Consider the following 57,671-nt stretch of genomic DNA (forward strand, 5'->3'; position numbering starts at 1 on the left):
CCGGTGCCGGCACGGGCGGACCAGCGCCCACCTGGCCGGTAGCCGGGCGAAGTCGGTGTACTGGGCCGAAGCCCGCATCACCGAAGAGATCCTGGCGGCGAACCCCGACATGGCGCATCTGGCAGGCGCTGAGGGCGTGGCGTCGTATCTCCGGTCACGTGGCGCCGTGATCGTGTGCACGGCCGGCAGCCTGACGGTTCAGGACGCGAGCGCGGTCACAATCCAGGAGGAACTCTTCGCAGCACCGGAGCCGTCCCCCGAGAAGAGTGACGAGCCGGAAGCCACCGTCGCCGGCAGTAAGCCGGTGGAAGAGCCGAAGCCGGAGGAGGAACAGAACGACGAGAGCGCTGCCGACGAGGAGACGTCCCGGCCAGAGCAGCGATCGCCGCACCGCCGGCCGCCGGCACGACGGGTGTGGGCGGTGAAGAAGGCCTGGACAGCACAAAACCCCACCAGGCATCACGTAAAACGTGAATGACCTGCGTGGGGTTTATCGTGTCCGAGCATCAAATGGAGCCCAACATCTCCGTCCTGCGTGCCGTACTGGACCCGCCCCAGCAAGAGGCATTCGCGGCCCTTACTCCGTGGGTGGTGTGTCCTTAGTCAATACAGGTCGCCTCTTGAGAGGTCGGCGCGGCATAGCAGTCCGACCGATGTCCTTGCCAACAGCACCCGGCCCGGGTGCCAGTGGGGCCTTAGGGAGCCTCGACGACGGCTTGGCACCCTCGCGTTCGAGGATCTTCTCCACAGCCTTGGCGCCCACTTGTTCAAGCCGCTGCCTCTCAAGCCGGTGCTTCTCATGCAGGTAGAACAGGTAGCTGACCCACGCGTCAACCTCCGCCTTCGACAGCGTCGGGTCTTCGAGCACTTCGAGAATCTGCTGCAACTTGCGAGGTAGCGGCTTGAACGGTGCGAACACCTCGTCATGGGTGAGGTAGCCCAATGCAACCGCCGCTTCCCTGGGGTCAATCTCCAGCGCCGAACAGACCGCGCGGACCGCCTCCGGCTCTGGGCGTTCGACCTTGCCTGACTCCCAGCGGATCAGTTGACTTCGGCTTATGCCGGTTGCCTCCGACAGGTCTTCCTGGCTTACTCCCGCTTCCTTACGGGCACGCCGGATGAGGGCAGCGAATCGCTCGCCCGCAGAGGCGTGCCCCTCGCGCGGTGCCTCCTTGCCATCACGGTTGTATGGCATGTGGCGCTTCCTCGCATGATCGATCCAAGTGTCTCATCTACGAGACATCCTAGCTCAGCCTGACCCGCTTGCGCGACATGTTGCGTTGGCGCTACTTTAGTTCCGTGACTGACACTACACCGGCTGGGGAGCTGCCCTCCAGGCCCAAAGCACCTTTCATGTCCCGCAGCGGCACGGCCCTGGTAATCGCACTCGTCTCGACGATCGTCGGCATGGCGGGCAGCCTCCTGGCCTACGCGGTCGACAAGTCCATCCCCGGAGCGATTCTTTACGGATTCGGCGCATTTACCGCCTCCTGCTTTCTGCTTCTGGGATTTGCCCACTACATGGGAGGCAAGGGGTCGTAGCCCAGGGTCATTGCGTGTTGGGATTGATGCTGGTCACGGCCTGTATGAGGTCGTTTGAGCGGCGGTTAGCGTGTCGGTTGGCGCGGGGCGATGTTGGTTGCGCGTTGATGCGGTGCCAGTCGATGGCGGTGTTATGCAGGGTGGTCATGAGGCGGGTCCGGCGCCGGTCCGGGCCTAATGCAGCTCCCCACGGAACGTGATATCTCGGACGTTGTGCACCTGCTTTCCGATCAGTCATTCTGCTCTCGTCCATTTCTGCACGTCAGCGGGTTGGGCGTGGACGGCGGGCAGGGAGGTGATCAGGTCGGCGGTCTCGCGGCTGGTCTTGCCGTCGATGGTGCGGGTACGGATAATCCGGACGGGCCTGCTGGGCGTGCGGGAACGCGATACCGCCCGGGATGTGCAGGGTTACAGCTTTGACGGTGCGGGTCTCTTTGCGGCCGTGACCGCGGTCGTGGGTCCGGTCGCCGACCGGGATCTGTGCCCAAGGCAGCGTCTTGAGCTGGGCGAACAGGGTGGGCTAGTTGCCCTTTTCCTGCAGTTCGTCCAGCCACACCACCGTGGAGCGCATCGGAAGCCGCTCGATCGTCTCAACCTCGCAGGCGTCTTTGGGAGCAAGAGCCGCCAGCCCGGGCATCACGGCACGCACGGCCTCGAACAAGGTCCTCGCCTTGCCCGTCGACGAGTCTCCAGTCAACAGAACCATTCCTCCCCTGGCCCGGGCCTCGGTCAAACGTGGCACTCACCTATGCGTCGCAGTCGCGCGGCACGTACACCGGTACGTCGTCGATCCCGCTGCCAACCTGGATCGCGGGATGCACGCCGAGATGCCGTGCATCGGCATCTCGTACCCGGACGGCGCCATCCGGACGGCGCCCGGCATCGTTGATGCGATCGCGTGCCTGCTGCCACACGGTGATCTCGGCCTCCGGCATCCCGCACATCAGCAAGAACGTGCGCAGCGTCTCCGGCTCCGGGAGCGCCTCCCCGTTGCGCATATTGCTGACCGTTGATGGCGGTAGGTCGACCAGCTGGGTGGTTTCCCACCCGCAGCCGGGGTGTGGCGCGTTCCACCTCTCTCAGCGACAGCCCCGCCCCCAAGCGTGCGAAGGCCGGATGCTGGCCGAACTCCGCCTTCGTGCCCACCTGGTCCAGCCTCGCCACCGGAGCGACCGGTCAACTGTTCGGTGGCGTCTTACCGGACACCACCGAACCACGATGGACGTGGACCTCGATGAGAACCATTCATGCAAATCGCCGGGTTAGCCGGGGTCTCTGGGCCTTTCCGACTCAGTTCGATGATGCTGCCCCTACACCCCCACCGCCTGATGCCTTTGTAGGAGCACAAGGGGTCCGGCCAGCCACCCCGCCATCACGTCAACGCGGGAGCCACAATGAACGACTGGATCGCCATCGCCGACATTCTCGGCAACCTGTCCTCCTTTGCCACCGCGATCATCACGCTGATCGCCGCCATCGCAGACTGCAAAGCGGGCAGTCCTTCCGAAAGCGTCTGCGAAGATCGATATTGAACCCTCTCGTGACCGCCCGGCGACGGCGACCGAATCGCCCGCGCTTTGCGCCAGAGGGCTGCGGGGCTACACGCAGGCAGATCTCGATTTTCGCGGGGAGCACATGACGCCGGTACCTGGAGTCTCGGGCGAACCGATAGCCCCGCACGGCGACGCGACGGCAACACCGGCCAGTGCGACAGGGGGGCGGCCACACCCTCGCCGGTCACGTGCCTCCATGACGTCCACCGTCGCGACGCTCGTCGGAGCCGGCCCTGTGGTCCGGTAACCTCAGCGGCTGACCTGCACGAACAGTTCGGTCCTGGAAAGGGCATAAATGGTGCGTATGATCGCCCGCCGGTATGCCGAGATCGCGAACACCCGCCGTGTCGGTGGTCAGGCGGAGGTCTTCCAGGCAGCCGACCTGAACCAGGGCGGTCGGCACGTGGCCGTGAAGATCGTTCCCGCCACCTCGGATCCGATCTATCGCATCTACTTCGAGCGGGAGACCGCGGCGCATCACAAGCTGGATCACCCGAACGTGGTGTCGTTGCTGGACAGCGGAACCGATCCCGACGCGGGCGTGTACTACGTGGTGCTCACCTGGGTGCCGACGTCGCTGACGGAGTGGCTGGCGACTGTGTCCGAGCCGCCGGGCTGGGACGACGTCGCTGAGGTCATCGCCCTGCCCCTGGCGTCGGCCCTGGCGCACGCGCACTCGATGGGAGTGCTGCACCGCGACATCAAGCCCGGCAACGTGCTATGGGACGGCGAGAAGCCGCTGCTCGCCGACTTCGCCCTGAGCAAGATCAAGGATCAGCTCGCGGGTGCGGCCGATGCGACGGTCGCCGGGATGGCCAGCGCCCCGTGGGCGCCCCAGGACCTGGCGTCGCGCGGCTCCACCAGGTTCGACGTCTACAGTCTGGCCGCGACGCTGCTGCAATGCGTCACCGCCTGGGACCTGCGCGATCTGCCGGACATCACCCGCGCGCTCGACGAGGCTGATCTCCCACCCGCCGTGTCCGGGCTGCTGCGGCGCTGCCTGGACATCGATGCGGCGAAACGGCCAGCCGACGGACAGCAGTTCCACCTTGAGCTGCAGGCCATCCAGGCGGCCCGCAGCGACAACTGGCACGACCAGAAGACTCTGTCGTTCGAGCTGTCCGCTACGGCACGCCGGTCATTGGAGGAGGCCGGGGACGGCCGGTCCGCCGAGACGGTCATCACCGGGCTGCTGGGGGCGGCGACCTACGTGCTGCCGCGGCTCAAGAGCATCGGGGATGGACGCGCGACGCTCACCGCCGACGAGTTCAGAGTCCTCGGTGACCAGGTTGAGCTCGTGCTCCGCTTCAAGAACCCCCGTCAGTTGGTGTGCATTCGCGCCGCGATCCGCGACTTCGACGACCTGGAACGCTCTCGTCAGCACGACGACGCGATCGTCCTGGACGGCCGCGACTTCGCCTGGTCGGCGCTGCGGCCGACGAACCCGCAGCGGTCCGCCCTGGCGGCCGTCGAGCTGCACCAGATGCTGGAGAAGGTGGTCCAGGACTCCGGTGACCGCAACAGCGACGCCTTCAAACAGGCCCGGTTGAGTAGCTGGTCCCAGCTGATCGATGCGAAGGAGGCGCTGGAGAAGCGTCTCGAGGAACCCATCACCTACACCCGGATCAGCCGCGACGGTACCCAGTTCGACGTGGAGACGGCGACCCCGCTGACCGGCGCGTTCCTGGATCAGGAGCGGATGGCCCGCTCGACCGACGAATCGGCGGGCCGGGGCACACCGGTGACGATCGTGGATGTGGACGGCACGGACGTGACGGTCCGGGCCACCCGGCCCGGCGACGATCTGCCCGCCCATGGTGTCCTGGTCCGCGACCGTGCCCCGTCGCGGGCCGCGATCCGCCGGCAGAAGAACGCGCTGGCCGCCCTACGCGACGGCAGCGCCGCTCGTCCTCATCTGCGTGAGCTGGTGCTTGACCCGACGGTGGCGAGCCCGCCAGAACCCGTGAGGTTCGAGCCGCGGCGCCCCGACTTCGACGATGACAAGAAGCTGGCCGTCGCGCACGCACTCGGCTCGCAGGACCTGTTCCTCGTGCAGGGCCCGCCCGGCACGGGCAAGACCTCGTTCATCGTCGAACTCGTCCACCAACACCTCACCGCCCGGCCCGGCGACAAGATTCTGCTGGTCAGCCAGATGCACGTCGCGATCGACAACGCCGTCACCCGGCTGGACCGCTCCGGTGTCGCCTCGGTCGTGCGCCTGTCGAGCCGCGACGACAACGTCGATCCGGCCGCCGCTCACCTGCTGCTGTCGAACAAGCTGGCAGCCTGGGCCGACGAGATCCGCGGCCGCGCCCGTACCGGCATGGCGGCCCTGGCCGCCCGGGAAGGTGTACACATCGACCACCTGTCGCTGGCGCTGCACGCCGAGGAAGCCCTGGCCACCCTGCGGCAGAAGACCGAGACCGCCGAGCTGCTCGGTGACCTCGGCGACGACGACCGGCTCGACAACGAAGACCTGCCCGAGGACCGCGCCGAGCTGCTGGCCGACTACCTGCGCGCCGTCGAGCGCGCCGCCGCGGCCGCCGCCCAGGTCCGGACTGCGGCCACGGCCCTCGATGTGGCCGTCCCGGACGAACTCGGCGAACCCGAACTGCAGCAGCTGATCGCCGGGCTGCTGGACGGGCCCGGCGCCGGGCCGCGGCTGCGGGAGCTGCTGCGGACCCAGGGAGACTGGCTGGCCAGCCTGAACGACCCGCAGACCGCCGAGCCGATGTTCCTGCCCACACAGAGTGTGGTCGCCGGCACCTGCATGGGCTTCCTAGCGAACCCGCACATCCAACGAATGCAGTTCGATCTCTGCATCATCGACGAGGCGTCCCGGGCCACCGCCCCCGAGTTGCTGGTGCCGATGACCCGCGCGAAGCGGTGGGTGATGGTGGGCGACACTCAGCAACTGCCGCCCATGGTTGAGGAGGTGTTCGACCACCGCGACCTGGTCGACACCTTCGACCTCGACAAGGTGTTCCTCACCTCGTCGCTGTTCGACATCCTGCTAGGCGAGGCACCGAAGGCCTGCACCAGCAGCCTGGTCACCCAGCACCGCATGGCTCAGCCGATCGGCGAGCTGATCTCGCACGTCTTCTACGACCAGACCCTCATCCACGACCCTGTCCCCGTGCTCGACCCCGTCACCGTCGCCGACAGCGACCGGCTGGTGTGGTTCTCCACCAGTCGGCGCACCAACCGCCGCGAGGACGACCGCCACGCCGGCAGTTCCAGCACGTCGAACAAGCTGGAGGCGGCGAAGGTCGCCGAACTCGTCGAACGCCTCGACACCGACGCTCAGGCCGGTAAGTACGCCCGATCCGACGGCGGCAAGGTGGAGGTGCTGATCCTTAGCGGATACCGGCGCCAATGCACGCAGATCGAACGCGCGCTGCGACGCCTCACCCTCCGGCGCGTCGCCGTCCAGGTCAAGACCGTGGACGCCGTCCAAGGCCGCGAAGCCGACGTGGTCATCTTCTCCGTCACACGCAGCAACCTCGCCGGCGAATTGGGTTTCCTCGCCGACCAGTACCAGGGCCGGGTCAACGTCGCTCTGTCCCGCGCCCGGGAACTGCTCTGGATCGTCGGTGACTCCGACTTCTGCAACAGCAAGAAAGGCCCCCTCAACAGGGTGCTCACCCACATCACGACCACCGGCGGAAGGGTGCAGTACCTGTGAGCCGCGACATCTTCGCCGACGCCGCCCGCCGCCACGCTCACGCGCTGCCGGGACACATCCTCCTCGCCGCGGAGCCCTGCGCCATCCCCACCTCCGTGCTGACCGCCGACGTCCTTGTCGAGCAGTCCGAAGACCTCGAAGCCAGCCAGAAATACACCCTGCGAGCCCTGCTCAACGGTATCGACACAGTCGAGGACCTGGAGCTGTTCCTCGGCCTGGACGAAGGCGATACCGGCCGTGCCGTCGCCGGCCTGCTGCGGGCTGAGTACATTTCCTACCAGCCACCCGCCGACGGGGGTCTGCGCCGACTCGAGCTGCTGCCCACCGGGCAGGAGGCAGCGCGGCACGCCCAACTACGCCGCCCGACGTCCACCACAATCCCGGTGGTCTACGACCGCCTCACCGGCGCCGTGACCGACTGGCGACGTACATCCCTGCGCCGCTCCCACCACGCGAAAGCCGATGCCGGGCGCATCCTGCTGCCCCCGGCGAGCAGCATGCCGGTCCGCACCACCGACCTCAGCATCGCCGCGCTGACCAGCACCCTGGACACCCGTACCCGCGACGGCGCACGGCTGCTCGGTATCAGCGGCGTCACCGAGAACCGGAACTTCTACCACGACGCCATCCTGCTCGTCTTTGCCGACGAGCAAACTCTCCAGGTACGCCTCGGTGTCGAAGTCGACGGCAAGTGGAGCGAACCGCACACCGCAGCGCTGGAGGCCATCGGCGCCGTCGACCGCCTACGGCTGTCGGCCGCACCGGTCGAGCACCCTCACGAACCCGTCACCGCCCCCGGGGACCGGCTGAGCAGGACAGACGTCCTCGCGCTCCAGGCCGCCGGAGACGGCCCGGCCGGCGAGGACGCCGGCGCCACGCTGAACGGTGCGGCTATCCGCTGGTTGGGCGTGTACGAACATCCGGCCTGGCTCGACGACGCCCTCGTCAACTCGCGGCGCCGGCTGCTCATCGGCAGCCCGCAGATCCGTACGACCGTCGCCACCGGCCGGTGGATCCGCACGCTGGAGAAGCTGTCGCGAACCGTCGACGTGACGATCGTGTGGGGCCCGGGCATCGGCGACGGCACCGACCGGGACGCCGTCGACGCCCTGCACGCGGCCGCGCGCCGCAGCAACCGCCTCACCGTCGTGCGGGTCGCCCACGCGCCGGCGAGACTGCTGGTCAGCGACGGCTCCTACATCACCACCAGCTTTAACTGGTTGTCGTTTCGCGGCGAGCCATCACGCACCTACCGCCAGGACGACGGTGAACTCATCCAAGACGAGCACCTCACCGACCGCGCCTACGACACCTATATGACCGAGGCGTGCGCCCAGGCGGTCGAGGTGGTCGGCACCCTTCCCGCCAAGTACCGTGACCCGGCCGACCCCGGTACCAGCCTGGCAGACCAGCGTCCCGTCCCGGACACCCGCATGGCGCCGGAGAAAAGGCGGCCGGCGAAGCCATCGCCGGCTGAACGACGCAGAGCAGCACTGACCGCGCTGACGGCAGGCGAGACCGTCACCGGAGCGGTGAAGACCCTGACGTCCTTCGGCGCCTTCATCTCCCTGGGCGACGTTGACGGCCTGATCCACATCTCCCAGTTGGCAGACCGCCGCGTCCAGCACCCCTCCGAGGTCCTCAGTGTGGGCGAAACGGTCACCGCCCTGGTCCTGAACGTCGATGTCGAGCGCCAACGCGTATCGCTTTCACTGAAGGCGGCACCAGCACCCGGCTCCGCGCCCGCCAGCTAGAGCGCATCTGACGGATCATCGCGGTTGGTGATGATCGATCGTTGGTATGTTGACCGGTGATCTGACGGACGGGGAGTGGGAACGGCTGGAGCCGTTGCTGCCCAGCGAAGTGCCGCAGCGTGGCGGGCAGTGGTGGGATCACCGGCAGGTAATCACGGGATCTTGTGGCGAAACGGCGAGTTCGTGGCGGTAGCGGGTGCGGGTGGCCGGGACCCGGAACTGGATGCGTTGATCGTCCGGTTCCATATCGAGACCGCCTCCCGCCGCGGCGGCCTCCTGCGAGTACGGCCGATGGACCTGGACGGTGAGGTGGAGATCGTGAGGTACTCACCGCGGTGCTATCAAGTCGTCGGAGCCGAACCGGTTGCTGGCTGAGGGGCCGGGGTGCTGGGCAGGCACGGTTTCGGTGATACTGCGGCGGGCCAGTGGTAGGTCCTGGCTATTGCAGCGTCGATGAGCCTGCGGCTTGGTACGCACGGTGGCTTGGAGGTGCGGGGCCGAGGAAACCCGAGAGCACCTGCTGGCCGCCCGGCTCACTGCGGAGAGTCGCCGTGCGGGCCTACCCATAACGGAATCCGGTAACGGTGGCTTTCGGTCGATCGGCTTGGCGGGCAAGCTGGCGTAATGAGCCGAGCACTGTCTTATGCGGACGCGGTGCGCATTTTGAGCGGGCAGACTCAGGTGCTGGCGGTGTTGGACCGGGCTGCCGGTGGGTTTCTTCTGGCTGCGACAGGTGGGGGCAGTGAGCTCGTGCATCTGGTCGCCGGGCGTCGGCCGGAGGGGGAACGGCTGGGTGACCTGGCCCGCGCGCTGCTGCACAGCGAGGTGCCGATGCCCGCGCCGCATCAGCCGTACGAGCAACTCGTCGGTGAGCTGGAGTGGTTCTACCGGCGGTTGTCCGACTCGATGGTGCGTTTCCTCGCCGGTCTGGCCTCGTGGGATCGGCCTCGTGAGGCGGAGCGCGCGGCCGTGACCGGTGCTCTGCACGGTGCCGTCGTCGAACGGGCGCCGGCCGATTACGAGGTCGGCTTCCGGCGACGGTCAGATCAACTGTCTTCGCCGCCACGACGGGTGTGCAGAACGCACTGCCGTCGGCGAGGGCGACGCTGCGCCTTTATGGCCGCTCCCAGGGTGATGATGCCGCCGGCAAGCGAGAAAAGGTCGCCAAGAATGGTCGTTACGGTGGTCCAGATCTGCATGGTTGTGCATCCTTCGTCCTCAGGAATTCGGTACGAGATCCAGGTTCTCCCCACCGTCACGCCGTCAGCTGTACGCACCCGTACTCTCCCTGGTCGCACGCCTGTGACCAGGACCGGAGCGACTGCCCGCAGCACAGCCGCCGTACGCTGAGCGCACAGTGGACGCGACGGGAGGGCGGCGATCATCAACGGGCGCGGCAAACCGATCGACCAGTCACAGTGGCCCACACCGGGACCGCGGCGCGACTGGCTCGACCTGTGCGCGCGGATCCATCGCGATAACGGGCTGCCCAGCCTACGGACGCTAGCAACCCGGATGAAGCTTTCTTCGCCCAGCCGGGTTGGAGAGATCCTTCGTGGCCTTGCCTGGCCTGCCGACGACGCCCAGGCCGAGAGCTTGCTGCGCGCGCTCGGCGCGATGGACGCGGAGATCACGCGCGGGGGACGGCTCTTCCTGAAAGCCCGCATGGAGCGGGACACCACGGCTGCCCGGCGGGAGCATCCAGACTGGTGGCGTCGATCGGAATACGTCGAAGGGCTCGTCGACATCGCGCCGCCTGACCTTCTCGACCGAGCTGGCGAGCTCGACGAACTCGCCGCATGGTGCGCTGGCGACGAGGCGTACGTGTGGTGGCAGGCACCCGCCCGGGCGGGCAAGTCGGCGTTGATGTCGTGGTTCGCCCTGCATCCGCCACCGGATGTATGGGTGGTGTCCTTCTTCGTTACGGCGCGGCTGGCGAGCCAGGCGGACAGCGTGGCCTTCACCGACGGTCTGCTCGATCAGCTTGTGGCGATCACCGGCGAACAGCTCCCGCAGGTCACTTCGCCGGGCGGACGTGACCGGCTTCGTCGGCGGCTGCTCTCCGCAGCCGTGGCGAAGGCTACGGCTGCGGGATACAGGCTGGTGCTGCTGGTCGACGGACTCGATGAGGACTGTGGGTCACTGCCAGGCTCGGGTCTGGCCAGCATTGCCGCCCTGCTGCCCAAGCACCGTGGAGGCCTCAAGGTTGTCGTCGCTGGGCGCCCGGATCCGCCGCTCCCGGCCGACGTCGACCCGGATCATCCCCTGCGTACCGCCCGGATACGCCCGTTGGAGACCTCGCCGCACGCCCACCACGTGACTGAGTTGGCCGAGCGTGAACTAGACGAGCTTCTGGCCGTCGACCCCCGGCGTCACGACGGACTCGGTCTCCAGGTGCTGGGGCTGGTCGCGGCCAGCGGCGGCGGGCTTGACCGTAACGACCTGCACATGCTGACCGAGAGACCGACCTACCAGATCGATCATCTCGTAGGCGGTATATTCGGCCGCACCGTCGCTGGCCGCGCCGAGCAGCGCGCTGAGAGGCGGGTTTTCCTCTTCACCCACGAGACCCTTCGAGCGCAGGCTACCGAACGGCTCGGCCCACACACGCTCGCGGCATTCCGGGAGCGCCTGCACACGTGGGCGGCGAGCTACCGGCAGCAGCACTGGCCCGGCGACACGCCCCGGTACCTGGTCCGCGGGTACTTCCGAATGTTGCAAAGCACCAATGACCTCCACCGCATGCTCACGTTGGCGATCGACACTGACCGTCATCAGTGGCTGCGGACCACTACGGGAGGTGACGACATCGCCCTCGGCGAGATCAGCGTCACCCAGCAAGCCCTGCACCACGCCGGCATTACCCGCCTGCCCGACATCGCGCGGTTGGCCTGGCTGCGGGAGCGGATTCGCCGGCGGAACAACCACATTCCGTGGTCGCTCGTCGCGGCACGGGCTCGGCTGGGCCAGACGGCCCGGGCTGAAGCACTCGCCCATTCTTTGACGAGCGCGGACGACCGTGCCGTGGTGTTCGCGTCTTTGGCCGAGATCGCAGCCGAGGGCGGCCAGCTTGACGAAGCTGAACGCCTCGCCACGTCGATCCCCGCCGGGAGCCGCCGTGTAGATGCCTTACTTGCCGTAGCCCGCCAGGCGGTGGCCACCAGCGAGTTACCCCGAGCCCGTCGGCTGGTTGACCTGGCTGCCGGTCTGGTGGACGCCGATCCCAGGTTACGGCAGGCCCGCGTGTTCGGGCAGCTCGCAGTTGCGGCGGCCAGCCTCGGTGATCGCGCTGCATCAACGCGGTTTGCCGACCACGCCGAGGCCCGCGCAGCGGCCATGAAGTTCCCCGGCATGCGTCAGCAGGAACTCGACGCCACAGGGATCGCCGCCCTGCAAGCCGGCGACATCGAACGTGCGGTGCGGCTGCTCAACGCCTCGCCGACACGATTCGGCCAGATACAACAGCTGCGGCACCTAGCGGAGACCGCAGCCCGGCACGGCGACCGGAAACGAGCCGCAGCCTGGATAGAGAAAGCCGCTGATCTGTGTGTGACGGTCGATGCCGCCCAAGAACGCGCCAACAGGTGCGCGCTGATTGCGACAGCGCTCGCGGAGCTGGGCGACGCACAGCGCACCGCCGAGATGATCGAGCATGCTGTCACCGCCGCACGCCAGCTCGCACCCGCCGAGCAGGCCCGGATGCTCGGCTGGTGTGGTGACGCAGCGATCACGGCCGGGGACTTTGATCGCGCGATCGCGCTGGCAGGCGAGGCTGAACAGGCGGCGCGGTCGATAGCCGATCCCTCCGAGCGTTCGTCGACGCTCGCCATGGTTGCCTCACTGGTGGCCGGCTTCGACACGGCGTGGTTCGGACGTCTGTTACAAGAGATCGATGCGCCCGAGGAGCGTGACCGGCTGCTCGAGAATGTTCTCCACGGACCGGTCCCGCCCAGTCCGGACCGTTTGCATGAGCTGGCCAGTATGATCGGGGACCCGTTCCAGCGAGCGCAGGCCCTTGCCGGAGTGGCGGTGAGGCTCGTCGGCAGTGGCGCTCTTAGCGACGCCGGTAGGTGTGCCGATGAAGCAGAACAGATCGCTCAGTCGATCGACACTGCCGAGGCCAAGACCGCCTCCCTGGTCACGGCCACCAACGCGATGCTGCAGCTGGGCGACCACGATCGGGCAGCGGCGCTGGCCGCCCGTCTGGAACCTACCGTCGGTCTGCTCGGCCCAGCCGGATCGGGGACGATGCTGCGCATCGTCGCCTGCGAAGCCCTCGTCGCAGTGGGAGACGTGACCGCAGCACTGCGGCTTGCCCACACCCACGAGCACCCTTCCGGAGGTTCATCGTTGATCACCGTTGTGGCGCTCGCTGCCCTCCGTACAGGCCTCCCAGCCCAAGCCCGCGACATCGTGCTCTCGCTGCCCGTCTCCTCCAGCAAAACCCACGCGCTGACCCAGCTTGCACACGAACACATCGCCGCCGGCCAGCCGGAACGGGCACGTGAGCTGACCATCCTGGCCCGCGCGACCGCAAATGAGATCACCGAACCCCGCGACCGCGACTATGCACTGCACTGGCTCCCGGCTGTGCTGTGCCGGTTGGGCGACATCGAAGGTGCCCGCAGCGTCGCCGACCTGATCCAATCAACTGAACCTCGGATTGCGGCGCTCGTTCAGCTCGCAGAGACGGCCACAGCGAATGGCAAGACTGACCTGGTCGAACAAGTCATCGCCATGGCCGAAAAGCTGACCACCACGCTCGATGCCGGTCACTCCCAACTGGACCCCCTCGCCAAGCTCGCTATGGCAGCCGCGGCAGCAGACCTCACCGAACTGACTGGCCAACTCCTGCAGCGAGCCGCCGCTGTCGTACGCGTCGACCCGCTCATGCACGACCAACTTGCAGCGGTCCTGGCCGTCGCGGCAGCAAAGTCGGGTCGGCTCGACATGGCCGAAACTCTCCTGAGCGAAGACGACGCGACAGCAGGCCTCTCCTGGAGCTCGCACGCGTCGAACAACGCCGAGGTCCTCGAGTTGATGCTCCATCAGGGTGACGTCCCCCGGGCCACCCGCATCCTGGACGGCATCAGCGGACCGTGGCGCGGACACATCCAGAAGCGGTTTGCCCTGGCCGCTGCCATGGTTGGCGACCTCACTGTCGCTGAGAACGTCTCACAATCGATCGAAGATCCCGACCTGCAAGCAGCTGCGCTTGCAGCGCTTGCTGTCGTCGCCGACGCTGACACACGTCAACAGCTGCTGTCCCGAGCGTTGATCGCCGGTGGCTGGGACGCCTGCATCACCGCGATGGCTCACCTCGTGCCCGCACTGGCCCGGACCTTCGCCGACGAACTACTCGCCCTCGAGGACGACATATCGACTCGCCACGTCAGCAAAGCGATCAAGCCGATCCTCTCGCTCTAGGTTGGTGCTGGCGGTCGGCCGATCTGAACCGAAGTGGCTACCGAACCACGTCGCGGCCGTAAAGACGAACGCGGCAGTTTCAGAGCGGACGACCAGATCGCCCTTCTCGACCAGACACACCAACGGGCTTTAGGCGCCGATCGCGCTGGTCTGGGACGCCTAACACCCACATCAGCCGTGGCATGCATGTCCTGATCACGGCCCCGGACGAATGGCTGAACCTCGCAGGCAGGGAATATTCCGCCTACCTGCGAGGATCCGCGCTGCTCAAGTCCTATTTCAGTGCGGTGCCCACCACGTCACATCAGCCAGGGCCAGGCGATCGATCCGTTCTTGCGGTACTCGGGCTCGTGTCCGTAGCCGCAGGAGAACGCTTTCGGGGAGATGAAGCGACTCGGCGGTGGCTACAGCGCCGGATGTTCTGGAGGAATCCGCTGTGGTGTCCTCACCGGTCGGCTCGGTTTGGGCCACTGCTTCCCACAGCGGGATTGCCATTGAGGTTTCTAGTCCGGCTGCCGCTGCCTTGGTGGTGAACAGGTGTGCAGCCTCGATGCCTGCGATGTCGATGTCGCCGGCGTAGAAGCAGGTCGTCGGTTGTACGCCGATCAGGTCGTTGAGCATCGCCAGATCGTGGATCAGGGGGCCGACGGCGTCCCCGCTGCCGAACAGGATCGCCGCATACGGGGATTCCACGGTTGCTCGGAGGGCTCGCCAGGCGGAATCGAAGGTGGCCTTGTTTTCTACGACGAGCACCGGGCCAGCGGCGGCGAATCGGGCGACGCGCAGGTGGCCGGCCGGCGCGTCACAGGCCAGGTCTTGCAGCGTCAGTCGGCCTGGGGCGAAGAGTGCGCCGTCGGCGAGGTGGGCCAGCCGCTTCTCGTCTCCGAAGATATGCAGGGAGCGTTCCTCGCGGGCGACCCGGCCGGGGGCGGCGCCGAGGGTCCTTTGCAGCCACCGGTTGATTTCCACCGCTGCCTCCCGAAGCCCGGCGGGTGGTCGCGAGGTCCGTATCCATTGGGGTGCCCAGTGGCGCATCACCGGGACCCAGAGCACGTCGGCAGGGTCGATCTGGCTGACGGATTCACGCCGGTTCGCGGGAACGTCGATCCGGGCGGGAAGCGGTGGCAGTGACCGGTCCCACAGTCTGCCGGAGGCTGCGGGCAGTGTGATGACGCCCTGCTCAGCAAGTTGCTGGAGGGCGTGGGCCAGCCGGGCTCGGCTGGCCCACGTGCCGGACCAGGGGGCGTCGACCCGGTTCCACAGGTCCCACATCGTGCGGTGGTCAACGCGAACGACCCGGGTGCCGAGCAAGGCGGCACTCAAGCCGTTCACCTGTTCCGCGCCCGGCGGCGGGGCTCCGTCTGTGGCCGTCATGCGGCATCACCGTCATCGGTGAGCTCGTCGGCCGGGGTGTTGTCAGTGTCCGCCGGATCGGGCATGTCGAGGGCGAGCTGTTCGTCGAACGCGACGGTGGCGCTCGACATCACCGGCCACACGCCAGCCTCCCCGGTATCGTCATGGGCGGCTTGCCACTCGACGGCGGACGCGTACAGGGCACCGCCGCGCACCAGGTCCTGCAGCCGGCTGTCGTCGACGCCGGCCGGAACGACGAAGTTCGCGGTCGAGCGCCGGGACACCCTCAGCTGCACGACGGTGGGAAACACCGTCAGCGCACCGTTGTCCTTGATCCCGGTGAGCACGACCAGGGACACGTTCAGCGATGTTGCGACATCGCGAGCCAACCGCAGGAACGCCGGCTTGGTCAGTTTCGCGAACGCGTTGTCCAGTAGCAGGGTCGTGCGCCGGTAGCCGTGGGCGGTGGCACGGCGTGCCGCGAGGAGGCTGGCCAGGATCAGCGCGACGGTGACCCCTTCACCGCCGGAGGTCTCCATGGCGACCTGTTCCACCGGCTTGTGTTCCGGGTCCAGCGGGTCGGACGGGATCAGGATCTTCGCCGAGAACCGTGGGGTGATCGATTCCAGCAGTTCGAACATCGTCTCGTCGGTGTCGAACGCCCGGCGGCGCCCGTGCAGCTCAGGATCGAACCAGCGCGTCAGGGTGGCGAGGATCGCGGCGCGTCGCTGTTCGGTGTTTAGCGCGTCGAGTCCCGACAGTTTGAGCAGCGGAAGTCCTGCCCACCGGCCCATGGCCGGGGTGTCGGGAAGCACCGAGTCCCGGACGGTCATCTGCACCGACCGGCGCAGCCGTTCGATGCTGCTGTGTGCGATGTCCGCCAAGCGTCCGAGACGTTCCTCGAACGTCGCGACGTGGTGGGCGGTCGAGTCACGCCGATTGACAAGGTCATGGTGGTGGCGCACGGCGAGCCGGGCGAGGATCGCGCCGCGGCTGCGGCGCAGAACTTGCGCGACCCGTTCCCCGGCCACGACCTCTTCGGCGACCGTGTCGAGGGAGTGGGCCAGCCGGTTGAGCCGGTCCTCGGCACGGGCGTGGACCTCACGGACGGCTTTGACGATGTTTTCCACCGCGGCCGCGACGGCTTCGACGCTCGCCTGGGTCCTGGTACGCAGTTCCTCGGTCGAGCCGCTGGCCTGCACTGAGCTGATCAAGGTGATGACCGTGGTGGGAGCGGTCGCGAGCACGGCCTCGGCGTTCAGGGTGAAACGGCGGTCCTCCAGGTCGATGGTCTCGGTCAGCAGTTGGCCGGCAGCCAACAGCGAGACCTTTCCGTCGATCGTCGACGCCACGTTCGCCAGCACCTGTTGCCGGTCCGCGATGGTGGTGACCATCTTCGCCACCTGCGCTTCGATCCCTACGGCCGCCGTGACGGCCTCCTTGGCCGCAGTTTCCTTTTCCGACAAGGTGGTCAGGATGGCTTCGGCCGTGACCGGGTCGTTCGAACACTGCTCGTCCGTCAGCGTGTCCTGGAAGGTGATTGTGCGGTACTTCGCCGTTGTCGCATCGAACTGGGCCTTGCGCTGATCCCGGTTGCTCTCGCGGCTACCGACGAGGATGCCCAGCCTTTCGACTTCCTTGCGGAGACGCTCCGTTTCGGTATCGAAGTCGGCCGGGGTCCGGGTGGGGTGCTGCTTGACGAGAACGCTGGCAGCAGCGCGGATCTCCTCGGGCTCTGGTTGCAGCCGTTCCTCGACCGTACGCAGCTGGATCGTGGCCAGGTTGAGCTGCGCGGTGAGCTGATCGTCGGTGAGGGCGCCCTTCCACCGGTCGATGGCGTCGCGGGTCTGCTGGGCGAGGGCAGCCCGGTCGGCAGTCACCTCGACGTCGGTCCCGGCATCTTCGGGCTGCAGGACACCGGCGGCAGCCGCGTCGGCTTCGGCCAGTTCGTGCCGGAGCCGGCCGACGGCCAGCTGGCGTTCCCCGATCTCCTCGAACCGGGCCTCGCGCATCTGCTTGGAGGCTTCCAGGTCCTGGGCCGCCTGCTTCTGGACGCGTCGCGCCTCGGCGAGATCGGTACGGCTCTGATCGAGCGCGGCACGCAGCGACGGCTCCTCGGCGAGGGAACTCGCCAGCGACGTCAGCCGTTCCAGGCGAAGATCGCAGGTACGCTGCAGTTTGCCGGCCTCGCCCAGACGGACGGCGACCTCGTCGCGGTGTTTACCCACCTTCGTCCGATGGGTCTCCGCGTCGTCGAGCTGACCCTTGATTTCGTTGAGGATGCCCTGGGTGGCCTGGACGCCGTCTTCGGCCTGCTGGAGCCTTTCCGGGCCGATCTCGGACTGCCAGCGGTTGACTTCCCGCCTCAACTGCACGGCCTGGTCGTACAGGCGGCGAGACGTCACGGTCGCCCGCTCGTGGCCGGACTCATCGTTACGGCGCTCGGCGAGCTGCAGCGCTCCGGCGGAGACCGACCAGAACGCCTCGTGCGGGAGGACGACCTCGATCACCGCTTCCGGCTGCTGGTCCTGCCTGCTGGCATCGGGGTCGAGGTCGAAGGCGTCCGGCGCACCGACCACGATCGGGCCGGTGAGCACATCGCGGTGTCCTCGCAGGTGTGCGACCACCTTCGGAAGGTCCTCCGGGATCGTCACCACGATGCCGTCGGCGAGCCCGGGATGTGACGTGGCGCCGCGCAGCGCCACCGCCTCGTCGAGGGTGGCCAGGAAGTCCCAGCCGGGCCGGGCTCCGAGTCCCCGGCGGCGCAGGTCCTCGCAGATTTCGGCGATGTCGGCGCGTGCGGGCAACAGGCCGCGGCTCTCCAGCGACTGAGTCGCGCGACGGGCCGCGGCAGCACGTTCGGCGGCCCGAAGGTGGTCCTGGTTGGCGCGTTCAGCGACCGCCTGCAGGACGGCGATGATGGTGTCCGCGTGATCGTTTAGGACGACGGGATCGAGATCGATCAAGCCGCTGGATTCAACGTCGCGGGCGAGGTCGTCGGTGGCGTCCTGCACCTGCTGCCGGGTCTTGGTCGCTGCCTCCAGGGTCGACTTCGCGTCCTTGTGCTGACCGGAAAGCTTACGGACCGCGCTGTCGGCCTGCGTGACCTCGCTCCTGGCCTCGGCAAGGGCGGCCTCGATGGTCTCGCACGTGTCGCGGAGGCGTTCGGACTCCTGCCGTACCCGGTCGAGAGCATCGGCCGCCGGTTCACCGTCACCCAGGTCACCTTTGCAGACGGCGGCAGCGCGCTGCCGCTGGATACGGTCGAGCTGGCTGATCGCGCTGGTCTCGCGGGCATTCGCGTCGCTGATCGCGGCCCCTGCTGCGGCGCTGGCCTTGGTGACCTGATCAACGGCCTGGTCCGCCTGCCTGTGGCCGGCTTGCGCTTCGGTGACGGCCGCCTGCTCCTGCGCGATGTCGGCGGTGACCTGTGCGTGCCAGGAACGTACGGCGGCAGCGGCGATCTGGCGCAAGGGCTCCGACTCTCCGGCGCGCTCGCGCAGCATCCGCTGGATACCGTCGATGTTGGTGTCGTGGGCGCGTTTCTGCGCGATCAGGGCGGCGACCCGGGCAGCCTCGACCCGCTGCTGCGCCTCGGTGTAGCGGCCGCGTTCGGTTTCCGCCAGCAATACGGCCTGCTGGTGGGCGATACGGTCGCGCTGGAGTTCGGCCTGTTGCCACCGGGCCACGGCCCGCCGGTGTTCCCGCTCGGCAGTGGTTCGCTCGCCCGTCACCGCGGTGTGCCGTTCTTTGGCGGTCGTCAGGGAGATTTCGCCGACGCGCTGCTCGCCCTCGATGCGAGCCTGGGTCGCCAGCAGGGCGTCCAGCATCGCGAGCCGCCGGCCGTCCTGAGCGTCGAGATCTCCCATTAGCTGGGTCAGCAGCTCGGTGTGACCCACCACGTCGGTGAAGAACAGTTGCCGGCGCCGGTCGAGGCTGAACGTGTCGGCGTCCTTCCCCATCCGGACCAGGTTGGCCGCCAATTCCTGTTTCAGCGTCGGGTCCGCGACTGCCCCGACGATGCTGTTGAGAAATGACCGCGAGGAGGCGTAGGTGAAAACGTGGTCCGCGGCGCCCTCGTCCTGGTTCATCGCCAGCAGCCAGGTCCGCACGAAGTCGACGTCGATGCGCAGGGTCTCCCGCAGGTGCTTACCCCACTCACCCTGGTCGGTCTCCATGGTGATCTCGGCGTCCGGATGCGCGAGTCGCTGCTCTTTGAGCCAGGCCGCCCATTGCTTGGCGTCGCGCAGCCCGCCGTCCTCACCTCGGACGGCGAGCCCGGCAAGGGTCAGGTCGGCGTGCACCGAATGGGCGGACCAGAGCAGTTCCTTGACGTCCTCGTCGGGCCCGGCGCCAGCCGGCTTCGACAGACAGGCGCCGAGCAGGACCTTCCGGTGCCCGCGGAACGGATCGTTGTGCGGGACCTCCACCTCGAGGATGACGTGGGTTGGGTCGCCGCCGGGAACGTACTGCTGGACGCGTTTCTCGTCGCCCTTCTTGTTCTGCCGGCGCAGCGACAGCCGTGGCAGGAACTGCGCTTTGTCGGGGAGCAGAACGTGGATCAGGAAGCCGAGCAGGGTGGACTTTCCGCCGCCGTTCTCCAGGCCGATGATGACGTGCCGTCCGCTGCCGAGGTCGACGACGAGGTCGGGATAGGCGACCTTGTCCCGGACACGGAGGTTGATGATGCGAAAGCCGGTGATCGGTCCCATGTCAGGACTGGTTCTCCTCGTTGTTGCTGGTGTTCTCGGGGCGCTCGTAGCCGGTGGCCGCGAAGTTCTGCAGGTCGGCGAACAGTTCGTGCAGGAACAGGTCGCGGTAGTGGGCCATCAGCCGCCGGCGCGGCCGGTAGACGGTCTCGGTCAGGGGACGGCTGTCGCGTCGGACGGCCAGTGACTGCTGCTGCAGGAAGTCCAGGACGTCGGCGACCAGGTAGGTGGTGGTGGTTCGGGCGGTGCGCTCGGCGGAGCGAATCTGGGGAAGTTGCACCCAGTGCCACCACAACGGCCGGTCTTCACCGACCGGGTTCGGGGTGGCCGCCTCCTGCTGCAACGCGAACTGCCGGATGAAGTCCTCAAGATCGGCGACCGGCACGTCCGGTATCAGGCGTGTGTGGTCCTCGACGTAGTCCTCGAGGTCGCCGGCGGTGGGTGCGATGAACGCCAGCAGGGCGGGGACGATCAGCATCCGGGCGGCGCGATGCTCCTCCTTCTGCTTCTTGCCCCACGGCAGATCCGAGGATCGGGCGGGCCAGGCCCACGCGCTGTCGGTTTCGGCGAGCAGGACCAGGCCCGTCTCGGCAGAGGCGTGGGTGACGCTGCAGCCGGTCCCTTCGAGGATGTCGTCGAACAGTTGCCGGAACGTCTCTTCGCCGAGGTAGCGGGCGACGAGGCGGGCGTATTCGGCGGACTGGCCGGTGCGCCCGGGTGTCGCCGTGACGTCGAGGGCGAACACGAGCAGTCGTCCCGCGTCGATGCCGTTCATGAGGGGTTCTCCTTGTCAGGGGCGGTCAGCGGGACGACGACGAGGTCGTCGCCGGTCACCGCGTCGGTCGTCAGTGGCGTGCTGGTGCGCACGACACCGAAACGGGTGTGGTCGAAGATCTGGGGTGCGTCGCTCTCGGCGGGATCGTTGCCGCCGTAAGCGCCGGCGACCGCGACCGCCAGCGCCCACGGCACCCGGGCGCGCTGGGCCGCAGTGAGCGCCGGCATGGGCCGACCGGCGGCTGCGGTGATGAGCTGCGACAGCGACGTCGGCGTGGTGATCTCCGCCAGGATCGCGGTTACCTCGGCGACGATCAGCATCGTGTCGTCGGCGTTCTCGTCGCGGCTTTCGCCCAGATCGAACGGGTCGGCGGGGTCGCCGGTCCCGGGCGAGCGCTCCTGGGGCTGAGTTCGGTTGATGACCGCCTGCATGTTCAACACTCGGGGGACGCGCGGGCCGAGCAGGGTGGCCAGGCGTTGCTCCAGGAGCCTGACGACCGCGTGCGGCGGGTACTGCAGAAGCGGCTCGAACAGGTCGGTCTGCGGGTTGATCGTCAGCCGGCGGAACGTGAACAGCTGGCGGTCCTGCTCTTGCTCGTAGGTCTCCTTGACCGTCGACAGCATCGAGTACAGGCGCGAGAGCGCGCGCAGCAGGTCGTTGAGGTGCTCGGTGATCCGCTGCAGTCGCGTAACGTCAGGCGCCCGATGGTGCATGTGGTCGTCGATTCCGGCGGCGAGCTTCTCCTCGGCGAGAATCTGCTCCCCGATCAGCGCGAGCGCCTCGTCTACCTGGGGAATGACGTCTCGGGAGTAGTTGACCTCGCGGACGTTGCTGCTCATGCGCCGCAGCAGCCGGTCGAGGTTCGCTTGCACCGCGTGGATGCTGGTGGCACGCCGCTGGACCGACGCGGCCACTTCCTCGTAGTCACCGCGTTTGAGCATCCGCTCGGACCGGTATCGCTCGGCGGCGGCCCGGTCGAACGGATCGAAGTCGTGCAGGTTCTGGAAGATGTTGATGCCCTCGGGGGTCACCTTCACCCGCGGGTCCGTGGTGTCATCTCCGCCCACCGCATGCAGGAAGGCGAAGGTCTGCTCCGGGTGCTCGGCTCGGCCGTCGTCATCGAGCGACAGATACCGGTCCCGGAAACGGGTCTCTCGATTGCGGGCGTTCATGAGCACACCGAAGATCGCCTGAGCGATATCGGTGTGCCGCTGGGCCGGGTCCTTCGGGCGTTCGAAGGCACATAGCGTCGCCAGTTCGGCGATCAGCTCACTGAGCGTCCGCGACCCGGTCAGCCGGTTGTTCTCGATCGCCAGATGCAGGGCAGCCAACAGGTGGGTGTGCAGGTCGTAGTCCGCCCACTCCGGATGCGCTCGCCGCAGAGCCCCCAGCGCGTCGAAGAGGGCCGCGAGCAAACCTGCCGTAACGCGTTGCCGCGGCTGCCAATCAGCCATAAAAGCACGCAACGTACCGCTAAGCGGAACGCCGCCACCTGTGTTCTTTTCCTGTCCTGACACGGCGGCAGATGCTAGAAGGACCCTCTGACAAAAATGCCTGAACTACAGACGTCCGGTGTCGGCCTCCACAAATCTCGGCACCCCAGGGCGGCTGCGGTTTCATGTCCGATATAAGAGGTCGGCAAATCGGACTCCGCGCCCACAGATTCCTCGATCGTCATAAAGCAATTAAGGTAGATCGTTAGCGCCAGAGAGTCCGGCAACTTAGCGAATCGGTCACCGAGTCAGAATTCATGCAATGAAGACGCGTAAGGCCGTCCGATCGGGTGCCGTCGTCGAGTTCGGCTTGCTTGACCCACTCGTGCACCGCGGTTTCGGTCAGGTCAAAATCCCGCGCGACTGGCCGCGACCATCATGCCCTGGTCCACGAGCTACTGGCGCAGGGCGCGGGCTCCCGGCAGATCGCGCGGTTTCTCGGCTGGTCGCATCGGACGGTCTCGTAGTATGCCCCACGCGGCCACCTCGTAGGAGCTTGATAGGCGAGCAGAAGCCACGATCGAGTCTGGTCGACCCGTTCCAGCCTTTCCTGGTACGCCGCATCGACGAGGGCTGCTTGAAAAGCCAACATTCTGTATCGCGAGATCACCAAACAGGGCTTCACCGGCAGCTACGCCATCGTCCGCAGGTTCATCGAGCAGTACCGCACCAAACCCGACCTACGGGAGTGCCCCGCCTACCGTCGGTGCGGCAGGTGACTGGATGGATCTGCCGGCATCCGGACAGCCTCGTCAGCCGCGACACCGAGCAACTCCAGAACGTCTTGAACCGCTGCCCAGAACTGCGATCCGCCGTTGACCTGGTCCGCTCCTTCACTGACATGATCACTCACTGCACGGCGAACGTCTAACCGCGTGGATCACCGCAGCCGAACAGGCAGCGGTGCCGGGCATCAGCCGCTTCGCCACCGGCCTGACCGCCGATCTCGCTGCGGTCACCGCCGGGCTGAGCCTGCCCCTTCCCCTCCGGACCGGTTGAGGGCAACGCCAACCGGATGATCAAGGGCAGATGTACGGCCGTGCCGGCTTCGCTCGCCTCCGAAACGTGTACTCCTGTTCGACTCTGACAGTCGCACTGTGCTTTCGGTCCAGTCGGTCTTCGCCGGCGATCTGGGTGGGGGAACGGCCCAGGCGGTCGTGGGGTGCGTGGAGGACCGCGCCGATCAGGCGGGTTGGCTGTCGCCGGCGGGGATGAGCAGCATGAAGTGAGCGCCAGGTGCGTACCGGTTCTAAAACGACGATGTCGGGCTGGACGCTGCGTTCTCTGAGCGGTCCGGGTGGCGGTTATGCGGCCTCTGTATGCGACTGACCCGGCGGCGGCGCAGGCGGACTCCATCGGTATTGCCGAACTTGTCTCATGTTATCAATGTCACAGAAGTCGCCTACGGTTGGGTTTGCGGACCGGAAGGTGACGCAGTGCAACGATGTAGGTATCCAAAAGTCTGAACGGTACTTCGGTGTGGAATCGAAGGCGGCCTCGTCTTCGTGTGACTCGCCCGAGCTGTGATCGGTGTTGAGGACCTGCCGAGTCGCGGCATGAACTGGTGATCGCAGGGATGCGCGGGTGTCGACCAGTTGCAGCCGCGAGGGCTGTAGGCGGACGTCGAGTTGCGAAGGACGGCTCTTCGGGGCCGCGCGTCTGGCAATGAAGGGCCCTTACCCTCCGTGCTATATGGAGTGAATTCCTCGCACAGCGGAGACACAAGCATGCCGGTTGATTGCGAATAGGGCGTGGCTGGCCGTTGACCGTTGCTGATATGTTGACGGCTTCCTGACGTGCTGCCGATACCAATTTTGGCTGCATGCGACATCGATCACTGGGGCATGCGATGAGGATGGGGCGAAGACCTGACTTGCATTCATGTCGGCGTGGGCGAGCCCATCTCGGTGCGTCAGTTTGCGTGACCCGCACTGTGAGTTCGAAGTTGTGCACTTCTAATTCGACTGAGGGTGAGCGGTGACAGCATGGCATCAGCCTCCTGAGGGGCCAGCCGGTATGGGGTGTCAGCGTTCGCAAGGGATGCATGTTCCGCGGGATTCGTAGTCTGGACTGCCCGTACTTGCCCTGATGCTTCACTTGGCTGCCCTTGTTGGGATGCTTCGGTGCCGAGAAGTAAGAGGTGCCGTTAGTAGAATTGATCCGGAATGCCCCAGGAAGCTGGTCGGAAACTGATGTTATCGCTAACGCGTTGTTGTGGCTGCATTTCGAAGATCCTCTCATTCTGGCAGTACGAGCTCCCCGATATTGCGATGTCAAGGACGCCATGACGAAGAATTCGAAGCCCTCATCCACGCCGAATATTGCGCTTAGAAGGCGCAGGGAGTCGCTTCCCTCGCCGCATCGGCCGAGGCAGCGGATGTCACGGACCGAACTCGCCGATTTGGTCAATCAGAAATTGCGGGAGCTGAATCCCGGCGTCAACATTACCCAGTTCTATGTCGACCTTCGTTGGATCGGCAAGCTTGAGCGAGGCGAGCACACATGGCCCTCCGAGCCGCGTCGTGTCGCTCTGTGCCGTGCCTTGCAGGTTGACGACGAGGCCGAGATCGGTCTGTACATTGCCCGCGGGGACCATCCCATCGACAATGGGCACCATGCCCGTGCTTCCGAGCAGGTCGACATGACGACTGCGCACCCGGCCCGCCGATACAACTACTGGCTGGGCGGCAATGATCACTTCGGCCCTGACCGGGAGTCGGGCGATCGCATCGCCGAGGCGTTCCCTACCGTGCGGACTGCGGCCCTGGAGAACCGCGCCTTCCTTGGCCGGGCCGTGAGCTACCTAACGGAGCGCTGCGGCATCCGCCAGTTCTTGGATCTCGGTGCGGGTTTGCCGGCTCCAGGCAACACCCACGAGGTCGCTCAGTCGATTGCGCCTGCTGCTCGGGTGCTCTACGTCGACAACGACCCGATGGTCGGCACCCACTCCCGGGCTCTGCTTCTCGGCGACCCCGAGGGTCACACGGGCTATATCGAGGCTGACGTGCGTTATCCCCAGGCGATCCTCACGGCGCCGGAAGTGGCCGCTGCGCTGGACCTGAGCCAGCCGGTAGCCATCCTCCTGGTCGCCGTCCTGCACTTCATTCATGATGACCAGGAGGCGGTCGACATCGTCCGCCAGTTCTGCGCGGCTGTGCCCTCCGGCAGTTACCTGGTTGTCAGCAACGCCACCATGGACTTCAACACCCCAGAGGAACTCGCTGTGTACGAGGCGATGTTCGCGGCTGGCCACACCGACGCCCGGTCCAGGACTAGGGAGCAGTTCCAGCAATTCTTCACTGGCTGCGAGCTGGTCGACCCCAACATCGTTGCCGTCACCGAATGGAAACCAGAGGTGCAGGAACGGCCCGCGCCTTCCGAGGTCGCGATCTACGGGGCGGTGGGACGCGTCCTCTGAGGCACTGTCAGCCGGGCTCAGTCGCAAGCGTCTACGCGACGGATCGAGCCGTCGAGAGCGATGGCATTCCGCGTCTATTGGACTGCCATTACGGCTGGTCATGTCCGTCATGAGGCGCTGTCGGTACCGCTGATGTAGCGCAACGCCCTGATATGCCGAGCGCTAGCAGCTGTCCGGGAAGAAGCCGGGTGCCACGGGGGCGATGGTGGCGGGGCTTCAGCTCATCTAGGACAGTATTTCGGTATTGCCAGGACAGTTGCCCGATGCCGATCTAGGCGTAAGGATTGATCAGCGCTGATCGAGCAGGCTTTCACTCACCGTCGATGCAACTGTGGGACCAACCTGTTTCGACCGGGCCGTCGAACCTCGGGTATTCCCTGGTACGGCGGTGGCGGCGGAGTCTACTTGCCGGTTTCCGGTGCCGCTGCAAGTCGCGCCCCGGCCGGGCGATAGCTGCTGGGGGCCGCGACAGGGGACAGGGGGCATCGGTTGGTGGGCGATGGCACCGGTAGAGGAGTACCACTACAGACGATCATGGGGGATGCGGTGATGACTGCGTCAGCGGCCGAGTCCACGGAAGAGATTGAGCACGACGGGCCCGCCGTTGACGGACGGGCGAGACGTCCGGTGGGTGGCGAACCGGCGATGAGTCTACCCGGCAGTCAGGGCAGTGGACCGGAATCAGAACTCGGGTTCGAGCGGCGGCTGCGGCGGGCACGGAAGTGGAAGCGCCGCTGGACCCAATTGCAGTTGGCCCAGCGGATCTGTCAGATCGCGCCGGCCCATGGCGGCACCGCAGAACAGCACTCCCTGAAAACGATGATCAGCAAATGGGAGAACGGCATGAAGATTCCGAGCCAGCACAACAGGCACCTGCTTGCTGTTGCGTTGGGTGTCACCGTTGAGGATCTCGGCCTGGCTCACGATCCGGATTTTCGCTGTGCCTGTTTTACCGAGTGATTCTCGCGAGGCTGCCCGCGGAGGCCATCCTTGATCTTCTTCGCCTCCCAGATGAAGACTCGCTGTGGGCGACAAAAAAGGCATCGCCGACTTCAGCTGGTTTCGCCTTCGTCGGCGAAATCCGTGTAGACGCCTAAAGCCCAGGTAACAGCAGCCGCGTAGCCGTGCAGAGCCTCGGGGAAGGCCGCCGAGATGCCGGTGGTACCTCCTGCGTTGGCAGCCACCGCAGCTCTGTCGTCGTAGAGGGCCTTGTCTTCGCCGATCAACTGGTTCTCTACGACGTTGCGCAACGTCGCGTAGGCCTCTGCGACGAAGCGGCATTGTTGTCGCATCTCTGTCGAGACGGACTCGGTCACCGGAAACTGGACTGGCGGCACATAGTGGCTGAGCGCCGTGATCAGATCGGATGGTTTGATCCGCTCGGACCCGGGCATCGGCGGCTGCCGACCCGCAATCACGTCCGCCGCTACCTGCGTCGCGTAGATGGCGTAATCCGCAGCGGCCTTGGCCAGCACCACCAGGCTCTGGGCATGGCAGCTGTCAGCCGTCATCTCGAGATCGACGATCACCCGGGAGAGTGAGGAACCCTCACCCGGCGCCTGCCCCGAAACGCTGTCCGGGATGTGCGTTTCACGTTCTGTCGTGTACTGAACCTGGAGCGCCGCAGCATGAATCACCATGATGGCGGCCCGGTTGCACCCAGCCGCCATCATGTTCAGCGCCTGACGCACCGGGTCCGGAAGCCCGATCCCGACGTCACGCGGCAGCAGTTGGTGCGGCATCGCACTCATGTCGTCCCCCGGTACTCACATTCACATCTGTGCCCTGGGCGGGACTGAATCCTGGCTCGTCCCGCCCGTTGGCTGTGCCACTTCGAGCACGTCGGTGCCTTCGCGGGACTACCCAAGACAACCGGAGACAACCGTAGTCATCTATTGATCACGTTGCGAGTGGTTGAGGGTCGAGACGTGATCAAAGTTCACCGAACTCTAAACGAGGTCACCAGGCTGAGTCAGCGGGTCCACATGCCACCTTCAGTGCCGGATATCCGACAGGTCTGGGGGTTGCGGGCGAGCTGCTCGGCCTCTGCACCGCCCGCCGTGGTGCGGCGCCGGATGAACCTGGTGCGGCTGGTGGTGGCCTGCCGCCGGGCTGAGCGACGCTCGGCGGCAACAGGCTCGGCGGGAACGCCGTGAGGAATCGAGTCCGGAGGGCCGGAAATGCGGCGCGAACCGGCGGGCGCTGGCTACCTGCCAGCTTTCACATCCTGACCGGCCGCAGATGGACAGGTGCTGTCGCCTGCACCGTAGCCGGACTAGCTCTACTTACTCCGATGATCTTGCGACACCGCAGCGGCGGTAGGCCGGCAGGATCCGATCCCTACCGCAGGGAACCGGTCATGCCGATCAGGCCCACGCCCTCCACCACGGACCTAGCGGAGCTGACCCTCCTGCCGGAAGCCGCGGCCGGCCGCAAGGTTAGCGCTGCGCCGGGCGATGTCGCTGTCACTGCCGGCACCGCCGGGGTGATCGTGCACAACCGGCAGCCGGTGCACATCTACACACGGCCGGGCGGCCCGGCAATCGCCTGGCTGCCGACCCAGCAATGCGGCAGCGACACCTGGCTGCCGGTGATCGACCAGCAGCCAGGCTGGGTGCGGGTCCTGCTGCCGTCACACCCCAACGGCGCGAGAGGCTGGATCACCACCTCGGACCTAGACCGCAGCCACACCCCGCATGAGATCCGGGTGCACAGGCGTTCCGGCCGGCTCCAACTGCTCACCGACGGTCGGCTGACCGGTGGCTGGCAGGTCGCCGCCGGCTCTGAGCAGACGCCACTCCCAGATGGCCGGACGTTCCTGCTCGCCCTGGTTCCCGGAGCCGAGCGCCGTCCATCACCACGGGTGCTTGCGCTCGCCACGCACAGCCCCGCTTCGCCGACGTGTACCGGTATCCCGGGAACAGTCGCCATCCATCCCGGGCCCGGGGTGACTGATGACGACGATCCGTGCCGTGCATGTCTGCGGGTACCGGCTGCCGCGTTCGACGCCTTGACACAGGTCCGGCCCGGCTCGCTCGTACGGATATACCGCTGATCGCCTTCACCGCAGACAGGAACCGCCTCGATGATCGCACCCGAGCTATTTCTGTTCGCCGTCGCTGCTGCGTGCGTCGGCGCTTCCCAGGCACTGGACATGGCTATTGACGGCGGATCGCGGCTGGCGCTCGTGGCCGCCGCGACGCGCTGCGATGACGCCACGCTCGCGGCGTCGGTGGGGCGCACATTCCACGCGCGCCGTGACCTTCCACCCGCTGCTCATCAGGTGATCTGGCCGTGCCTTCGATAGCCGCCACCAGAATGGGGCACGGCAGTCGACGCGGCGCACCAGCACACTCGGTACCGGCCGGCAACCGCCCGGCAGTAGCAGCAGTCACCTGTGCCAGCCGGGCCGAGATCCCCGCCGTGGCAACCCTCATCGCCGACTTCGCATGGCGCTACCCGGCGGCGACGTGGCTCGTCCCGGACGCCCGCCGCCGGCGGCCGGTATTGCAGGGCTGCCTCAAGATCCTTATCGACCATGCCCGGCGGTTCGGCTACGTGGATGTGCTCGACGACCACAGCGCGGCAGCGATCTGGCTCGACCGTACCCAGCCAATCCCGGCACCCACCGACTCTGCGCGGCGCCTGGCCCAGGTCTGCGGCGACGACACCGAGGCAGCGCGGCTGCTGCTCGATATCACCGCTCGCTGCCAGCCACCGATTCCGCACCTACAGCTGGTCGCTCTCGCCACCGACGACCCGGATGCCGCAGCGACCCTGCTCGCATACCGGCATTCGCGGCTGGACCGCCTGGGCGTCGCCTCCGCCGCATACGCGAGCACACAGGCACAGCTAGGCCTGCTCATGGACGCCGGGTACCAGCCCACCGAGCCGGTCTGGCTGCCCGCAGGCCCACCGTTGTGGCCGACCCTGCGGGCCGCCGTCACTCCCGGAGCCGCCACCAGCACGCGGCGACCGGCTGCCTAACCCGGTGGGGCCCTGCGGCACCTTCCTCATTCATGTTCCCGCGACTGCCCAGGAGACCAAAGGCATGGGTATCACCGGCTGGATCGACACCGCCCGCGACCTGCGTGAACAACGCCCCAGCCTGCAAAAGCTCGCCGCTGCTCTCGGCCCTACCGCAGGCCCGGACAGTCTCACCACGACGAGTCGGCACGCGGCTTTGGCCCGCCGCGGCCCGGCAACCGGCTACAGCGATTGGCGTCCGCCGGGAGGTGCGGAGCCCGACGTGATGCTGCTCATCGACGGCCACCTCACCAACCGCATCCGCCTAGAGGAGCAGCTGTACCTGCGAGCCCGGCCGCTGGCCAGCGACGCCGAGGTGCTTCTGTACGCCTACCGGCAGTGGGGTGCTGCGTTGGTCGACCGGATCGACGGCTCCTACACCATCGCGATCTGGGACAACCCGAAACGGCAACTCCTGCTGATCCGCGACCCGCTCGGCACCAAAACCCTCTACTGGACGCCGCAGGCTAACGGGATACTGTTCGCCACCGCGGCGACCGCCCTGCTGGCCCATCCCGACGTTCCCGCGGTCATCGACGCTGACGGCCTCAACGAGCTACTCACCCTCGGCGCCACCCGGACACCGGGGCACGGCGTGATCCGCAACGTCCGTGAGCTGATGCCCGGCCAACTGCTGCGCGCCACCCCCGCCGGAATCCGGTTGCACCGGTACTGGCAGATGGAAGCCGAACAGCACGGCCAGGACCTCGACGGCACCGCCCACAGCCTGCGGCAGGCCCTCGCCGAGAAGACTCTGCCGCTGCGCCAGCGCCCCGCCGGAGCGGTGCTGCTGTCCGGCGGCATCGCCTCCGCCGTAGTCGCAGCATTCAACGCCCGGCCCGACGTCAACCGCGGCAGCGGCTACTCGCTCACGCTCGCCGAACCCGGCGACCAACCACCGGGCGTCGGCGCCGACATCACCGCCGCCGCACGTACCGCAGCGCACCTCGGCATGGACTACACCATCGTCGCCGCCGGCACGGACCGCCTTCTCGACGCCGCCGCCATTGCCCGCCAGGCCCTCGACTTCCCCAGCCCGGCGAACCTCGACGCGCCGCTGATGGCGGTGCTGCGGCACGTCGCCGGCCACGGCCACACCAGCATCGTGTCCGGGATGGGCGCCGACGCCGTCTTCGGCGGCTACCGCTGGCTGCATGACCCGCAAGCGCTCGCCCACGACGAGTTCCCGTGGCTCGCGTCCGGGCTGGCGGCCACCGATCTGCTCGACGACGACGCCCGCTGGCACCTGATCCCCGGCGGCTACCGCACGATGCGTTTCCAGCAGGCCATCGACGACATCTCGCCCGCCGACGGGGACGACGTCATCGCCCACCGGCGAAGGATCATGCATCACCTCGCCATCACTCAGCATCTGCCGTCACTACTGCTCCGCCTCGACCAGCTCGCCGCCGCAGCCGGCGTCACCGTCCACACCCCGTGCGCGGACTGGCTGCTCGCTCAACTGCTGTGGAACACGCCCTGGCCGATGCGGCACCTGCTCGGCATCCCCAACGGCCTGCTGCGCCACGCCACCGCCGATCTACTGCCACCCGCGGTCACCTGGCTGCCCCAACGGCAGTTCCCCGGCGCCCACCTGCTGCCGGCCTGGGAGAAGACCCAACGCGACCGCCTCCTGGCGGTCGTTACCGACACGTCCGCACCACTGCACGGGCTGCTGCACCGCGACCGCGTCCGGCACGTGCTCACGCAGCCCGCCACCGTCCCGGTCCGCGACTGGCATACCACCGTGGCCTACCTCATCGAGGTCAACGCCTGGCTCACCCGCCACCACATCACCATCAACTGACCCGCCCGCACGGCCGGGCTGAAGAGCTGCGACTCGCGAGCCCGGGCATCAGGCGCTCACCGTCATGGGGATAAACACCATGCGACTTGATCCGCCGGCCACCCGTCACAGCACCGACTTCGACCAGACGTGCCGGGATCTGACCGGCATTACCAGAAGCCGCATCGGAGCAAAACCGTGACCATCAACCTAAACCGGCCCCACCACTGGCAGCGTGCCGCCACAACCAGGCCGACGATGACACCCCCGTTTGAGCAGCTGCTGGACCGTCTCACCACGGCCTCCTACACCAGCATCGGCTTCCCCTGCGCCGTCGACATCGACTACCGACCGTTGGCGCCACTGCTCGGCGTGCTGCTCAACAACGTCGGCGACCCCTGGACCGACGGCATCCACCCGATGCACGCCAAAGGCATCGAACGCGACGTCCTCGGCTACTTCGCGGAGCTGTTCCGCGCACCACCCGGCTGGACGGGATACGTCACCAGCGGCGGCACCGAAGGCAACCACTACGGACTGTGGCTCGGCCGCACCCGCTTACCCAACGCGATCGCCTACCACTCCGACGCCGCCCACTACAGCGTTGCGAAGGCCGAGCACCTGCTCGGCCTGCCCGGCATCACCGTCGCCACCCTGCCCACCGGAGAAATCAACTACGCCGACCTGCAGCGCCAAGCCAGCCGGTGGCGCAGCCGACCGGCGATCGTCACCGCGAACATCGGCACCACCATGACCGAAGCCGTCGACGACGTGCACCGCATCCACGAGGCGCTCGACGAGGCGGGTGTGACCCATCGATACGTGCACAGCGATGCCGCCCTCGCCGGCGTCCCGTTGGCGCTCACCGCCGACCGGCCAGCCTTCGACTTGGCGGACGGCGCTGACAGCATCAGCATCAGCGGCCACAAATTCTTCGGTACACCCCTGATCTGCGGCGTGGCGCTCGCCCGGCGTGGCCCCAGCGACACGCCTGCGGCGATCCGGTACATCGGCGCACCAGACGCCTCGATCAGCGGATCGCGCACGGGCCTCGGCGTGGTCATGCTCGCCCACGCACTCGACATCCTCGGAACGGCGGGGCTGTCCGATCGCACCCACCGCGCCAGAGACATCGCCACCTACACCTGCCGGCGCTTGCACCACATCGGCTGGCCCCACTGGCGCAACCCCGGCGCCTTCACCGTGATGCTGCGCGAGCCACCGGACGCCGTACGCACACGATGGCGCCTACCGTCCACCGATGGATGGTCACACCTCATCTGCATGCCCGGCGTCACAACCCGCCAAATCGACGACTTCGTCGAAGAGCTCTCGACCGCCGTCCCCGTTCAGTCCTGACCGCCACACGGCGACGACACGGTCTTGCCCGGCCCCGTAGGTAAGTGGTGAGTGCCCTAGGTAGCCGATGCTGCTGGTGCTGCGCGGTCGCCATGCAGGTCGTCGAGTGGTGCCGCGTCTTGCGGTGCACTGAGCTGAGCGCCCTGCCTTCCCCTGTTCCAGGATCGGCGTCGTGCTGGATCGGCGCTTGTGTAGCGAGCTTGCGATCACGTCTGATCACTATCTACTGCGACCCGCAGAACGATCTCTAAGCGGACCCAACGTATAGATCAACCTGAACAATTCTTGGCCACCCTCTCATGGGCTGCTCCCACACAGCAGTCGCTCCTCGTGCTAGCGGAAACGCGAAAATCCTTGTCAGCGGACAGTTGAGTCCTGGCTCGCGGGCACCGGATCTCCCGGTTCGCGGACACCGGAATTCCTGGTGTGGGGTCAGGTGATCTCGGTCCCGACCTTCTGAAATCGGATCTCTCCGGCCGATCGGTGCGGGTGCTGACCCTTGCACTCGATCGGACCGGAGAGACCGTGACCAAGTCTGACAGGGAAATAATGGAGATTCTGGAAGCTTTCGACCTGACCGGCTGCGCGTACTCGGCCGGCCAACTCGCCGGCTGCGACCCGAAGACGGTGCAGCGGTATGTGAGCCTGCGCGACGTCGGCGGGGACCCGTTCGTGCGGGCGGCCCGGCCGAAGTTGATCGACGTGTTCCTGCCGAAGGTCGAAGAACTCGTCGATCGGTCCAAGGCGAAGATCCGGGCGGACAAGGTGCATGAACGCCTGCTCGTCATGGGGTTCACCGGCACCGAACGCACCACCCGGCGGGCGGTGCAGGCCGCCAAGGCCGCATGGCGGGCCGGCAACCGGCGCGTCTATCGGCCCTGGGTTGCTGAGCCGGGCCTGTGGTTGCAGTTCGACTGGGGCGACGGCCCGCGGGTGGACGGCCGCAAGACCAGCCTGTTCTGCGCCTGGCTGGCCTGGTCACGGTTCCGGATCGTGATCCCGACCTGGGACCAGACCCTCGGCACGCTGGTCGCCTGCCTCGATGCCACCCTGCGGCGTCTCGGCGGCGCCCCGGCCTATCTACTCGGTGACAACGCCAAGACCGTCACCATCGAACACGTCGCCGGTGTCGCCGTGAGGCATCCGCAGATCGTCGCCGCCGGCCGCCACTACGGCGTCACCGTCGCGACCTGCGAACCCTTCGACCCCGAGAGCAAAGGCGGTGTCGAAGCCACCGTGAAGATCGCGAAAGCAGACCTGGTCCCGACCAGCGCCAATCTGCGCGGGGCCTACGACTCATTCACCGAATTGGTCACCGCCTGCGAAAACTGGTGCGAGAAGGTCAACGCCCGACCGCACCGGGAGACCTCGGTCGCCCCGATCGAACGCCTCACGGTCGAACGCGGCCTGCTGCACCCGCTGCCCGCCGACCCCCACACGACCGCTTTGGGCGAGGAACGCCTGGTCAACGAGGATCAGACGGTCCGGTTCGGATCCGTGCGTTACTCGACGCCGCCCGGGCACATCGGTGAGCGGGCCTGGTGCCGAGTCGTCGGCGACCACCTCGCGATCACCGCCATGACCAGCACCGGTGTCACCGAGATCGCCCGGCACCGGCTGTCGACACCCGGCAACCCGTCCATCCTCGACGAGCACTACCCGGGGCATCCGAACCTAGGCGGAGGCCCGAACCCACCCCGCCCGAAACCCCGCACCACCGCCGAAGCCGCCTTCCTCGAGCTCGGGTCCGGCGCCCACGACTGGCTGGTCGAAGCCGCCGCGACCGGTGCCACGCGGGTCCGGGCGAAGATGGCCCGGGCGGTCGAACTGGCCACCATCCTCGACGCTGAACGCGTCGATCACGCGTTGGGCCTGGCCGCCGCCGCGGGCCGGTTCGGCGAACACGACCTCGCCAGCATCCTCGACCACCTGGCCTGCGCTGGTGACCCCGCCGACGTCGTCCGCGCCGACGAGACGTTCTCCGTCCAGCCCGGCACCAGCTCCTGGAAGGAGTACGGCGCATGACCAGCGAACCCGCCACCGTCCGCGCGCCGCGTTCCCGCAGCCGCCGACAAGATCAGACACCGGCCGCCCCGCCCTTGCCCGCCGACCTCGACGCCCTGCTTCGCCGGATGCGGTTCCCCTACCTGCGGGCCGCGGCTCCGGACGTCCTGGCGACCGCCCGAGCCCAACGCTGGGACCCTGCCGAAGTCCTACGCGTCCTACTCGCCGAGGAAGTCCTCGGCCGCGACAACGCCGGACGCCGCACCCGCCGCAAAGCCGCGAACTTCCCGACCGGCAAAACCTTCAACAGCTGGCGGCCCGACGACTCCGGCATCCCCACCGCCACCCAGCAAGGCCTGACCACCCTCGAATGGATCGCCCGAGCAGAGAACCTGGCCATCGCCGGGCCCTCCGGCACCGGCAAATCCCACTTCGTCGAAGCCCTCGCCCAGCAGGCCATCGACCACGACCTGCGCGTCGCCTGGTTCACCCTCGAAACCCTGACCAACACCGTCGGCCGGGCCAAAGCCGACGGGTCGGTGGCCCGCACCGTCGCCAGGATCTGCCGCGCCGACCTGATCGTGGTCGACGACATCGGCATGCTCCCCGCCGGAGCCGACGCCGCCGAAGCCTTCTACCGCGTCGTCGACGCCGCCTACGAACGCCGATCCATCGCCGTGACCAGCAACATCCACCCATCCGGCTTCGACACGATCATGCCGAAAACGATCGCTACCGCGACCGTCGACCGGCTCCTGCACCACGCCCACGTCATCACCACCAAGGGCGACAGCCACCGCCTGCAACAAGCTCTCGCCGGCCACGGCGTCCAAGCCCTCGCAACCTAGCCAGACCCCAGAACACCTGGCCACCGGCATGGAATTCTGCTGTCCGCCCACGACGAGATCAAAAGACCATCAGCCAAGACTTCGTCTTGACCGTTGACACCTCGCATCGCTCAACAGATGCGCAGGTCAGAGGCTCTGTGGATGGATGCGGGACTACCCCGGACAACCGCAGACAACTATTCATGGGCTGTCCTGAACGGCATCGTCGATCACGTGATCAACGCCCGTCGGTGGCGGGTCACCGGACGCGCGGGGGGCGCGCTGGCGCCATGCCAGGCAGCTGTGCCGTAAGGGTGCGCAACTGTGCCGGGACTGCCGGACGGGACGCCAGGACGCGAGGACATTCGCGGCAGGCGTGCTGACAAGCCGATCACCGGTCGCCCTGAGGCGGCCGTGCCAGGAAGCCGGCCGGTGGCATTCGACCCCATCGGAATGCCGCCGGCCCGCCACCGCGGTCATCGATCAGCTTCCGGGGGACGCATGCCCTTGCCTGACCCGCCGTCTTCTTTCATCCGCGACCACCGCATCAATAGTGCTGACGGGGGCGCGGAAATAGCGGCGCATCCCCGTCCGGCGGCGAGGATTAGCGCCGCCGCAGCGGTTCCCGCACCATGCGTACCCCGAACTACCATGATCCCCGGCGGAGCATTGAGCCCTCCGGCCGGCCGGCCGGCAATCCATGAGCCCAGGCCAGTGCCGAACCAGTTCGGGCCCGCAGCCGTCGCCGAGCGGGCCTGGCGTAGCGCCGCAGCGTTACATCCCGGCGCGGTCGTGGCCATCTCGTCGGCTGACGGCGGCGTGGGCCGGTCCACTCTCGCTGCTGCGCTAGGCGGGCTGCTGGCCCTGGCGGCGCCGGAACCGGTGATCGCTGTCGACATGGTTCCGGCGCCGTGGAACGGCCTCGGCGCCCGGGTCGGCCGGCAGAATTGGGCCACCGTCTGGGACACCGTGCGGGACTTCGGCACACTCACCAGCCGCGCCGACGTCGAGCGTTGGGCCCAGCGCGGCCCATCCGGGCTCCTTGCCCTGGTCGGCGAGATCGAAGCCAGGGAACGCCGGCCACCTCGCCCCGACGAGGCCAGCGCCCTCGCCGACCGGCTGCGCCAGTTGTTCGCGCTGACGGTCTGGGATCTCGCCCCAGCGGTGACAGCTTCGGTGTGGCGCAGCCTCGCCGCAGCGACAGTCCCGGTGCTGGTCACGCGGGCCAGCACGGACGGTCTGCGGCACTCGTTGCGGCTACTGACCCACCTGACCGCCACCGGCAACGCTCGCGTCGCCCGCGACTGCGTGCTGGTGATCATGGCCACCTCACCATCGGTACCGCGCCAGGTGCGTGCCGTGGCCCGGCAGGCCGACGACATCGCGGGGGCGGTGCTGACCGTGCCGTACGACCCGCGCCTTGCCCAACCGGAGCCGATCGATCCGCGGCAGCTGCACCGGCGCACTCGTGCCGCACTGGTGCACGTCGCGGACGCCGTGCTGCAACGGTGTGCTGCCGAGCGACCTGCAGCGGCTCCTGCGAATGAGGAGCGTGCCTGATGCGGCTGACGACGATGCCCTACGACCTGACAGCCTGGCTACATACCGCGGTGATGCAGGCGCCAGCGGACCCGACGCCCATATCGACGCCGTTCGACTTCGACTGGGAGCAAATCCGGCCCGACCCGGATGCGGTGCCGAAGACCGGGATCTTTTACGACATGGCCAACGCCCTGCTCTTTCTGGGCGTGATCGCGGCGCTGTCGGGTCTGCTCGCAGGGGCGATCGCGTTCGGTGTGGGCCCCGTTTTCGGGGCCCACATCATCAGTGATCGCGGCAAAAGCATGATGTGGAAGGCCGGGTTGGTCGCGGTGATCGTGGGCTCGGCGACCACAATCGTCTCCGTGCTTCTGGCCAAATGATGGCCGCGTTGTTCGCCTTCCCGCTCAAGAGACACGGGTCTTCTGGCCAGCGGGTACGGCGTGTGCTGCTGATCGTGCTGGCCGGTGCGGCCCTTCTCCTTGCCTCCGCCGGGGTCGCGCACGCGGCACCACGGGCACCCGTGGATGCCGCGTGCGCGCAGAAGGCACCCGGATCGGTTGCCTGGTGCATGCCGTGGGTGGTTCGGGTCGAGACGCCGCCTGCCGGAAGCGCGTCACATTGGGTCACCCAGTGCAGCAAGGCGACCAGCGACGAGGAGCGCACGTCCTGCGCCGCCGCCTCGGTCACCTTGGACTCGCCGCCGGCGGACGGCACCGCGTCGGTGCTGATGGACGGCCCGAGCGGCAAGGACGGGCTCGCCGCGCTGGTCCGGTGCGGGCTGTTCGGCGAGCAGATGAGGAACGAGACCGACGCCACCCGCTTCGGCATGTGGCGCGACAAACACACCCAATGCTCGCAGCAGGTCGAGGCATGGACGGCGGCGGCGTACGACCCGAGCCCGCAGGAGAAGGAGTGCGGGACGCTCGAAGTCGACTGCCAAATCACGGAGGGCACGAAGGACGCGGTCGCCGGCGGTATCCGCACCGGTATCCAAGGCCTGGTCGATGCGATCGTGCAGGCCGAGGTATACCTGCTCAGCAGGCTGGCCGAGCTCGTCTTCGCCGAGACGTCGATCGCCAGCCCGGACCAGGCCTTCTACGGCGTCTACAACTCCGTGGCCGGCACTCTCGTCATGTTGATCTTCGTATTCTTCATCATCGCGACGATCGTCAACGGCTTGAGGCTTCGTGGCGGGCCCACGCCACTGGCGACACTCGGCGGCCTGGTCAAGGCGGTGCTGGGCATCACCTTTGCCGGCGGTCTGGCCTACGTGATCGTGACCGCCTGGGATCAGGCGGCAGTGGCCGCGCTGGAGGCCAACGCAGACAAGCCGTGGGACGCCTCCAAGCTGGTTACCGCCCTGACCAACCTGAACACCGGGGCAGAGACGCTGCTGCTGGCCGGGCTGTTCGGGGTGCTGGGCATCGTCGGTCTGATCTTGCTGTTCATCATCATGCTGTTCCGCGGTGTGCTTACCACCGGTGCCGCGCTGCTCGGGGCGATGGCGATGACCGGTTTCGTCATGGACGAAACGAAGCACTGGCCGCGCCGCTGGTTCTGGACGGTCAACGCGCTCGGCTCGAGCAAATACTGGATCGTCCAGCTGTGGATCTACGGCGGCCGCTCCACCTACGAGTCTGATGACCTGAGCACCGTCCTGCAGTCCATGTTGCTGATCTGGCTGATGGTGCTCGCACCGTTCATTTTGCTCAAGCTCACGTCGATGTGGGACGGCTACCTGTCCGACGTCAACGTGCACGGGATGCTGTCCGCGCTCGGCGGGCCGCTGATGAACGGCGCGAACGTCATCGACGGCCTCCGCGAGGGCGCCCAAAGCGTGGCGGGCGGTGGCGGTGATGACGCCGCCGGGGTGATGAACGCGAATGCCTCCAGCATGCCGACCAACCCGGTCGGTCAGATGGCCGGCATCGGCGCCGGACCCGGCCGTGACGTGGCGCAGGCGGCCAGCCGCGGCGAAGACGGCGGCGCCGTCGGCTCCCCGATTACTGACGCGCCCGGCAGCCAAGGCGAGCAGGCTGGCGCAGATGGCCGGCAGAGTCCGAACGCGCAAGAAGCCGACGGCATCCGAGCCGCCAATAGCAGCGCCCAGCACACCCTGTCCAGCGGACAGCTGACCGCGCCCGGCGACAGCAGCGGCGGATCGCTTCCGCTGACCCCGCAGTCAGCGGCCGGGGCGGACCCAACAGGTGTAACGCACGGCGACACGTCCTCGGCCGCCAGCGCGGACCAGGCCACGACGGCGATCTCCGGTGATACCTCTGCCGACTCGGGTGGCGGCCACACAGATGGACAGCCCTCTGGCGCTGCGGCCGGCGGCGACCCGGCCGGGACAGCGCCCAACGCGCACGGCGGCGACACGTCTGCACCTTCCGCCGACGAGCAGGCCTCGGGGTCCGGCGGGTCCGGCGGCGGGGCGGCGAAAGCAGGCGGTGCTTCGGCAGTGGCGGACGCCCCGATCGTGCCCCTTTGACCTGGGAGATATCCATGATGAAGTTCGAGTTTCCGCCGCGGAGTTCGCGTGGCGCAGTGTTGGGATTCACCTGGTCGCAGATCGGCATGGTGGTCGCCGGTCTGATCGCCTCGGTCGTCGGCCTGAATCTGCTCGCGGTCAGCAAACCCGCCGCTGCCGGCATGTTTGCCCTCGGCCTGTTGCTGATCAACTTCGGCCTGTTGCGGTTCAAAGGCCGGCGCATCACCGAGTGGACCCCCGTCGTGATCGCGGCGCTGATCCAGCGCCGGACACGCCAGCACCACTACCGGGGCGGCCCGCACGGGGCCAACACCGTCGGCGAGCACCTGGACCTGCCCGGCCCGGCCGCCGCCTACCGCTGGCTGCCCGCGGTCGCAGCGGACGGCACCACCGAGATCGGCCTGCTGCACCACCGCAAAGAACGCACGGTGACGGCGGCGCTGCTGTGCTTCGGCGCCAACCTGATCCTGGCCGACAGTGACGTCCAGACGCAGCGGCTGACCGACTGGGCGCAGGTCCTCAACATTCTCGGCAGCGAATACGCCGACGCCGGCCTGGTGCGGTGGTCGGCCACCGCCCGGGCGGTGCCGGACTCCGGTAACCGCGCCCAGCGGTTCCTCATCCACAGGGCGGTGGACACGACCTCGGCAGCGTACGAGTCTCTGGCGGAGCTGACCGCGGCCGCGGCCCCGGCCGCGCAGCGCCACGAGATCCACCTGGCCGTGGTGTTCGACGTAGCGAAGCTGTCCGGGGAGATCGCCGATGCCGGCGGCACCGACACCGCGATTGCCACGGTCATCCTGGATCGGCTCACCGGGATCGAAGCGGCCGTCGCGGAGGCCGGTGTCACCACCGGTGGCTGGCTGTCGCCGCGCGCGTACGCGGCGGTGATCCGCACCCAGTTCGACCCCGACGATCAGGAAGTCGTCGACCTGCGCAGCAGCACCCCGCCCGGCATCGGCCGGACCCCGGCCGGGGTGGCGCCGCGCCTGGCGGGCCCGGTCGCCGCACGCACTTTGGGCTGGCACACCTACCAGCACGACTCCGGATACTCCCGCACGCTGTGGGTGGCGCAGATGCCGCGGCAGCAGGTGCCACCGACGTGGCTGACACCTCTCTATATGCGTACGACCTGCCGGCGGGCCGTCACACTGGTCGCCCAGCCGGTCCCGGCGCAGCTCGCCGCGCTGGCCACCCGCCGAGAGAAGGTCGCCAGAGCCGGTGACGATCTCACCAAACGCAAGCTACGGCTGGTGCAGACCGCGGCCGAACGTGAAGAGGCGCGTGCGGTCGAGCAGATCGACGCCGAGCAGGCCCGCGGCCACGTCCGCTACCGGTACGCACTGCTGGTCACCGTCACCGCCGCCAGCGAGAAGGACCTCGACCGCGACGTCCGCGCGGTCAAACGCATCCTGTCGCGATCTGGCTGCGAGGCCGTCTCGTTGGCCGGGGAACAGGACCAGGGTTTTCTGGCTGGGGCGCTGCCGCTGGCCCGTGGTCTCAAGCCGATGCGCGGGTGGTTCGCATGAGCGCCCGGCTGCGCCGCGAAGGCTCCCTCAGCGACCGGATCCAGCAGGTCGCCGAGGCCCGCGACCTGGCCGACGCCGACCGGGCATACCGGCGTGAACGGCGCGCTGTTGACCATGACACCGACCGGCTGCTCGGCCCCGCGCGTGCCGGCTGGCGCGGCCAGCCTGGCCGCGCGGCCGGCCGGGTCGCCTGGCGGCTGCGGCTGCCGCCGCTGGTCACGACCAGTGCGCAGCTGTGCAGCGTGTATCCGTTCGTCACCGACCCGGGTCTGCCGATCGACGGCCCACTGATCGGCATGGAGGTGTACTCCCGTTCGGCGTTCACCTGCTCCCTGCACGAGCTGTACCGGTACAAAGCCTTGTCAGCGCCGAACATGGCGGTGACCGGCGAGATCGGCACGGCCAAGAGCAGCCTGCTCAAAACGCTGGCGTTTCGGGGAATCCCGTTCGGCACCAAGTTCTACTGCTGCGACGTCAAAGGCGAGTACGAGCAACTCGCCGCAGCCGCGGGCATCACCCCGGTCCGGCTCGGCCCCGGCCTCGGGGTGGTCATGAACCCCCTGGCCGGGATCCGGCGGCACCCCGACCAAACCGAACAGCAGTGGCTGCAACTGCAACGCTCCCGGCGACTGCTGCTGCTGGAAGGACTGCTGGAGATCCAGCTCGGCGGGCCGTTGCAGGAAGCCGAGCGCAGCCTCATCGAGTACGCCGTCGACGCGGTCACCCGCGAAGACGACACCACCGCCGGCCGCATGGCCACCCCCACCCTGAGCACGGTGCTCGCCGCCGCCGGAGACCCGCAGCTGTGGCAGCACCGCCTCGCCCAGCTGCAATACCCGGCGGACGTGTTCGTCGCCGACTCCCGCCGGGTCCGGCTCGCGCTGGAACGGCTGATCGGCGGCGCGCTCGGCGGGGTGTTCGACGGTCCCGCCGATTCCTCGGCCCGGCTCGACTTCGCGCAACCGGGCGCAGTGTTGGATCTGCGCACGATCCGGGCCTCCGACGCGATGACCGCGATGGCGATGACCTGCGCCCAGAGCTGGCTGGAAACCGAACTCTCGTCGCCGGACGCACCGCCACGGGTCTGTATCTACGACGAATTCGCTCTGGTCGCCCGGCATCTTCCACTGATCCGGCGGATGCGTGAGCAGCTCAAACTCGCCCGAGCCTTTGGCATCGCCAACATCCTGGCCTTCCATCGGTTCTCCGATTTGGCCGCATCAGGTGCCGCGGACTCCGAGCAGGTGCGCATCGCCCGTGGCTTGATCGAGGACTGTGGGGTGCGGGTCTCCTACCGGCAGGCCACCGGAAGCCTCGACCAGGCCCGCGAGTTCCTGGGCACCTCCGATGTCGAAACCAACCTGTTGCGCTACCTGCGCCAAGGCGTCGGCTTGTGGAAGATCGGCACCCGATCCTACGTAGTCAAGCACCAGCTGTCGTCGATAGAGACGGCGATGGTGCACACCGACAGCCGTATGGAGGCAGGCGAGCCCGCCGACGATCTCACCGCTCAGGAATACGACGAGCGTCTCGAAGCGGTCGCCGCAGGTGAAAGGACCAGTCGATGAGCAAAGCACCCCTGTCCGCCCCCGGCCACCGGCCGCCGCAGCAGGGGCATATGCGCGCCGACATTTACATCCGGGTCGTGCTGCTGGTCATCACCATCACCGTCACCACCACGGCGATCCTGTCACTGTGGCTGGCCGGCCAGCTCGGCGGAGTTCTCGCCCACCTGGCCTGGCCGGACTCCGGTCCGGCCGACGCGCCCGGCATCGCCTTCCGGGTGCTCGCGCATCTCGGTGACCCGGCGCAGGCCTGGCCCGCCGCGGCCCGTGCCGAGGTCGCACCCGTCTGGCTGCTCTACCCGCTGTGGCTAGTGCTATGGCTCGGCATGCTGCTGGGCTGGTTCTTTTGCCTGGCACGCGTCGCCCGTCCCAGGGCCAGGCGTGCCGGCTTCGCACGGAAGAAGAACATCGACGCGTCGCTGACCGCCAAGGCGGTCCTGGCCCGCGTCGACATCGTCCGGCCCGGCCTGACCATCACCGAAGCCGACGACGACACCACCCGCGCCGCCAAACAACGCCGGCGCGGCGACCCCCTCGAGGTCGCCCGATTCCTGGGCAACGACGCCGTGTCCGGCGAGCCGCTGTACCTGGCCCTCGAATACACCCGGTTCGCCGCAGCCGTCCCGCGGTACGGCGGCAAGACCACCCGCCTGGTGATCCCCACCGTCGTCGACGCCCGCGGCGCGGTCCTGACTACCTCGACCCGCCTGGACGTCGCGTCGATCACCTACCAGCATCGATCGACGATCGGCCCGACGCATATATTCGAGCCACAGGGCGAGATTCCTGGTGTTCCCCGGTTGCGGTGGTCACCGATCGAGGGCGCCCAGGACCAGATCGTGGCGATGTTGCGCGCCCAAGGTTTCGCTGACGGGTCCGGTATCGGCGACGAATCAGTCGAGAACGGCAAGTGGTTCCGCGACCAGGCCGCGACGATCCTGCGTGGCCTGCTGCACGCTGCGGCACTCGACGAGAACGCCACCATGGTCGATGTTCTCGCCTGGTCGCAGAACCCGAACAACGCGCGCCCGGAGCGGATCCTGCGCCACCACGGAGTGCACACCTGGGCTGATCGGCTCACCCGGCACCGCGAAACCACCGGCCGGGCCCGCGACACCATCCAGTCGGTGGTGTCCGGCGCGTTGGATGCGTTCAACGACCCGCGCGTGTTGTTGGCCTGTTCGCCGCCACGGGGAACGGAATTCAAAGCTGTCGAGTGGCTGCGCGAGTCCGGCACTTTGTATCTGGTCGGCACCCGTGACGCGCAGGCGCTGATCGCGCCGCTGATGGCCGCGGTCAGTGAAGACATCCTTTATCAGGCGCGTCGGCTCGCCGTGCGCAGCGACGGCGACCGGATCGAACCCGCCCTGTATTTCGTCGGCGACGAGATCGCCAACATCGCTCCGATCCCGTCGCTGCCGTCGCTGATGTCCGAGGGCGGCGGCTCGGGCATCTCCGTCGATGTCTTCGCCCAGAACCGGCATCAGCTGCGCCAGCGCTGGGGCGACAAGGGCGGCCAGGCCATCTCCGATTCCGCCAACGCGTTGCTGCTAATGGGCGCGTCCATCGACGTTGCAGCGCTGCGTGACGCCCAGGCAGTGGCTGGGCAAATCACCGACATCACCTCCGGCACTTCCTGGGGCAGCGGCCGGGCCAGCGTCAACGAATCCGCCCGCCGGGAGAATCTGCTCGACCTCGCGGACCTGCGAACCCTGGACGAGGGACGGGCGATCGCCCTGATCGGCAACTTGCCGCCGATCGAGCTGAAGATCCCTGCCTGGTACGAACGCCCCGACGCAGGCAAGCTCGAAGAAGGCCGCCGTGCGTTCCGGCGGATGCTGGCCGAGGGCGGCAGCCGATGAGCGGCTACGACTTTGAACTGCCACCGGACGCCCCGCCGGACATGGTCGCCATCGCCGAACTCGCCGCCGGCCTGGACCGGCTCACGGACGCCGTCGACACGCTGCACCAGCAGCACCTGGAACTGCGAGACGCCGTCGCCCGCTCCGCTGCCGGTGGTAGCGGATCCCGCAAGGCACCGGCGGGGATGCCGTGGCCGGTGCGCTGGTCCGATCTGGATCGGGACGCGGCCGCACAGGTGTGGGCGTGGCTGATCGACTGGGTCGGCTGGCTCGTCGACCGGTACGAGATCGCCGAAGAGATTCCCGCCTGCTGGTACCGGCACGGCCCGCTGATCGAGGAACTGACCGCTCTTGCGGCCGGCTGGCACGCCGCCTACGACGACCATGCTCGCAGCGACGAGCCGCTGATCTGGCAAGAACGCTTCGCCCGTAGCAGGGCCCGGCTGCGCGACTGGGACGAGTTCACCCGCTGCCGCAACGGCGAGCACGCCGACCACAACCTCGATCTGCACTGGCCAGATGACTGGGCGGACAACGCGATGACGGTCGCCAACGTCGATCTGGTCGGCCGGCCGCGAACCGCGGATGCCGGGCGACCGAGTGAGGGGGCGTCATGAGCAGCCAACCGGCGCCGGTCACATCAGAGGCCGACTGGGACCGCTTCAACGCGACCCTGCGGCTGATCGGCAACGACATCAAGAACCTCAACCAGCGGATCGCCGGCGAAGAGGAACTCGAACCCGACAGCGAGACGACGGAGGAAGCCGTGCCCGATCCCGACTACTACCTCGACCCCGCCGACGACACCGACACACAGCACGTGGACGAGGAGGAACGCCAGCGGCGCCTGGAACAGCAGATCGACGGGGAAGTCGACGGCGACTACGACGCGGCTTACCCCAACGACCCGGAGATGGACGCCTGATGACCATCACCAGCACGACGACGTCAGCCGACGCGGACAGTTCCGACGCCCGCACTCGGCGCGGAGATCACCGAATCGCCGGGGACCTTAGTCTGCCGGTGACGAACACCGACGACCGGTACTTCGCCACGCTGCGCACCCTCAGCGCCCGAGCGATGACCGCCAGAGCCACCATGCTCGACGCGCACCTGGCCGCCACACCCCAGGAACGGACGGCAGCCCTCGTCAACCTGCACCATCACCTGCGCGGCATGGCCGGCATCGTCAACGACGCCCTCGGCGCCATGGACAAGCCGCAGGAACCACGATGAGGACCCTACTGCCGCAGGCGGCAGGGCTGATCGTGACCTTGCTGGCTGCGGCCGGCTGTAGCCCGGATGCTCCGCAACCCGTACCGGCCGCCACACCAGCGACCAACACCGCCTACTCGGTCGACGAGGACCACCACGACCACGACGACGGCCCCGGGCCCACGTCCAGCGCCCCACCGGCCCCGGCCGCGGTTGACGCCGCGACCGGCTACGTGCAGGCGTGGGCCCGGCCGAACCTGGACCAGGCGACCTGGCATGCGGCCCTGCAGCCGCTGGTCCTCCCGGCCTACACACCGCTGCTCGGGGACACGGACCCGGCCAATGTCCCCGCCACCACACTGACCGGCGCACCCCGGGTCGTGTCTGCGACGACCGACGCCGTGGTCGTCGACGTACCCACCGACGCCGGCCCGATCCGAGTCACAGTCGTCGCCGACGACGGCCGGTGGCTCGTGGCGACAGCCGATCCTGTGCCGGAGCCGTCATGAAGACGATCACATGGATTGCGGTGCTCGCGGTGCTGCCGCTGCTGCTGTGTGTGGCCGGCATTCTGGTGGCCACCGGCGACGAACCCGCCGAAGCCAGCTGCGCCACAGTCACCGCGTCCGGTCAGGCGAGCATCCGTCGCCACGTCGGCGCCGTCGGCACTTGGAACTCGGCCGCCGTCGACAACGCCGCGATCATCGTCGCCGTCGGCCAGCAGAAGCAGATCCCGGCCCGCGGCTGGGTCATCGCCGTGGCCACCGCGATGACCGAATCACGGCTGATCAACACCAGCAAGGTCACCGACCACGACAGCGTCGGCCTGTTCCAGCAGCGCCCGAGCCAGGGCTGGGGAACACCGCAGCAACTCATCGACCCGGTGTACACGTCCACCAAGTTCTACAACGCCCTGGTCAAGGTCAAGAACTGGGAGACGCTGCCATTGACGGTCGCCGCTCAGAAAGTGCAGCGCTCAGCCTTCCCCGACCGGTACGCGGACTTCGAGAACGACGCCGAAGATGTCGTCGCCGCCGTGACCGGCGCCGCCTCCATCACCGACCTGCCCGGCGCCAGCCTCGCCGACTGCGGCACGCCTGCGGCGGTCTCGGCCGGCGGCTGGACCCAACCGGTGCCCGACGGCATCGTTTCGGGCTTCCGCACCTCCGAGCGTCCCACCCACCAAGGCGTCGACCTCGGCTCCGACCGCAACGACGTCATCCGCGCCGCCGCCGCCGGCAAAGTCGTCTACGCCGACTGCGACGGCTCCACCGGCAACTGCAACATCGACGGCAACCCCGACACCACCAAAGGCTGCGGCTGGTTCGTGGAAATCCTGCACGCCGGGGATGTCGCCACCCGCTACTGCCACATGGTCAGACGTCCATCAGTCAAGTATGGACAGCAGGTCCAAGCGGGAGACCCGATCGGCCTAACCGGCAGCAGCGGCCATTCCTCCGGGCCTCATCTTCACTACGAAGTCCACCTTGATGTCAGCTGCGGCAAAACTCGCTGCCAACTGAGGTCCTACAACGCAACAAACCCTGTCGACTTCATGAAGAAAGTGGGCGCACCGTTAGGGAAAAGCGAATGAGAATACCGGCAAAACTCATCTCCTTGAGGACTCATTCTGCCCTGCCCGGCACCCGTTATCCAGAGAGTCACTCCGACGAGCCACCAGAATCATCCCGGAGGGCACGCTGCCCGGTGGGCAGGGATTCACGATGCGACTGAACGTCGCGATGACCGACCGGCCCGCACGCCACAGCCGAGTCCTCCGCAGAGACACAGCCGCCATCTCACGGCACACTGCGGCGATCAGCAGGCGAAGCAACGGGAACACGCGCCGATCCCGCCGACAACCATGACCTCGCCGCCAAGACGGCGCTCCCCTGAGCGCGAGTCGACGAATGCCGTGGCCCATGTACCGCGGCGCGCGTAAGCCGAGAAATCTCCCTCCGGCTCACCGAGCCAGCCGTCGGAAAAGACCACTTCAATCCAGGACGGAGCCCCAGGTGACCACCGACCGTGACACCGACGCCAACTCGCCAGAAGCCCCAGCCGACCCCGCCACATTGCGCGGCATCACGGCGATGTGCCGGGCCAGCAACCTCGTCCGGCGGGAGTTGGAACGCGTCGTCTTGAGCGACGTCGAGCTGACCTGGAGCAGCTACGACGTCCTGCACCTGTCCGTCAGCCGCCGCCCCATCGACACCCGCACCGTCGCCGCAATCTCCTGCTTGACCAAAGGCGCCGTCTCGATCTGCGCCAACGGCCTGGAGAACCGCGGCCTGATCCGCCGCGGACGCCACGAGGAGGACCACCGGCGGATCCTGCTGCACCCGACTGCCGAAGGGCTACGCCTCATCGAGGACCTCCGGCCCCGGCTCATCACCGAAGCCCAGCGCCTCCTGCGGCACCCGCCGACAGGGGTGAGCTCTGAGGCTGTCGCCTTGATCGTGCACATCACCAAGGCGCTGAGCACCGCCGCGTAGCGGATCTCCGCATCCCCGGACTGCCGAGAGCGCCATCTCCGTCGAAAGGAACACCGTGCATCGTCGTCGCGTTCGAGCCACCGCCCCGCCCCGGCGCGCCGTGTGCGCAGAACTCTCGCACTGCTGACTGCAGCGTGCCTGCTCGCGGCCGCATGCCACCGAGACACCTCCGCTGCTGACACCAGGACGACACTCGACTAGGCGAGCACGCCCGCGAGCACGAGCACCGGTTCCACGCCGGCGGAAGAACCGCGAACCTTCCAAGCCGTGGCGCAACCCTGCGCGCTGCTGGACCACGAACACATCGCGGCGGTGCTCGGACCCGACGGCGGCTCGTTCGCCCCACCGCGAACGCACACCGGCCCGCAGGGAACCTGGCAGCTTTGCGAGCGCGAGTCGGGGTACGGGGTGCCCGGCAGGAACCTCACGGCCTTCGTCCTGCGCCTGGACCTCGCTCAACCCACCACGGCCAGGACGCGGTTCGACGCACCTGTGGTTTCCGTCGCCGGCCTCGGATCCGGCGCCTACGTGCGTGCCGATCCGAACGTGGGCCAGCAACTGTCGGCCTACGACGGCAACCTCAACATCGAGATCACCGTGACCGCGATTGCGGGCGCAACACCGTCGGCAGGTCAGGTCCAACCGGTCATGATCGATTCGGCTCGTCAAGCGATGGAAGAGCTACTCGCGCAGCGGTGATCTTCTTGCCGCCCGAGTTCCGGCAGCGCCGACACGGTGCTGCTGCACCTTCGTCCGGCGCAGCTCCCGGTGGCGATCGGCGAAACGCTGTTGCGATACAGACCAGCCGTCCGCCTGGCGCCGCAGGTTCATGGTGGCACGCGGCGCATCGTCGCACACACAGTCTCACCCCAATAGCACAGTGCCGAAGGCCCGCCAGCAGCCGCGGCTGTCGGTGCTACGGAACAGACCGAACACTGGATCAAAAGGCCGCATAAACCAGTGTCGAAGTTCCCAGAGTAAGGCTTTCAAGGGACTGAACCTCTAAAGCCCCTTCCAACGAGATAAGACGTGCTGGCCTCTAGTCTGGTGCGGTGAGCCGGTATTCGATGTCAGCCGAAGATGCGGTCAGGCTCGTGGAGCAACTTGCCGCCCATGGCGTCGATGCGTGTGTTGGCGGCGGTTGGGCCGTGGACGCGCTACTCGGGGAGCAGACACGGGAGCACTCTGACCTTGACATGTGGGCGCCGATTGCGCATCTCGAAGGCTTGTTTCGCGCGTTTGTGAAAGTCGGCGTCAGTCAGATCTTTCCATGGCCGGGTGACCGACCGTGGAACTTCGTCCTGCATGATGGTGACCGGTTGCGGGTGGACCTGCATCTGTATGAGCCGCTCCCGGACGGTTCCTTGCATTACGGATCGGTGACCGAGGGCGGTCCTTTCCCTGCTGAAGCGCTTGCTGGGCGTGGTTCGATTGCGGGGGTTGAGGTGCGGTGCGAGGCTGCCGAGTGGGCAGTGCGCTGGCACACGGGCTATCCGGCGCGCCCGGTCGACTTCCACGATGTGACGTTGCTGTGCCAGCGTTTCGGGATCCCGCTACCGGAGGGTTTCGAGCCGTTGGGGAGCGCCTCCGTTCAAGGTTTGTAGCGTTCGCCGGCGCATCAGTCTTCGGTCAGCTCGGCGAGGAAGGGCAGCCAGGTGCAGGTGGCGCACTGCTGCCGGGCCTGGGTGCGGGTGAACCAGCCTGCGGGTCCGCACTCTGAGTCCGGGGGCGGATTCAGCGGTGGGCGGTTGGAGTTGGTGCGTGTGGTGAACATCAGTGTGTACGACACCGGGAACGGGTATGGATAGCTGGCGGGCGGCCGTTGATGCAGCGTGAAGCGTTGCCATCCGAGCAGCGTCAGCGCGTCGGCAGGCACGAGCAATCCCGTTTCCTCGATGATTTCTCTCGCGGCGGCCTGCCGGGCGTTTTCGCCGGCGTCGATGTGGCCGCCGGGCACGTCCCAGCTGCGGCCGGGTAGATTGACGTGTGTCAGCAGCACGTGGCCTCGGGCGTCGCATACGAGCCCGAACGCGGCCGTGGTGATCTCCGGCGGTGGGTGTGTGTCGGCGCGGACTACCTCCATCAGATGCGGTACGGGGATCCATCCGGCAGTGCCGGTGGCGATGACTCTGCCGGTCACTGGTGTGCTCGTAGCGTGTCGACGATCGAGGTCGTTGAGTAGGAGTGGATGCGGTCGGTCACGTGCACGTGTGCGCTGACCGCCTCGGCCGCGGTCAGCTCGCTCGGGTACGCGGTGAGGCTCTCGCGGCCGATGACGAAAACGTTGGGGCGCAGGATGCGGATCTGGGTGTCGGCGGCGGGTTCGTCGTAGAGGAACACGCGGTCTACCCATCGAAGGGCGGCGACGAGGGCTGCGCGTTCGTGTTCACCGATGATGGGCCGGTCAGGGCCTTTGAGTTCGCGGACCGACTGGTCGCTGTTGACACCGACGATCAGTAGATCGCCGAGCCGGTGCGCCTGTTGCAGGAAGTACAGGTGTCCGGCGTGCAGCAGGTCGAAGCATCCGGTGGCCAGCACGACACGCGCGCCGGCCCGGTTGTTCAGCCACTGACGGATGACGTTGAGCGGTGTCGGACCGCTGCTCAGTCCCGGGGCGGTCATCGGCTGGCGCCCGCGAGGAGTTGCTGACAAGGCTGGAGTTCGACCCAGCGGCCTTCGGCGGCTGCGGAGGTGTAGGCGGCGTCGATCACCAGCGATGTCGTCAGTGTTTCGGCCAGCAGGGGCGCTGCCTGTTCGGGATGCTGGGTCTTGACGAGGAAGTCGGCGAACATTGCGGCGAACCAGTCGCTGTGCTGGGGGTCGTCGAAGTTCGAGGGCAGGGTGTCGTGATGCAGGTTGCCGCCGAGGCTGTATTGGACGTCGTTGTTCTCCACCGTGACGGTGCCTGCGCTGCCGATGATCGAGTAGTAGCTGTTGCGGTAGCCGGCCGCCCAGGTGACGTCGAGTTCGATCGAGACATCACCGTCGCAGCGGATGATCAGCTTCGCGGTGTCCTCGGTGTCGGTGTGGTGGTCGTGGCGCATGTTGCCGGTCAGGCAGGACACCGCGAGGGGTGTGCGGCCGGTTAGGTGGGTGGCCAGGTAGACGCTGTGCGGGCCGTGGTCGCGCAGGATGCCGCCGCCGGCGATGAGCGGGTCGCGGCGCCAGTGCGGGTTCCATTCGCCGACGCCGACGGCGTGGCCGCGGCGCAGGGTACGGAACCGGGCGCCGAGTACGTCGCCGAAGTCGGGGTCGTGCACGACCTGCTGCATCGTGGCCAGGATGGGGGCGAACTTGTAGTTGTGGCAGGGGTAGAACACCTTGTCGGCGGCGGTGATCTGGTCGAGTAGGTGGTCGTAGTGGCCGTCGTGCGGCATCAGCACCGGCTTTTCGCAGAGGACATGCAGGTCGTGGTGCAGTCCGAGGCCGATGTAGTCGGCGTGGGTGTTCGGCGGGGTGCAGATGTCGATGAAGTCCGGGGTTTCGTGGTCGAGCATCTGGTCGAAGGTGGTGTAGGCGCGCAGGCCGACGGAGCGGGCGGCGGCGGCGCGGGCCGGGGTCGGGTCGACGACCGCGACCACGTCGATGCCGGGGGTGCGCTGGTAGCCGATGGTGTGGCCGGCCGCGATGGTGCCGTAGCCGATGATGACGCCGTTCACGGGGTTCCTCCGTCGCAGAGTAGGTGCAGGAGCCGGTCGCGGTGGGTGCCGGATTGGACGTCGGAGCGCACGCGGTAGGTCTGGCAGTCGTTGACCATCCGGTGCAGCCGGGCTCGCATTCGGGCGTGGGTGCGGGAGAAGGTGAGGTAGTCGCCACCGCACAGGTCGAGGAGGTCTTCTTCGAGCCGGTAGACGTTGAGGCCGAAGGCGAATTGTTCGACGACGCCGAACGCCTCGCTCGGGGAGAGGCGTTGCACGTCGTGTTCGTGTGGGGTGCGGAAGTCGGCGATCCAGATGGCGCGCAGCGGCATCGGGGCGTGGGCGTGGTGGGTGAACGCGTCGTGGGGGTCGATCAGCCGTTCGGCCTGGTCGAGGGCCGCCGCCGCGATCAGGCCGCTCTGGTCGAGCCAAGGGCCGGGTCGTATCCGCATGGTGCTCGCGACGCCCTCGATCGTGCCGCCGGAGCGCAGCAGGGTATGCGAGTTGGTGATGAACGTCGCGCCTGCTCGGCACAGCCCGGTGAGCAGGACGGTTTTGCCGGCGCTGCCGCGTCCGATGATCAGTGTCGCCGCGTTGTTGACGGCGAGGGCGGCGGCTTTGAGGAAGAGCCCGCCAGCGGTGGTGGTGTGCCGCAGGAGCAGGTATTTGATGATGTACGGCCAGACGAGGTGTTCCAGGTGGTCGCCGGTGAGCACGATCCGGTTGCCGATGGTGGACATGCGCACCGGGGGCCCGAAGTGGTCGGTCACGTAGTAGCCGGAAGCAAAATTGCGGGCGCGGGCGGTGCTGTCGGAGGGCAGGCCAGGATCGGTGTGTGACAGGCACAGCAGTTCCAGGTCCGCGGTGGTTCCGGTGGGCATCCACGCGGTGCGGCTGAAGTAGTTCAGTGCGGGGAAGTCGGGCACGTCGCTGGCGATACGCAGCATGATCGGGCCAACACGGACGACCTGATCGGTGAGCACCCGTACCGACGTCGGCAGTGGCGGGGCTGTCATGGCAGTTCCTTGAGCAGCGTGGCGCAGGCTGCCTGAAACCGGCCGGGATCCGGGCGGGCGGCATCGAGGACGTCGATGCAGTCGGTGAAAGCGCGGATCGCCGCGTATGGCGGGGTTACGGGCTCAGTGTCGTTGCCGGCCAGAAGATCGGCGACCTCGGCGGTGACGAATTGCCGTTCCACTTCGTCGACGAACACGGTGAGCGCGTGCACCGTGGCGTCGAAACAGCCGTGCTCGCGGGCCGCGATCAGAATCTCGGTGGCCTTGCGGTCGTAGTCGCCGGGATCGTCATGTCCGGCGCAGCTGAGGTAGTGCTCGACCCGGAAGTTGACCAGGCCCGGATAGCGGATCTTCCCTGAGAGGGGGTCACGGTCCGGGGCTCGGACCTGCCAGATCTGCCGGTCGACTCGGTTGTATTCGCCCAGGCCCGGGGTGGTGATGCCGCGCCCGGCCAGGACCGCCGTCACTTCCGGGCGCGGCGGGAACGGCACCGGGCCCGAGTCGTTGAGATGCCAGCTGTCGGGGTCGAAGTAGCCGTACAGGCACGCTCGCAGTTCCTCCGGCGGGCACAGCACGCCGAGCTCCTCGATCCCGACTTGGCCGCGGCAGTAAGCCACCCGTTGCGGATGCGGCACCGGGATGTCGTCGATGACGTGGGTCTTCTCGAAGTCGACGAGATGGTAAGTGCCGCCGTGCACGAGGATGTTGCGGGGGCTCAGGTCGCCCCAGAGGACACCGCGGTCGAGTAGCGCGTCCATCAGGTCGCGGTAGTCGTGCAGCAGCGGCCGGTGGTCGCCGGGAGCCGTCAGCATCGCCTCGACGGTGTTCCCGGGGACCCAGCGCCAGATGGCGTAGACGCGGCCAGTCGTGCCGTCGCGGATGGTGGCGAGCAACGGCGCGAGTTGAAGCTGCCGGGAACGGCCGAAGGTGACCGACCCGGCAAGCCGGGTCGCGAGGTCGTGGTAGGCCCGTTGCTCCCGGGCGAACCGGCCGGGTTTGGCGGGATTGGCACGTTTGCTGACGACACGGGTGCCATCGGGCAGGTACCAGGATTTGACGATGCCTTGCCGGATGCGAGCGTTCGGGCCGGGCACCTCGTGCTGGCTTTCCACAAACTCAGACAGCCCGGTGCCGAAGTCGTGCAGCAGTGCCCGGACGGTGTCCTGCTGAGTGGGGTCAGGCACGTAGGCGCAGGTGGTGCCATCGGGGGCCGTCAGCACCTGCTCGAGATCGCCGGCGAGCACCACCGTCGCGGTGCCGGGCCGGGCGAATCGCTGCCGCCCGAGTTCGTGCTGAAGCCGCGCCCGATCGTGGGGGTCCGCGGTGGCCGCGAGCCGTTCACACAGTCGGACGATGCTGTCGGGCGTGTCTGGCCGCAGGAAGAGGGCGGCGAGACGGTAATCGCCGGTGAGGTGCAACAGCCGGTCCACCACCACGGCGGCATGCGGTGGGCGCGCGGCCAGCCGCTCGCCGATCAGGTCCCGGATGCCGGCCGCGACCCGGCCGGTCGGATCCCAGCGATACCCGGCAGGGGCGACGACGCTGATCATCGGGCACCCACCGGAATCCGTGACAGCAGCACGGCGGGCAGCAGCACGGCCGACAACAGCGTCCCGGCGGCATCCTGCTCGGCCACCCCCACCAGCACCTGCGCCGTTGTGTCGGCGAGGTGGTAGCACAGGCGAACCCGGCGCCCGGGAAGCAGCGCGATGGCGTGGTGGCCACCGACCGCGGTCAGCTCGCCGCCGGACAGGACCCACTCGGTGCCGATCGTGCCGAAGTCGACCCGGCCGCGTTCGGTCGCCGCGTCGGTGCGCTGCGGCAGGCCGACAGTGACGGTGGCCTGCCGTTCGTCGCGGTAGACCTCGACGCTCCACGCCGGTGCGTGCCGGCCGCTATCCAGCTCGATCCGGTCGGCGAGCGCGCTAACGGCGGACAGGTCGAACCAGCCGGGCAGCAGCAGCGCCTCACGGTCGGCCGGAATGTGCGCCCAGAAGTCCCACCAGAGGCAGCGGGGGAACGGCTCGGTTCCGGCTGGCACCGGCAGCGGGTTGCTGCCGAGCAGTGTGGTCGACGCCCAGCCCGCCCATCGCACCGCGTCGTGCGCGTCCAGGTCGTCGACCAGCGCGGCGAACCGGGCCGGATCGAAGTCCTTGTGCCGGACAAGGTCGTGCAGGTCGGCGAGTTCGGCCAGTTTGACGCACGGCTTGGCGCGATGCGACAGCGACCACATGTTGGTGAAGTTCAGGAAGGCGTGGGCGCACAGCACGATCGCCAGCAGGCAGGGGTCCGCAACGCTCACCCGGCCTACCGTGACGGCGCCGCCGTCGGCCAGCCGGTCGTGCCGGATCGGGTTCATCGCGCTGGGACGGCGCGGCTGACGCCACGTCTCACCGTGCTCGGGCGAAGAGAAGTCGGTGCAGCCGACCGCCCCGTAGGCCGGGACCGGTAGGTAGGCGTGGACGTCGATCTCGATGCCGTCGCGGGTCAACTCGCCCAACTCATGCAGGAACGGCTGCCGGGTGCGCTGGTAGCCGAGCCCGGTCAGCACCTCGATCAGCGAGGCGCCGTCCGCGCAGACCAGGTCGATGTCCCCGCAGCGCAGCAGGTGCTCATCACCGGTGAGCAGACCGGTCGCCATCCCCTTCACCAGGATCGGCGGCGGCTGGTCGCCGAGCGCGGCCACGATGTCATCGATCGCCCGGATGTGGGCGGCAGCACGGGTGAGGGTATCGGCAAACTGCTGCGCCACGGGCACGCCGAGCCGGTAGCGCAGCCATTGCGGCCCGGCGGGAAGACGGCGCAGCAGCCGGCCGGCGAGCGCGTGCTGATCGATCAGGTAGAGCAGCTGCTGGTCGTCGAAGTCGGGGTCCGTCAGGGTGATGTCGGCGCCGGCGGCCCACCGCAACACCGAGGTCAGGGCGCTCATCAGAGCACCACGAACGCCGGATAAGGCGACTGCGGCAGCCGCTGGATACGGTGCCCGCTGATGTCCAGCACGTTCTTGAGGGCGACGGTCTCGCCGGGGAAGTCCGGATGCCCGAGCTCATCGAAGGCCAGCACACTCCCGACCGGCATGTGCGGGCGCAGCAACTCGATGCAGTCGCGGGTGGGGTCGTGCAGGTCCATGTCGAAGTAGGCGAGCGCGACGATCGTCTCCGGGTGGCGTTGCAGGTAGGCGGACAGCTGCTGCGGGGCGTCGCCCTGGCACAACTCGAACCGTTTGATGTGCCCCATCGGTGTCTCGGCCTCGTGCAGCGTAAGGATCTGCTCCAGGTAGTGCCGGTAGCCGGGCGTGACGCTCATGCTGCCCGCGAACACCCGATCGGAGTCGCCGTCCTGCACGGCCGGCTCGCAGAACCCGGCGAAGGTATCGAACCCCACGATCGTGCGGTAGAAGTTGGTCGGTTCGTGGCGGGCCCGCAGCGCGTTGAACACCGACAGGTGCCGGCCCCAGCGGACCCCGAACTCGACGATGATCCCGTGGACGCCGAGGATCTGCTGATAGAGCCAGTCGAGCGTCAGGATCTCGTTGATGCGCTGCGGGCGCATGAACACCTCAAGATGTTCCAGCAGCTCGTCCGGCGGGATCGGCCGCTCGGCGAACAGCGTGCGCAGCTGCGTGCGGGTCCATTGCTCCGTCTCGGACGGCGCGATCATCCTCATTGTCGTCACCTGTGCCTCCATGAAGTCGTAGCGGGCCGACCACACCGGTGAAGTCACGAAACGAATCCGTGGGCCGCCCTCGGGAATCAGGTCGCCGCGGGCAGACGCACAACTCGCCCGCGGGATGTGCAGCGTTGGGCTCCGGTCAGGTGGCTTGCGTCGCGAGTGCCGGGGCGAGTGAGGCCAGCGCCTGGTCGCAGGCGTGCACCGCGAACTCGATGTCCTCGCGGGTGTGCGCGGCCGACACGAACCACTGATGGTTCGGATGCAGCAACACCCCGCCGGATGCCGCCGCGGCGGCGAAAGCCGCACTCAGCCGCTGACACCGGACCGGATCGGGATCGGTGAACCGCAGGAACGGCATCGGCGGATACCCGACCACCCGCGCCGGCACGCCGTGCCGGTCGACCAGCGCCGACAGGCTTTGCTGAAAAGCGGTGCCGGCCTTCCACAACCGCTGCAGCGCGTCGGTGTCGCGCAGAATCGCGATGGTCGCGAGGGCAGCGGCCATCGGCGCGGGATCGGCGTAGAACGTCGACGAGATCCGGGTGCGCCCCAGACAGGACAGCACGTCGCCGCGTCCGACGACCGCCGAGATCGGATGACCGTTGGCCATGGCTTTGCTGAACGTACTGACATCCGCCTGGACGCCCAGCAGCCCCTGCACCCCGGCCAGAGCGAGCCGGAACCCCGAGCGCATCTCGTCCAACACAAACAACGCCCCGTGCTCGTGAGCGATCCGGCGGACCTCCTGCAGATGGCCCTCGGGAACCGCTTCATCGCCGAACGGCATCATCAGCACACACGCCACCTGACCGCGGTGCTGGGCAAACGCGTCACGCAGCGTGCTCAGGTCGTGGTAGTCGAACAGCAGCGTGTCGGCGCGGGTCGCCGCCGGGACACCTGCCGGGATGCCCGCGGCCCAGTCGTGCCAGCCGTTG

Annotated in this window: 47 protein-coding genes and 1 pseudogene (2 of these 48 running past the window's edge); 30 read left to right on the top strand and 18 right to left on the bottom strand. The window is 67.7% G+C overall.

The window, feature by feature from the left end; genetic code table 11:
* Window positions 1-478, top strand: partial view of a recombinase family protein gene (locus tag J5X75_RS03555; RefSeq protein WP_372450832.1) — the final stretch only. Its footprint begins 947 nt before the window's first position; 478 of the gene's 1,425 nt are visible here — the last part of the coding sequence; the start codon falls outside the window, past its left edge; it ends in the stop codon at window positions 476-478.
* A gap of 99 nt (window positions 479-577) precedes the next feature.
* Here J5X75_RS03555 and J5X75_RS03560 read toward each other — a convergent pair whose 3' ends face one another.
* Complete coding sequence (locus tag J5X75_RS03560) at window positions 578-1,195, bottom strand: helix-turn-helix domain-containing protein (RefSeq protein ID WP_208465813.1); 618 nt, start codon at window positions 1,193-1,195, stop codon at window positions 578-580.
* 158 nt (window positions 1,196-1,353) lie between these two features.
* On the opposite strand from J5X75_RS03560, the gene J5X75_RS03565 reads away from it, so the two are divergent.
* Window positions 1,354-1,542, top strand: a complete 189-nt coding sequence (locus J5X75_RS03565; RefSeq protein ID WP_208465814.1) for a hypothetical protein — start codon at window positions 1,354-1,356, stop codon at window positions 1,540-1,542.
* Window positions 1,543-1,549: 7 nt separating this feature from the next.
* On the opposite strand, the gene J5X75_RS03570 is transcribed toward J5X75_RS03565, so the two are convergent.
* From J5X75_RS03570 to J5X75_RS03580, 3 genes are all read right to left on the bottom strand, one after another.
* Window positions 1,550-1,690: a hypothetical protein gene (locus tag J5X75_RS03570; RefSeq protein ID WP_208465815.1), complete on the bottom strand. Its 141-nt coding sequence runs from the start codon at window positions 1,688-1,690 to the stop codon at window positions 1,550-1,552.
* Between the two features lie 372 nt (window positions 1,691-2,062).
* On the bottom strand, window positions 2,063-2,203 hold the full coding sequence (locus tag J5X75_RS03575; protein ID WP_208465816.1) for a hypothetical protein: 141 nt from the start codon (window positions 2,201-2,203) through the stop codon (window positions 2,063-2,065).
* Window positions 2,204-2,288: 85 nt separating this feature from the next.
* A complete protein-coding gene (locus J5X75_RS03580) occupies window positions 2,289-2,540 on the bottom strand; it encodes a hypothetical protein (RefSeq protein ID WP_208465817.1) in 252 nt (83 codons plus the stop codon).
* Window positions 2,541-2,936: 396 nt separating this feature from the next.
* Here J5X75_RS03580 and J5X75_RS03585 point away from each other — a divergent pair, with 396 nt between their 5' ends.
* The 4 genes and pseudogenes from J5X75_RS03585 to J5X75_RS46350 form a co-directional block, all read left to right on the top strand.
* The gene (locus J5X75_RS03585) at window positions 2,937-3,074 is read left to right on the top strand and encodes a hypothetical protein (protein WP_208465818.1); all 138 of its coding nucleotides are present in this window, start codon (window positions 2,937-2,939) and stop codon (window positions 3,072-3,074) included.
* A 316-nt stretch (window positions 3,075-3,390) separates the two neighbouring features.
* Complete coding sequence (locus J5X75_RS03590) at window positions 3,391-6,780, top strand: serine/threonine-protein kinase (RefSeq protein ID WP_208465819.1); 3,390 nt, start codon at window positions 3,391-3,393, stop codon at window positions 6,778-6,780.
* A gap of 95 nt (window positions 6,781-6,875) precedes the next feature.
* Entirely contained in the window at window positions 6,876-8,534 is a 1,659-nt protein-coding gene (locus tag J5X75_RS03595; protein ID WP_208465821.1) for a S1 RNA-binding domain-containing protein, read from the top strand.
* Between the two features lie 624 nt (window positions 8,535-9,158).
* Window positions 9,159-9,560, top strand: a pseudogene (locus J5X75_RS46350) (NACHT N-terminal helical domain 7-containing protein); the annotation flags it as partial.
* A gap of 20 nt (window positions 9,561-9,580) precedes the next feature.
* Here J5X75_RS46350 and J5X75_RS03600 read toward each other — a convergent pair.
* Window positions 9,581-9,733, bottom strand: coding sequence for a hypothetical protein (locus J5X75_RS03600; protein WP_208465822.1), 153 nt, complete (start codon window positions 9,731-9,733; stop codon window positions 9,581-9,583).
* A gap of 316 nt (window positions 9,734-10,049) precedes the next feature.
* Between J5X75_RS03600 and J5X75_RS03605 the strand changes: the two genes are divergently transcribed.
* Window positions 10,050-13,961 carry a hypothetical protein gene (locus J5X75_RS03605; RefSeq protein WP_208465823.1) on the top strand — a complete coding sequence of 1,304 codons (3,912 nt, stop codon included), beginning with the start codon at window positions 10,050-10,052 and terminating at the stop codon, window positions 13,959-13,961.
* A 279-nt stretch (window positions 13,962-14,240) separates the two neighbouring features.
* Here J5X75_RS03605 and J5X75_RS03610 read toward each other — a convergent pair whose 3' ends face one another.
* The 4 genes from J5X75_RS03610 to J5X75_RS03625 form a co-directional block, all read right to left on the bottom strand.
* Complete coding sequence (locus J5X75_RS03610) at window positions 14,241-15,335, bottom strand: hypothetical protein (RefSeq protein ID WP_208465824.1); 1,095 nt, start codon at window positions 15,333-15,335, stop codon at window positions 14,241-14,243.
* Complete coding sequence (locus J5X75_RS03615; RefSeq protein ID WP_208465825.1) at window positions 15,332-19,744, bottom strand: coiled-coil domain-containing protein; 4,413 nt, start codon at window positions 19,742-19,744, stop codon at window positions 15,332-15,334. The genes J5X75_RS03610 and J5X75_RS03615 overlap by 4 nt, the downstream gene beginning before the upstream one ends.
* A gap of 283 nt (window positions 19,745-20,027) precedes the next feature.
* Window positions 20,028-20,798 carry a hypothetical protein gene (locus J5X75_RS03620; protein ID WP_208465826.1) on the bottom strand — a complete coding sequence of 257 codons (771 nt, stop codon included), beginning with the start codon at window positions 20,796-20,798 and terminating at the stop codon, window positions 20,028-20,030.
* A complete protein-coding gene (locus tag J5X75_RS03625) occupies window positions 20,795-22,315 on the bottom strand; it encodes a hypothetical protein (protein WP_208465827.1) in 1,521 nt (506 codons plus the stop codon). Before J5X75_RS03625 ends, J5X75_RS03620 begins: the two co-directional genes overlap by 4 nt.
* 2,353 nt (window positions 22,316-24,668) lie before the next feature.
* Between J5X75_RS03625 and J5X75_RS03630 the strand changes: the two genes are divergently transcribed.
* Together J5X75_RS03630 and J5X75_RS03635 are read left to right on the top strand one after the other, a co-directional pair.
* Window positions 24,669-25,709, top strand: coding sequence for an SAM-dependent methyltransferase (locus J5X75_RS03630; protein WP_238487284.1), 1,041 nt, complete (start codon window positions 24,669-24,671; stop codon window positions 25,707-25,709).
* A gap of 549 nt (window positions 25,710-26,258) precedes the next feature.
* Window positions 26,259-26,669: a helix-turn-helix transcriptional regulator gene (locus tag J5X75_RS03635; protein WP_208465829.1), complete on the top strand. Its 411-nt coding sequence runs from the start codon at window positions 26,259-26,261 to the stop codon at window positions 26,667-26,669.
* A gap of 92 nt (window positions 26,670-26,761) precedes the next feature.
* On the opposite strand, the gene J5X75_RS03640 is transcribed toward J5X75_RS03635, so the two are convergent.
* Window positions 26,762-27,460 (bottom strand): hypothetical protein, encoded by a 699-nt coding sequence (locus tag J5X75_RS03640; protein ID WP_208465830.1) that lies wholly within the window; start codon window positions 27,458-27,460, stop codon window positions 26,762-26,764.
* A 608-nt stretch (window positions 27,461-28,068) separates the two neighbouring features.
* Here J5X75_RS03640 and J5X75_RS03645 point away from each other — a divergent pair.
* The 21 genes from J5X75_RS03645 to J5X75_RS03745 all read left to right on the top strand — a co-directional run bounded on the left by J5X75_RS03645 (window position 28,069) and on the right by J5X75_RS03745 (window position 50,014).
* A complete protein-coding gene (locus J5X75_RS03645; protein WP_208465832.1) occupies window positions 28,069-28,764 on the top strand; it encodes a hypothetical protein in 696 nt (231 codons plus the stop codon).
* A gap of 30 nt (window positions 28,765-28,794) precedes the next feature.
* Entirely contained in the window at window positions 28,795-29,016 is a 222-nt protein-coding gene (locus J5X75_RS03650) for a hypothetical protein (RefSeq protein ID WP_208465834.1), read from the top strand.
* 116 nt (window positions 29,017-29,132) lie between these two features.
* Window positions 29,133-29,696 carry a hypothetical protein gene (locus J5X75_RS03655; protein WP_208465835.1) on the top strand — a complete coding sequence of 188 codons (564 nt, stop codon included), beginning with the start codon at window positions 29,133-29,135 and terminating at the stop codon, window positions 29,694-29,696.
* A gap of 64 nt (window positions 29,697-29,760) precedes the next feature.
* On the top strand, window positions 29,761-31,542 hold the full coding sequence (locus J5X75_RS03660; RefSeq protein ID WP_208465836.1) for an asparagine synthetase B family protein: 1,782 nt from the start codon (window positions 29,761-29,763) through the stop codon (window positions 31,540-31,542).
* Window positions 31,543-31,779: 237 nt separating this feature from the next.
* Window positions 31,780-32,880, top strand: a complete 1,101-nt coding sequence (locus J5X75_RS03665) for a histidine decarboxylase (protein ID WP_208465837.1) — start codon at window positions 31,780-31,782, stop codon at window positions 32,878-32,880.
* Between the two features lie 549 nt (window positions 32,881-33,429).
* The gene (istA, locus tag J5X75_RS03670) at window positions 33,430-34,905 is read left to right on the top strand and encodes an IS21 family transposase (RefSeq protein ID WP_208465838.1); all 1,476 of its coding nucleotides are present in this window, start codon (window positions 33,430-33,432) and stop codon (window positions 34,903-34,905) included.
* The gene (istB, locus tag J5X75_RS03675) at window positions 34,902-35,732 is read left to right on the top strand and encodes an IS21-like element helper ATPase IstB (protein ID WP_208465839.1); all 831 of its coding nucleotides are present in this window, start codon (window positions 34,902-34,904) and stop codon (window positions 35,730-35,732) included. The genes istA and istB overlap by 4 nt, the downstream gene beginning before the upstream one ends.
* 693 nt (window positions 35,733-36,425) lie before the next feature.
* Entirely contained in the window at window positions 36,426-37,271 is an 846-nt protein-coding gene (locus J5X75_RS03680; RefSeq protein ID WP_208465840.1) for a MinD/ParA family ATP-binding protein, read from the top strand.
* Window positions 37,271-37,633, top strand: a complete 363-nt coding sequence (locus J5X75_RS03685; RefSeq protein WP_238487285.1) for a hypothetical protein — start codon at window positions 37,271-37,273, stop codon at window positions 37,631-37,633. Before J5X75_RS03680 ends, J5X75_RS03685 begins: the two co-directional genes overlap by 1 nt.
* Before the next feature lie 62 nt (window positions 37,634-37,695).
* Entirely contained in the window at window positions 37,696-39,744 is a 2,049-nt protein-coding gene (locus J5X75_RS03690; protein ID WP_208465841.1) for a hypothetical protein, read from the top strand.
* A gap of 17 nt (window positions 39,745-39,761) precedes the next feature.
* Window positions 39,762-41,273, top strand: a complete 1,512-nt coding sequence (locus J5X75_RS03695) for an SCO6880 family protein (protein WP_372450835.1) — start codon at window positions 39,762-39,764, stop codon at window positions 41,271-41,273.
* Window positions 41,270-42,841 carry a putative type IV secretion/conjugal transfer ATPase gene (locus tag J5X75_RS03700; RefSeq protein WP_238487286.1) on the top strand — a complete coding sequence of 524 codons (1,572 nt, stop codon included), beginning with the start codon at window positions 41,270-41,272 and terminating at the stop codon, window positions 42,839-42,841. The genes J5X75_RS03695 and J5X75_RS03700 overlap by 4 nt, the downstream gene beginning before the upstream one ends.
* A 77-nt stretch (window positions 42,842-42,918) precedes the next feature.
* Window positions 42,919-44,700 carry a type IV secretory system conjugative DNA transfer family protein gene (locus tag J5X75_RS03705; RefSeq protein ID WP_307797910.1) on the top strand — a complete coding sequence of 594 codons (1,782 nt, stop codon included), beginning with the start codon at window positions 42,919-42,921 and terminating at the stop codon, window positions 44,698-44,700.
* Window positions 44,697-45,317, top strand: coding sequence for a hypothetical protein (locus tag J5X75_RS03710; RefSeq protein WP_208465843.1), 621 nt, complete (start codon window positions 44,697-44,699; stop codon window positions 45,315-45,317). The genes J5X75_RS03705 and J5X75_RS03710 overlap by 4 nt, the downstream gene beginning before the upstream one ends.
* Window positions 45,314-45,625: a hypothetical protein gene (locus J5X75_RS03715; RefSeq protein WP_208465844.1), complete on the top strand. Its 312-nt coding sequence runs from the start codon at window positions 45,314-45,316 to the stop codon at window positions 45,623-45,625. The genes J5X75_RS03710 and J5X75_RS03715 overlap by 4 nt, the downstream gene beginning before the upstream one ends.
* 98 nt (window positions 45,626-45,723) lie before the next feature.
* Window positions 45,724-45,936: a hypothetical protein gene (locus tag J5X75_RS03720; protein ID WP_208465845.1), complete on the top strand. Its 213-nt coding sequence runs from the start codon at window positions 45,724-45,726 to the stop codon at window positions 45,934-45,936.
* Entirely contained in the window at window positions 45,933-46,424 is a 492-nt protein-coding gene (locus J5X75_RS03725; RefSeq protein ID WP_208465846.1) for a hypothetical protein, read from the top strand. The genes J5X75_RS03720 and J5X75_RS03725 overlap by 4 nt, the downstream gene beginning before the upstream one ends.
* Window positions 46,421-47,509 carry a M23 family metallopeptidase gene (locus tag J5X75_RS03730; RefSeq protein WP_208465847.1) on the top strand — a complete coding sequence of 363 codons (1,089 nt, stop codon included), beginning with the start codon at window positions 46,421-46,423 and terminating at the stop codon, window positions 47,507-47,509. The genes J5X75_RS03725 and J5X75_RS03730 overlap by 4 nt, the downstream gene beginning before the upstream one ends.
* Before the next feature lie 421 nt (window positions 47,510-47,930).
* Entirely contained in the window at window positions 47,931-48,410 is a 480-nt protein-coding gene (locus J5X75_RS03735) for a MarR family winged helix-turn-helix transcriptional regulator (RefSeq protein ID WP_208465848.1), read from the top strand.
* A 267-nt stretch (window positions 48,411-48,677) separates the two neighbouring features.
* Window positions 48,678-49,109 carry a hypothetical protein gene (locus J5X75_RS03740; protein WP_208465849.1) on the top strand — a complete coding sequence of 144 codons (432 nt, stop codon included), beginning with the start codon at window positions 48,678-48,680 and terminating at the stop codon, window positions 49,107-49,109.
* A gap of 353 nt (window positions 49,110-49,462) precedes the next feature.
* On the top strand, window positions 49,463-50,014 hold the full coding sequence (locus tag J5X75_RS03745; protein WP_307797911.1) for a nucleotidyltransferase domain-containing protein: 552 nt from the start codon (window positions 49,463-49,465) through the stop codon (window positions 50,012-50,014).
* A gap of 14 nt (window positions 50,015-50,028) precedes the next feature.
* On the opposite strand, the gene J5X75_RS03750 is transcribed toward J5X75_RS03745, so the two are convergent.
* The 8 genes from J5X75_RS03750 to J5X75_RS03785 form a co-directional block, all read right to left on the bottom strand.
* Window positions 50,029-50,550 (bottom strand): NUDIX hydrolase, encoded by a 522-nt coding sequence (locus J5X75_RS03750; RefSeq protein ID WP_208465850.1) that lies wholly within the window; start codon window positions 50,548-50,550, stop codon window positions 50,029-50,031.
* Entirely contained in the window at window positions 50,547-51,032 is a 486-nt protein-coding gene (locus J5X75_RS03755) for an adenylyltransferase/cytidyltransferase family protein (RefSeq protein WP_208465851.1), read from the bottom strand. The genes J5X75_RS03750 and J5X75_RS03755 overlap by 4 nt, the downstream gene beginning before the upstream one ends.
* Entirely contained in the window at window positions 51,029-52,069 is a 1,041-nt protein-coding gene (locus J5X75_RS03760) for a Gfo/Idh/MocA family protein (RefSeq protein WP_208465852.1), read from the bottom strand. The genes J5X75_RS03755 and J5X75_RS03760 overlap by 4 nt, the downstream gene beginning before the upstream one ends.
* The gene (locus tag J5X75_RS03765) at window positions 52,066-53,064 is read right to left on the bottom strand and encodes a hypothetical protein (protein WP_208465853.1); all 999 of its coding nucleotides are present in this window, start codon (window positions 53,062-53,064) and stop codon (window positions 52,066-52,068) included. The genes J5X75_RS03760 and J5X75_RS03765 overlap by 4 nt, the downstream gene beginning before the upstream one ends.
* The gene (locus J5X75_RS03770) at window positions 53,061-54,614 is read right to left on the bottom strand and encodes a BUD32 family EKC/KEOPS complex subunit (protein ID WP_208465854.1); all 1,554 of its coding nucleotides are present in this window, start codon (window positions 54,612-54,614) and stop codon (window positions 53,061-53,063) included. The genes J5X75_RS03765 and J5X75_RS03770 overlap by 4 nt, the downstream gene beginning before the upstream one ends.
* On the bottom strand, window positions 54,611-55,993 hold the full coding sequence (locus tag J5X75_RS03775; protein ID WP_208465855.1) for a nucleotidyltransferase family protein: 1,383 nt from the start codon (window positions 55,991-55,993) through the stop codon (window positions 54,611-54,613). The genes J5X75_RS03770 and J5X75_RS03775 overlap by 4 nt, the downstream gene beginning before the upstream one ends.
* Window positions 55,993-56,787, bottom strand: a complete 795-nt coding sequence (locus tag J5X75_RS03780) for a class I SAM-dependent methyltransferase (RefSeq protein ID WP_208465856.1) — start codon at window positions 56,785-56,787, stop codon at window positions 55,993-55,995. Before J5X75_RS03780 ends, J5X75_RS03775 begins: the two co-directional genes overlap by 1 nt.
* 88 nt (window positions 56,788-56,875) lie before the next feature.
* A protein-coding gene (locus J5X75_RS03785) for an aminotransferase class III-fold pyridoxal phosphate-dependent enzyme (protein WP_208465857.1) crosses the window boundary here: on the bottom strand, window positions 56,876-57,671 show its 3' portion. 554 nt of this gene lie beyond the right edge of the window; the window shows 796 of its 1,350 coding nt (coding positions 555-1,350); its start codon lies beyond the right edge, outside the window — the gene reads right to left on this strand; its stop codon occupies window positions 56,876-56,878.

The organism is Actinoplanes flavus (assembly GCF_017592555.1).
Taxonomy (GTDB): domain Bacteria; phylum Actinomycetota; class Actinomycetes; order Mycobacteriales; family Micromonosporaceae; genus Actinoplanes; species Actinoplanes flavus.

Coding starts and splice junctions, on each gene's coding strand:
- J5X75_RS03560 (WP_208465813.1), bottom strand. CDS start 1,195: ATGCCATACAACCGTGATGGCAAGGAGGCACCGCGCGAGGGGCACGCC.
- J5X75_RS03565 (WP_208465814.1), top strand. CDS start 1,354: ATGTCCCGCAGCGGCACGGCCCTGGTAATCGCACTCGTCTCGACGATC.
- J5X75_RS03570 (WP_208465815.1), bottom strand. CDS start 1,690: ATGACCACCCTGCATAACACCGCCATCGACTGGCACCGCATCAACGCG.
- J5X75_RS03580 (WP_208465817.1), bottom strand. CDS start 2,540: ATGCGCAACGGGGAGGCGCTCCCGGAGCCGGAGACGCTGCGCACGTTC.
- J5X75_RS03585 (WP_208465818.1), top strand. CDS start 2,937: ATGAACGACTGGATCGCCATCGCCGACATTCTCGGCAACCTGTCCTCC.
- J5X75_RS03590 (WP_208465819.1), top strand. CDS start 3,391: ATGGTGCGTATGATCGCCCGCCGGTATGCCGAGATCGCGAACACCCGC.
- J5X75_RS03600 (WP_208465822.1), bottom strand. CDS start 9,733: ATGCAGATCTGGACCACCGTAACGACCATTCTTGGCGACCTTTTCTCG.
- J5X75_RS03605 (WP_208465823.1), top strand. CDS start 10,050: ATGAAGCTTTCTTCGCCCAGCCGGGTTGGAGAGATCCTTCGTGGCCTT.
- J5X75_RS03610 (WP_208465824.1), bottom strand. CDS start 15,335: ATGACGGCCACAGACGGAGCCCCGCCGCCGGGCGCGGAACAGGTGAAC.
- J5X75_RS03620 (WP_208465826.1), bottom strand. CDS start 20,798: ATGAACGGCATCGACGCGGGACGACTGCTCGTGTTCGCCCTCGACGTC.
- J5X75_RS03630 (WP_238487284.1), top strand. CDS start 24,669: ATGTCACGGACCGAACTCGCCGATTTGGTCAATCAGAAATTGCGGGAG.
- J5X75_RS03635 (WP_208465829.1), top strand. CDS start 26,259: ATGACTGCGTCAGCGGCCGAGTCCACGGAAGAGATTGAGCACGACGGG.
- J5X75_RS03640 (WP_208465830.1), bottom strand. CDS start 27,460: ATGAGTGCGATGCCGCACCAACTGCTGCCGCGTGACGTCGGGATCGGG.
- J5X75_RS03645 (WP_208465832.1), top strand. CDS start 28,069: ATGCCGATCAGGCCCACGCCCTCCACCACGGACCTAGCGGAGCTGACC.
- J5X75_RS03650 (WP_208465834.1), top strand. CDS start 28,795: ATGATCGCACCCGAGCTATTTCTGTTCGCCGTCGCTGCTGCGTGCGTC.
- J5X75_RS03660 (WP_208465836.1), top strand. CDS start 29,761: ATGGGTATCACCGGCTGGATCGACACCGCCCGCGACCTGCGTGAACAA.
- J5X75_RS03665 (WP_208465837.1), top strand. CDS start 31,780: ATGACACCCCCGTTTGAGCAGCTGCTGGACCGTCTCACCACGGCCTCC.
- istA (WP_208465838.1), top strand. CDS start 33,430: ATGGAGATTCTGGAAGCTTTCGACCTGACCGGCTGCGCGTACTCGGCC.
- istB (WP_208465839.1), top strand. CDS start 34,902: ATGACCAGCGAACCCGCCACCGTCCGCGCGCCGCGTTCCCGCAGCCGC.
- J5X75_RS03685 (WP_238487285.1), top strand. CDS start 37,271: ATGCGGCTGACGACGATGCCCTACGACCTGACAGCCTGGCTACATACC.
- J5X75_RS03695 (WP_372450835.1), top strand. CDS start 39,762: ATGAAGTTCGAGTTTCCGCCGCGGAGTTCGCGTGGCGCAGTGTTGGGA.
- J5X75_RS03700 (WP_238487286.1), top strand. CDS start 41,270: ATGAGCGCCCGGCTGCGCCGCGAAGGCTCCCTCAGCGACCGGATCCAG.
- J5X75_RS03710 (WP_208465843.1), top strand. CDS start 44,697: ATGAGCGGCTACGACTTTGAACTGCCACCGGACGCCCCGCCGGACATG.
- J5X75_RS03715 (WP_208465844.1), top strand. CDS start 45,314: ATGAGCAGCCAACCGGCGCCGGTCACATCAGAGGCCGACTGGGACCGC.
- J5X75_RS03725 (WP_208465846.1), top strand. CDS start 45,933: ATGAGGACCCTACTGCCGCAGGCGGCAGGGCTGATCGTGACCTTGCTG.
- J5X75_RS03730 (WP_208465847.1), top strand. CDS start 46,421: ATGAAGACGATCACATGGATTGCGGTGCTCGCGGTGCTGCCGCTGCTG.
- J5X75_RS03755 (WP_208465851.1), bottom strand. CDS start 51,032: ATGACCGCCCCGGGACTGAGCAGCGGTCCGACACCGCTCAACGTCATC.
- J5X75_RS03765 (WP_208465853.1), bottom strand. CDS start 53,064: ATGACAGCCCCGCCACTGCCGACGTCGGTACGGGTGCTCACCGATCAG.
- J5X75_RS03770 (WP_208465854.1), bottom strand. CDS start 54,614: ATGATCAGCGTCGTCGCCCCTGCCGGGTATCGCTGGGATCCGACCGGC.
- J5X75_RS03775 (WP_208465855.1), bottom strand. CDS start 55,993: ATGAGCGCCCTGACCTCGGTGTTGCGGTGGGCCGCCGGCGCCGACATC.